The 56,581-nt window shown below is 63.5% G+C and carries 50 protein-coding genes and 1 riboswitch (2 of these 51 running past the window's edge); of the genes, 21 read left to right on the forward strand and 29 right to left on the reverse strand.

All coding sequences use genetic code 11. From position 1 onward, the window contains the following. Positions 1-490: the 3' portion of a LysE family translocator gene (locus HU738_RS11130; protein ID WP_176506318.1), read on the forward strand. Its footprint begins 134 nt before the window's first position; only the last 490 of its 624 coding nucleotides appear in the window; its start codon lies off the left edge, out of view; it ends in the stop codon at positions 488-490. Here the strand turns inward: HU738_RS11130 and HU738_RS11135 are convergent. The 12 genes from HU738_RS11135 to HU738_RS11190 form a co-directional block, all read right to left on the reverse strand. Next, positions 487-2,811: an autotransporter family protein gene (locus HU738_RS11135; protein WP_186602298.1), complete on the reverse strand. Its 2,325-nt coding sequence runs from the start codon at positions 2,809-2,811 to the stop codon at positions 487-489. The two genes, HU738_RS11130 and HU738_RS11135, sit on opposite strands and share 4 nt — an antisense overlap. A 131-nt stretch (positions 2,812-2,942) precedes the next feature. Further along, entirely contained in the window at positions 2,943-3,218 is a 276-nt protein-coding gene (locus tag HU738_RS11140) for a peptidylprolyl isomerase (protein WP_008095636.1), read from the reverse strand. 36 nt (positions 3,219-3,254) lie between these two features. Next, positions 3,255-5,213 carry an acetoacetate--CoA ligase gene (locus HU738_RS11145; protein WP_186602300.1) on the reverse strand — a complete coding sequence of 653 codons (1,959 nt, stop codon included), beginning with the start codon at positions 5,211-5,213 and terminating at the stop codon, positions 3,255-3,257. A gap of 58 nt (positions 5,214-5,271) precedes the next feature. Then, entirely contained in the window at positions 5,272-5,751 is a 480-nt protein-coding gene (gene eco, locus HU738_RS11150; protein WP_186602302.1) for a serine protease inhibitor ecotin, read from the reverse strand. Between the two features lie 55 nt (positions 5,752-5,806). Further along, entirely contained in the window at positions 5,807-6,577 is a 771-nt protein-coding gene (hbdH, locus tag HU738_RS11155; RefSeq protein ID WP_176506314.1) for a 3-hydroxybutyrate dehydrogenase, read from the reverse strand. 11 nt (positions 6,578-6,588) lie between these two features. Beyond that, positions 6,589-7,980 carry a GntP family permease gene (locus HU738_RS11160; RefSeq protein ID WP_186602303.1) on the reverse strand — a complete coding sequence of 464 codons (1,392 nt, stop codon included), beginning with the start codon at positions 7,978-7,980 and terminating at the stop codon, positions 6,589-6,591. 262 nt (positions 7,981-8,242) lie between these two features. After that, positions 8,243-9,625, reverse strand: coding sequence for a sigma-54 interaction domain-containing protein (locus HU738_RS11165; RefSeq protein ID WP_186602304.1), 1,383 nt, complete (start codon positions 9,623-9,625; stop codon positions 8,243-8,245). A gap of 15 nt (positions 9,626-9,640) precedes the next feature. Then, positions 9,641-10,657, reverse strand: coding sequence for an ABC transporter permease (locus HU738_RS11170; RefSeq protein WP_176506311.1), 1,017 nt, complete (start codon positions 10,655-10,657; stop codon positions 9,641-9,643). Further along, positions 10,657-11,715 (reverse strand): microcin C ABC transporter permease YejB, encoded by a 1,059-nt coding sequence (locus HU738_RS11175; protein ID WP_186602305.1) that lies wholly within the window; start codon positions 11,713-11,715, stop codon positions 10,657-10,659. The genes HU738_RS11170 and HU738_RS11175 overlap by 1 nt, the downstream gene beginning before the upstream one ends. After that, the gene (locus HU738_RS11180; protein ID WP_186602502.1) at positions 11,712-13,640 is read right to left on the reverse strand and encodes an extracellular solute-binding protein; all 1,929 of its coding nucleotides are present in this window, start codon (positions 13,638-13,640) and stop codon (positions 11,712-11,714) included. The genes HU738_RS11175 and HU738_RS11180 overlap by 4 nt, the downstream gene beginning before the upstream one ends. Positions 13,641-13,647: 7 nt before the next feature. After that, positions 13,648-13,929: a peptidylprolyl isomerase gene (locus tag HU738_RS11185; protein WP_054884552.1), complete on the reverse strand. Its 282-nt coding sequence runs from the start codon at positions 13,927-13,929 to the stop codon at positions 13,648-13,650. 83 nt (positions 13,930-14,012) lie between these two features. Further along, a complete protein-coding gene (locus HU738_RS11190; RefSeq protein ID WP_186602306.1) occupies positions 14,013-15,074 on the reverse strand; it encodes a 3-deoxy-7-phosphoheptulonate synthase in 1,062 nt (353 codons plus the stop codon). Between the two features lie 631 nt (positions 15,075-15,705). Here HU738_RS11190 and benA point away from each other — a divergent pair. The 11 genes from benA to HU738_RS11245 all read left to right on the forward strand — a co-directional run bounded on the left by benA (position 15,706) and on the right by HU738_RS11245 (position 24,812). After that, the gene (benA, locus tag HU738_RS11195; RefSeq protein WP_186602307.1) at positions 15,706-17,064 is read left to right on the forward strand and encodes a benzoate 1,2-dioxygenase large subunit; all 1,359 of its coding nucleotides are present in this window, start codon (positions 15,706-15,708) and stop codon (positions 17,062-17,064) included. Next, positions 17,061-17,546, forward strand: coding sequence for a benzoate 1,2-dioxygenase small subunit (benB, locus tag HU738_RS11200; protein WP_099814917.1), 486 nt, complete (start codon positions 17,061-17,063; stop codon positions 17,544-17,546). Before benA ends, benB begins: the two co-directional genes overlap by 4 nt. 70 nt (positions 17,547-17,616) lie before the next feature. Further along, the gene (gene benC / locus HU738_RS11205; RefSeq protein WP_186602308.1) at positions 17,617-18,630 is read left to right on the forward strand and encodes a benzoate 1,2-dioxygenase electron transfer component BenC; all 1,014 of its coding nucleotides are present in this window, start codon (positions 17,617-17,619) and stop codon (positions 18,628-18,630) included. A 197-nt stretch (positions 18,631-18,827) separates the two neighbouring features. After that, positions 18,828-19,589 (forward strand): 1,6-dihydroxycyclohexa-2,4-diene-1-carboxylate dehydrogenase, encoded by a 762-nt coding sequence (locus HU738_RS11210; protein WP_186602309.1) that lies wholly within the window; start codon positions 18,828-18,830, stop codon positions 19,587-19,589. Between the two features lie 57 nt (positions 19,590-19,646). After that, on the forward strand, positions 19,647-20,768 hold the full coding sequence (locus HU738_RS11215; protein ID WP_186602310.1) for a muconate cycloisomerase family protein: 1,122 nt from the start codon (positions 19,647-19,649) through the stop codon (positions 20,766-20,768). Positions 20,769-20,918: 150 nt separating this feature from the next. Next, a complete protein-coding gene (catC, locus tag HU738_RS11220) occupies positions 20,919-21,209 on the forward strand; it encodes a muconolactone Delta-isomerase (protein WP_110638214.1) in 291 nt (96 codons plus the stop codon). A gap of 38 nt (positions 21,210-21,247) precedes the next feature. After that, positions 21,248-22,162, forward strand: coding sequence for a catechol 1,2-dioxygenase (gene catA, locus HU738_RS11225; protein ID WP_186602312.1), 915 nt, complete (start codon positions 21,248-21,250; stop codon positions 22,160-22,162). 222 nt (positions 22,163-22,384) lie between these two features. Beyond that, positions 22,385-23,470 (forward strand): metal-dependent hydrolase, encoded by a 1,086-nt coding sequence (locus HU738_RS11230; protein ID WP_186602314.1) that lies wholly within the window; start codon positions 22,385-22,387, stop codon positions 23,468-23,470. 2 nt (positions 23,471-23,472) lie between these two features. Further along, a complete protein-coding gene (locus HU738_RS11235) occupies positions 23,473-24,147 on the forward strand; it encodes a TraX family protein (RefSeq protein ID WP_186602315.1) in 675 nt (224 codons plus the stop codon). A 172-nt stretch (positions 24,148-24,319) separates the two neighbouring features. Further along, complete coding sequence (locus tag HU738_RS11240; RefSeq protein WP_186602316.1) at positions 24,320-24,532, forward strand: cold-shock protein; 213 nt, start codon at positions 24,320-24,322, stop codon at positions 24,530-24,532. Between the two features lie 73 nt (positions 24,533-24,605). Further along, positions 24,606-24,812 carry a hypothetical protein gene (locus tag HU738_RS11245; RefSeq protein ID WP_186602318.1) on the forward strand — a complete coding sequence of 69 codons (207 nt, stop codon included), beginning with the start codon at positions 24,606-24,608 and terminating at the stop codon, positions 24,810-24,812. Between the two features lie 154 nt (positions 24,813-24,966). On the opposite strand, the gene HU738_RS11250 is transcribed toward HU738_RS11245, so the two are convergent. Continuing rightward, the gene (locus HU738_RS11250) at positions 24,967-26,487 is read right to left on the reverse strand and encodes an FAD-dependent oxidoreductase (RefSeq protein ID WP_186602320.1); all 1,521 of its coding nucleotides are present in this window, start codon (positions 26,485-26,487) and stop codon (positions 24,967-24,969) included. Positions 26,488-26,672: 185 nt separating this feature from the next. Beyond that, entirely contained in the window at positions 26,673-28,001 is a 1,329-nt protein-coding gene (locus tag HU738_RS11255) for an MFS transporter (RefSeq protein WP_176506297.1), read from the reverse strand. 163 nt (positions 28,002-28,164) lie between these two features. On the opposite strand from HU738_RS11255, the gene HU738_RS11260 reads away from it, so the two are divergent. Continuing rightward, a complete protein-coding gene (locus HU738_RS11260; protein WP_186602321.1) occupies positions 28,165-29,262 on the forward strand; it encodes a sugar diacid recognition domain-containing protein in 1,098 nt (365 codons plus the stop codon). A gap of 111 nt (positions 29,263-29,373) precedes the next feature. After that, complete coding sequence (locus HU738_RS11265; RefSeq protein WP_186602322.1) at positions 29,374-30,516, forward strand: glycerate kinase; 1,143 nt, start codon at positions 29,374-29,376, stop codon at positions 30,514-30,516. 37 nt (positions 30,517-30,553) lie between these two features. Here the strand turns inward: HU738_RS11265 and HU738_RS11270 are convergent, their stop codons facing one another. From HU738_RS11270 to HU738_RS11280, 3 genes are all read right to left on the reverse strand, one after another. After that, the gene (locus HU738_RS11270) at positions 30,554-32,881 is read right to left on the reverse strand and encodes a putative bifunctional diguanylate cyclase/phosphodiesterase (RefSeq protein ID WP_186602323.1); all 2,328 of its coding nucleotides are present in this window, start codon (positions 32,879-32,881) and stop codon (positions 30,554-30,556) included. Positions 32,882-32,961: 80 nt separating this feature from the next. Next, positions 32,962-33,957 carry an SCO family protein gene (locus HU738_RS11275; RefSeq protein WP_186602324.1) on the reverse strand — a complete coding sequence of 332 codons (996 nt, stop codon included), beginning with the start codon at positions 33,955-33,957 and terminating at the stop codon, positions 32,962-32,964. 63 nt (positions 33,958-34,020) lie between these two features. After that, complete coding sequence (locus HU738_RS11280; protein ID WP_186602325.1) at positions 34,021-37,413, reverse strand: Ig-like domain-containing protein; 3,393 nt, start codon at positions 37,411-37,413, stop codon at positions 34,021-34,023. A gap of 252 nt (positions 37,414-37,665) precedes the next feature. Then, positions 37,666-37,780, forward strand: a riboswitch (TPP riboswitch). 30 nt (positions 37,781-37,810) lie between these two features. Between HU738_RS11280 and HU738_RS11285 the strand changes: the two genes are divergently transcribed. Together HU738_RS11285 and tenA are read left to right on the forward strand one after the other, a co-directional pair. Beyond that, positions 37,811-38,458 (forward strand): TenA family protein, encoded by a 648-nt coding sequence (locus tag HU738_RS11285; RefSeq protein WP_186602328.1) that lies wholly within the window; start codon positions 37,811-37,813, stop codon positions 38,456-38,458. Then, positions 38,455-39,120: a thiaminase II gene (gene tenA / locus HU738_RS11290; RefSeq protein ID WP_186602330.1), complete on the forward strand. Its 666-nt coding sequence runs from the start codon at positions 38,455-38,457 to the stop codon at positions 39,118-39,120. The genes HU738_RS11285 and tenA overlap by 4 nt, the downstream gene beginning before the upstream one ends. Before the next feature lie 15 nt (positions 39,121-39,135). Here tenA and HU738_RS11295 read toward each other — a convergent pair whose 3' ends face one another. From HU738_RS11295 to tssB, 11 genes are all read right to left on the reverse strand, one after another. Beyond that, the gene (locus HU738_RS11295; RefSeq protein WP_186602332.1) at positions 39,136-39,330 is read right to left on the reverse strand and encodes a hypothetical protein; all 195 of its coding nucleotides are present in this window, start codon (positions 39,328-39,330) and stop codon (positions 39,136-39,138) included. A gap of 277 nt (positions 39,331-39,607) precedes the next feature. Continuing rightward, entirely contained in the window at positions 39,608-40,132 is a 525-nt protein-coding gene (locus HU738_RS11300; protein ID WP_176506289.1) for an Hcp family type VI secretion system effector, read from the reverse strand. A gap of 113 nt (positions 40,133-40,245) precedes the next feature. Then, complete coding sequence (icmH, locus tag HU738_RS11305; protein ID WP_225923439.1) at positions 40,246-41,037, reverse strand: type IVB secretion system protein IcmH/DotU; 792 nt, start codon at positions 41,035-41,037, stop codon at positions 40,246-40,248. Between the two features lie 31 nt (positions 41,038-41,068). Then, a complete protein-coding gene (gene tssK, locus HU738_RS11310; protein ID WP_186602333.1) occupies positions 41,069-42,406 on the reverse strand; it encodes a type VI secretion system baseplate subunit TssK in 1,338 nt (445 codons plus the stop codon). Between the two features lie 46 nt (positions 42,407-42,452). Further along, entirely contained in the window at positions 42,453-43,205 is a 753-nt protein-coding gene (gene tssJ / locus HU738_RS11315) for a type VI secretion system lipoprotein TssJ (RefSeq protein WP_186602334.1), read from the reverse strand. Further along, positions 43,190-43,774 (reverse strand): FHA domain-containing protein, encoded by a 585-nt coding sequence (locus HU738_RS11320; RefSeq protein ID WP_186602335.1) that lies wholly within the window; start codon positions 43,772-43,774, stop codon positions 43,190-43,192. Before HU738_RS11320 ends, tssJ begins: the two co-directional genes overlap by 16 nt. After that, complete coding sequence (tssG, locus tag HU738_RS11325; RefSeq protein ID WP_186602336.1) at positions 43,771-44,787, reverse strand: type VI secretion system baseplate subunit TssG; 1,017 nt, start codon at positions 44,785-44,787, stop codon at positions 43,771-43,773. Before tssG ends, HU738_RS11320 begins: the two co-directional genes overlap by 4 nt. Further along, positions 44,751-46,517: a type VI secretion system baseplate subunit TssF gene (tssF, locus tag HU738_RS11330; protein WP_186602337.1), complete on the reverse strand. Its 1,767-nt coding sequence runs from the start codon at positions 46,515-46,517 to the stop codon at positions 44,751-44,753. Before tssF ends, tssG begins: the two co-directional genes overlap by 37 nt. Positions 46,518-46,519: 2 nt before the next feature. Further along, positions 46,520-46,930, reverse strand: a complete 411-nt coding sequence (gene tssE / locus HU738_RS11335; protein WP_186602339.1) for a type VI secretion system baseplate subunit TssE — start codon at positions 46,928-46,930, stop codon at positions 46,520-46,522. Beyond that, positions 46,927-48,417: a type VI secretion system contractile sheath large subunit gene (gene tssC, locus HU738_RS11340; RefSeq protein WP_186602341.1), complete on the reverse strand. Its 1,491-nt coding sequence runs from the start codon at positions 48,415-48,417 to the stop codon at positions 46,927-46,929. Before tssC ends, tssE begins: the two co-directional genes overlap by 4 nt. An 18-nt stretch (positions 48,418-48,435) precedes the next feature. Then, on the reverse strand, positions 48,436-48,939 hold the full coding sequence (gene tssB / locus HU738_RS11345; protein ID WP_186602507.1) for a type VI secretion system contractile sheath small subunit: 504 nt from the start codon (positions 48,937-48,939) through the stop codon (positions 48,436-48,438). Between the two features lie 342 nt (positions 48,940-49,281). Here tssB and vasI point away from each other — a divergent pair, with 342 nt between their 5' ends. The 5 genes from vasI (at position 49,282) to HU738_RS11370 (ending at position 56,357) form a co-directional block, all read left to right on the forward strand. Then, on the forward strand, positions 49,282-49,935 hold the full coding sequence (gene vasI, locus HU738_RS11350) for a type VI secretion system-associated protein VasI (RefSeq protein WP_186602343.1): 654 nt from the start codon (positions 49,282-49,284) through the stop codon (positions 49,933-49,935). Further along, a complete protein-coding gene (tssA, locus tag HU738_RS11355; protein WP_186602345.1) occupies positions 49,923-51,392 on the forward strand; it encodes a type VI secretion system protein TssA in 1,470 nt (489 codons plus the stop codon). Before vasI ends, tssA begins: the two co-directional genes overlap by 13 nt. Continuing rightward, positions 51,389-54,952, forward strand: coding sequence for a type VI secretion system membrane subunit TssM (gene tssM / locus HU738_RS11360; protein ID WP_186602346.1), 3,564 nt, complete (start codon positions 51,389-51,391; stop codon positions 54,950-54,952). The genes tssA and tssM overlap by 4 nt, the downstream gene beginning before the upstream one ends. A 196-nt stretch (positions 54,953-55,148) precedes the next feature. Next, complete coding sequence (locus HU738_RS11365) at positions 55,149-56,129, forward strand: DNA-binding protein (RefSeq protein WP_186602347.1); 981 nt, start codon at positions 55,149-55,151, stop codon at positions 56,127-56,129. Positions 56,130-56,186: 57 nt separating this feature from the next. Next, positions 56,187-56,357 (forward strand): DUF6021 family protein, encoded by a 171-nt coding sequence (locus tag HU738_RS11370; protein WP_186602348.1) that lies wholly within the window; start codon positions 56,187-56,189, stop codon positions 56,355-56,357. 47 nt (positions 56,358-56,404) lie between these two features. Here the strand turns inward: HU738_RS11370 and HU738_RS11375 are convergent, their stop codons facing one another. After that, positions 56,405-56,581, reverse strand: the 3' portion of a protein-coding gene (locus HU738_RS11375) for a hypothetical protein (protein WP_176506275.1). The gene runs 75 nt beyond the window's last position; the window shows 177 of its 252 coding nt (coding positions 76-252); the start codon falls outside the window, past its right edge; it ends in the stop codon at positions 56,405-56,407.

Here is a 56,581-nt window from a genome sequence, read left to right on the forward strand (position 1 = left end):
GCGGATCCTGGCCTTCAGCGGCATGATCGCCCTGGCCGCCATGGGCCTGGCGGTGGTGCTGCATACCAGCGAGTACCTGTTCCTGGCCATCAAGGTGGTGGGCGCGGCGTACCTGTTCTATATCGCCTGGCAGCTGTGGCGCGCCCCGGTCGGCGAAGCCGTGGTCGCCAGCGATCACCCGCGTGGCACGTGGCGCCTGGCGCGCCAGGAGTTCTGGGTGGCGGCGGGCAATCCGAAGGCCATCCTGATTTTCACCGCCTTTCTGCCGCAGTTCGTTACGGTGGGCAGCGCCACCCCGGTCAGCGAGCAGTTCCTCTGGCTGGGCGTGCTGTTCCTGCTGCTGGAGTGGGCGGCGATTGCCATCTACGCGGGCCTCGGTGCCTACCTGCAGCGCTGGTTCAGCCAGCCCGGGCCGCGCCGGCTGTTCAACCGGGTCAGCGCTTCGCTGCTCGGTTGCGCAGGTATCGGCCTGCTGGCGGCGCGCCGCTAGAACTGCCAGCGCACACCCAGGTTCACGCCGCTGGCTTCCTGCTGGCGGCTGTCGAGGTTGCTTGAGTACTGCACGCCGCCGTGCAGGCTCAGCGCTTCGCTGAGCTGGGCGACCAGGCCAGTTTCCAGCTGCAGCGAGGTGTAGCGGTAGTCGGTCTTGATCTTGTCCACCCCATCAAACGTTAGCGTGTCGCGGCCGCCGTCGCCGCGCCACACGTTCACTTGCGCATAGGGTTGCAGCAGGCGCACGCTGCTTGCTTTGTAGGCGCCTTCGAGGCGTACGCCGAGCCGTCCGGTCAGCTCGAGCTGCGCATCATGACTGACGTGCGAGACGCTGTCGTTGGCGCTGTCCAGCGAGACTTTCTGGGCAATCAGCTGGGCTTGCGGTTCGACGGTCCAGCGTTCGGACAGGCTGAATGGGTAACCGGACTCCAGTGATGCGGTCCAGGCGTGGCCGTCGATGTTCAGCGTGTCGCCACGGTCGGAGCGGGCGCGGCCATCGAGTCTGGTGTACTGCAGCACGCTGTCGAAGTACCCGCCTTGCGGGTCGACCAGCGTCCAGTAACCGCCGACACTGTCACCGTCCAGCTTGAGATCACCGACGCTGCGATCCTCCACAGCCAAGGCGAAGCCTTTGACGTCGGCGTCCAGGCGGCTGTGGCTGACATACAGGCCCACATGCTGGCGATAGCCGCCATCGCTGAGCTTGGCATACAGGTCCTGGCCCACCTTGAAGCCATACAGGTTACCGTCCAGGCTCGGGTTCACCGTACCGCTCCATTGCTGGCGCAACGCGCCGCCGTAGGCCTGGCCCCAGCTGGCCGGGAGGCTGCCTTGGCCGGCCAGCAACTGCTGGTCACCCTGGCGCTGGTGGAAGGTGCCCAGGCCCTGGCGAGCGATGATCGCAGCACCCCGTGGTGCAGCGGCGTAAACCGGCACTTCGGGCCGGTACAGGGGCACACTGACGCCGGCAATCGGCGCTGGTAGCTCGGCCTGGCCGGGAGCCGGTGCAGCCACGGGTGGGGTTGCCGCGGGCTCGACTGGAGGCTCTCCTGGCGCCGGGGCGGCAGGGGAAGGTGTGGCCACCAGCGTCGAGCGCAGGTACCAGCTGTTCTCGCTGCCAGCGGTTACCCCGCCTTTGAACAGCCGGTAATCGTAGGCACCGACCGACAGCGTCTGTGTCTGGACAAAGGCGTTGGCGGTGCTGGTGGCGCCATCGCGAGCCTCGACCACCTGGATGCCGTTCTGCAGGGTGGTAGCACCGTTGCCGCCCAGGTTGTTGACCCACAAGCGCGTACTGCCGGTGATCGTGCCTCGGCTGACGACAAGCCGGTCGGAGGCGGCGTCGTCACCCGCCAACACGCTGTTTACGCGCAACAGGCCGTTTTCCCCCACGTAATTGCCTTTCACAGTCAGTCTGCCCTGGGCGTCATCGCCACTGCTGAGGTCGAGGGTGCCAGCATTGTTCAGCGTCGCCTTCTGCCCTTGGCTGACCGGCGTGAGGGTGCCTTGGCGGGAAACCAGTGTACTGCTGTCGTCGATGAGCAAGGCGCCAGTGCCGCTGCCAGGCTGCTCAGGGGTGCCGTCGCCAAGGGTCAAGGTGTCGTCAAGGGTGAGGCGGCTGTTTTCGAACAGGCCGATGGCTTCCCAGTTTACATACCGGGCGCCGCCATTGATCTGACTGTTCTCGAACACCAGGCTGTCGTTGCCGCGGCCGCCGTCCAGTTCAGTGACCAAGGTGCTGGCGTCGAGGCCAACGATGCGCGCATGGTCATCACCTATGCCCATGTCGACCTTGCCGCCGATACGGCCCCCGGTCCAGGTGAAGACGTCGTCTCCCGCGCTGGCCAGTACACTGCCTTTTAACCAGCCACCGCTGATGGTGATGTCGTCGGTACCGCCGCTGGTGCTGATGTTGCCGCCGATGGTCCCACCGCGCAGGACGATGGTGTCGTTGCCGAAGCCGCTGACCAGGTTGCCATCGATCTGGGTTTCGACACCAAGGTCCTGGGACATTTCGAAGTAGTTGTCTGCCAGCTTGAGGTCGACCCGGCCAATACGCCCGCCAGAAAATAGCGCGTAGTCGCCATCCTCGAACGCACCGACGATGCGCCCGGCGGACATGTAGAACGTGTCGTAGCCTTGCCCCTGATTGAGCGATTGCACGGTCCCGCCGCTCATCCTGAAGTCGTCGATATCCTGGGTCTGCACGACGGCACCGAGGGTGTCGCCAGGCGACACCACCAAGGCTTGTGCCTGAACGATCAGCGGCAGGGTCAGGAGGGGAAAGGCAGCGGGCAGCAGCAGGCGAGGGCAACGCATAGGCAGGTCTCCGTGTCCATAAAGGGACCACTACCTGAAACGGCATTTAGCTGCCGCTTCGGCCCTGCCAGCGTTGTATGTAAAGCGCGAACACGGGGCAACTGGCAAAAATGCCAGGTGGCCCGTGGCTATCAGTCGCGGTAGAAGGTCTGCACCAGGTGGTAGCCGAACTTGCTCTTGATCGGCCCGTGCACCACGCGCAGGGGCTTCTTGAAGATCACCTGGTCGATCGCGCCGACCAGCTGGCCCGGGCGCACTTCGCCCAGGTCGCCACCGCGCTTGCCCGACGGGCAGGTGGAGAACTTCTTCGCCAGCACGTCGAAGGCCTCGCCGTTGGCGATGCGCTGCTTGAGCTTTTCAGCTTCGTCAGCGGTCTTGACCAGGATGTGGCGGGCTTGAGCTTTCATGGGTACACCTGTGCTTCGGGGCAAAAAAGGGCGCCATTATGCCTGATCGCGCAGCTCCGTGCGGTCGCGAAACTGCTCCAGGGCCTGCGGGTTGGCCAAGGCGTCGGTGTTTTTCACCGGCATGCCGTGCACCACGTTGCGGATGGCCAGTTCCACCAGCTTGCCGCTGATGGTACGCGGGATGTCGCTGACCTGGGCGATCACGGCCGGCACATGGCGTGGCGTGGTGTACTGGCGGATCACCTGGCGAATGCGCTGGCGCAGGGCGTCGTCCAGTTGCAGGCCATCGCGCAGGCGCACGAACAGCACCACGCGCACATCGCCGTGCCAGTCCTGGCCGATGGCTACGCTTTCCAGCACCTCTTCGACCTTTTCCACCTGACGGTAGATCTCTGCCGTGCCGATGCGCACCCCGCCGGGGTTGAGCACGGCGTCGGAGCGGCCATGGATGAGCAGGCCGCCGCTGCTGCGCTGCTCGGCGTAGTCGCCCTGCGCCCAAACCCCGGGGAACTGGCTGAAATAGGCGTCATGGTAGCGGCTGCCGTCGCTGTCGTTCCAGAAACCAAGGGGCATCGACGGGAAATTGCGGGTGCACACCAACTCGCCTTTTTCATCGAGTACCGGTCGGCCCTGTTCGTTCCATACCTCTACGGCCATGCCCAGGCCCTTGCAGGCCATTTCGCCACGGCGCACCGGCAGGGTCGGATTGCCGAGCACGAAGCACGAGACGATATCGGTGCCACCGGACATCGATGCCAGGCACAGGTCGGCTTTGATCTTGCCGTACACATAGTCGTAGCTGTGAGGCGACAAGGGCGAACCGGTGGACAGGATCAGGCGCAGGCTGTCCAGGCGATGGCTGCGGCCTGGTTCCAGACCCTCCTGTTCAAGCGCAGCCAGGTACTTGGCACTGGTGCCAAAGGCCTGGATGCGTTCAGCGTCGATCAGGTCGAGCAGACGCGCCGGGCCGGGGTGGAACGGTGAGCCGTCGTACAGCACCAGGGTGGCGCCGACGGCCAGGCCGCTGGCCAGCCAGTTCCACATCATCCAGCCACAGGTGGTGTAGTAGAACAGCACGTCATCGGCTTTCAGGTCATTGTGCAGGCCGTGTTCCTTGAGGTGCTGCAGCAGCACGCCGCCAGCGCGATGGACGATGCATTTGGGCACGCCCGTGGTGCCGCTGGAATAGAGGATGTACAGCGGGTGGTCGAACGGTAGCGAAGTAAATTCAGGTTCGCCGCCAGGTCGGTAGAAATCGTCCCACAGGCTGACCTTGGCGGCGGTGAATTCGCCAGCTTGGGTGTGGGGGCGGGTATACGGGACCACGATCAACTGCTGCAGCCCCGGCAACTGGGCGCAGACCTGGTTGATCTTGTCGACCTGGTCGACCGATTTGCCGGCGTAGTGGTAACCGGCGCAGACCAGCAGCAGCTTCGGTTCGATCTGGCCGAACCGGTCGATGATGCCATGCAGGCCGAACTCCGGCGAAGACGTTGACCAGACCGCACCCAGGCTGGTACAGGCGAGCATCGCCACCAGGGTTTGCCAGGTATTGGGCATGACCGCAGCGATGCGGTCACCGGGCTCGATGCCGGCTGCCTTGAAGGCTTGCTGCAGGCCTGCAACTTCAGCGGCCAGTTGCGCATGGGTGAAGACCACACGCTGGCCATCTTCGCGCACGGAAACCACCGCAGGCCGGTCGTCACGCCGGCGCAGCAGGTGTTCGGCGAAATTCAGGGTGGCGCCGCTGAACCAGCGGGCGTCAGGCATGTGTGCGCCTTCGCTGAGGACCTGGCTGGGCGGGGTGTGCCAGGCCACCTGGAAATAGTCAGCCAGGGTTTGCCAGAAGGCCGGACGCTGCTCGATGCTCCAGCGGTGCAGGGCCGCATAGTCATTGAGCTGCAAGTTGAAGCGCAGGTTGACCCGGCGGCGGAAGGCATCCATCCGGCTGGCTTCGATCTGCGCCGTGGAGGGGCGCCAGAGCACATCGTTCATGCCGAACCTCCAGAAACTGCTTGGGGATGAGGGCCCAGGAAGGGGCCCTCGGTGTCACTTATTCCACTTTAGCGGTTTGCACATCGGCCGATGCCGACCACACGCGATAACGCACTTCGACCCCTTGCGGCACGTACACCACCACAGGCAGCTTGCTGTTGTAGCGCAGCATGAAGCCTTCACCCACCACCGGTACGAAGGCCTGGGTCTTCTTGCCATCGGGGCAGGCCATCAGGGTGCTGGCTGGGCCACCGACCTTGGCCAGGCGGTAGTAGCTGTAGCCCCAGCCTTCGAGGGTGTGCTCTTCCAGGCTGCCGGCCAGGCGCTGGCGGTTGCAGTCCACTTCCAGGGTCTTGCCGGCCAGGATTTCCAGTTTGTGGGCCGATTCATCGGTTTGCGCCGGCAGGTGGATGACCTGCCGGGTGAAGCCTTTTTCCGCCTCGGGATAGGGTGCGACGTCCTTGAGGCCGGCTGCCATCGCCGGTACGGTGGCGGCCAGGGTCAAGGCAAAGATCGCGGTCATTGGGGTTGGGCGCATAGGGCCTCCTTGCAGATAAACGGGTGCAAGACCGTTGCCAGGCCCAGGCTGCCCTTCACTGGGCCAACCAGCCACCATCGACGTTCCAGGCGGCACCGCGAACCTGGCTACCGGCCTCGCTGCACAGGAAGAGTACCAGTTCACCGAGGTGCTGGGGGGTGACGAAAGCCAGTGAAGGTTGCTTCTCGGCCAGCAGATCGTGCTGTGCTTGCTGCGGATCAACGCCGTTGGCAGCACGATCGTCGATCTGTTTCTGCACCAGCGGGGTCAGCACCCAGCCGGGGCAGATGGCGTTGCAGGTAATGTTGCTGGTGGCGGTTTCCAGCCCCACCACCTTGGTCAGCCCGACCACGCCATGCTTGGCCGCCACATAGGCCGCCTTGCCGGTGGAGCCGACCAGCCCGTGCACCGAGGCAATGTTGATGATCCGGCCCCAGTTGCGCGCGCGCATGCCAGGCAGGGCCAGGCGGGTGCCATGGAACACCGCCGAGAGGTTGAGGGCGATGATCTTGTCCCAGCTTTCCAGCGGGAATTGTTCCACCGGCGCCACGTGCTGGATGCCGGCGTTGCTGACCAGAATGTCGACGCCGCCGAACTCACGTTCGGTCATCGCGAACAGCGCCTCGATTTGCGCCACATCGGAGAGGTCCGCCGGGTGGTGGGCAACCTTGACGCCATGGCGGGCGATCTCTGCCAAGGCCGGCGATGGGTCGCCGAAACCGTTGAGCACAATGTTCGCTCCGGCGCGCGCCAGCACCTGGGCTATACCCAGGCCGATGCCGCTGGTCGAGCCGGTGACGAGTGCCGTCTTGCCTTTCAAAGTCATGCAAAAGCTCCTTAGACGATGCCGGTGGCGTAGAAGGTGGCAATGACCACGAATACCGCCAGGGTCTTGATCAGGGTAATACCGAAAATGTCCTTGTAGGCTTCGCGGTGGGTCAGCCCGGTTACCGCCAGCAAGGTGATCACCGCGCCGTTGTGCGGCAAGGTGTCCATGCCGCCACTGGCCATCGCGGCCACCCGGTGCAGCACCTCGAGGGGGATGTTGGCGGCATGGGCCGCCGCGATGAAGCTGTCGCTCATGGCCGCCAGGGCGATGCTCATGCCGCCCGAGGCGGAGCCGGTGATGCCTGCCAGCAGGGTCACGGTGATCGCTTCGTTGACCAGCGGGTTGGGAATCCCGCGCAAGGCATCAGCCAGCACCAGAAAGCCCGGCAGCGAAGCGATGACTGCGCCAAAGCCATACTCGGACGCGGTGTTCATGGCGGCCAGCAGGGCGCCACCGACGGCACTCTTGGTGCCTTCGGCCAGGCGTTCGCGGATCACCCTGAAGGCACACGCCAGCACCATCAGGATGCCCACCAGCAGCGCCGCCTGCACCGCCCAGATCGCCGTGAGCTTGGCCACGTCGCTGTTGACCGGCGCGCTCATGCCCGGCAACTGCAGGGTGTGACTGGGGCCGTACCACTGCGGGATCCAGTGGGTGAAGAGCAGGTTCATCACGCCTACCAGCACCAGCGGTGACAGCGCCAGCCAGGGGTTGGGCAGGGCCAGGTCGGCTGCCGTCTCCGGTTCGTTGCGCAGGTTGTTGCCATAGCCTTCCCCCGCACGCTGGGCCTTGTTGCGCTGGCGCTGCAGGTACAGCATGCCGCTGCAGAACACGAACAGCGTACCGATCAGCCCCAGCCATGGCGCGGCCCAGGCTGTGGTGTTGAAGAAGGTGCTGGGGATGATGTTCTGGATCTGCGGGGTGCCGGGCAAGGCGTCCATGGTGAACGAGAACGCGCCCAGGGCAATGGTTGCCGGAATCAGGCGCTTGGGAATATCGCTCTGGCGGAACATTTCTGCGGCGAATGGATACACCGCGAACACCACCACGAACAGCGACACGCCGCCGTAGGTGAGCAGGGCACAGACCAGCACGATCACCAGCATCGCCTGGCGAGTGCCGAGCAGGCGAATGGCGGCGGCGACGATCGAACGCGAGAAGCCGGACAGTTCGATGAGCTTGCCGAACACGGCGCCGAGCAGGAACACCGGGAAGTACAGCTTGATGAAGCCGACCATCTTTTCCATGAATACCCCAGTGAATGCAGGGGCAACGGCGGCAGGGTCGGTGAGCAGGACGGCGCCGAGGGCGGCGATGGGGGCGAAGAGGATCACGCTGTAGCCGCGGTAGGCGGCCAGCATCAGCAGGGCCAGAGCGGCGAGGGCGATGAGCACGGTCATCGGGATGGATCTCCTGGGTGAGTCTTGTTGTTATGAGTGACCGGGAGATAGCGGGAATCGTGCCGGATTTGTAAGCAGTTGATTTTTAAAGGGTATTTGTTTTTGTTGGTTGCCTTTGTCTACATTTTGAGAGGGCTGGGGCCGCGTTGCGGCCCATCGCGGATAAATCCGCTCCTACAGGAGAACGCCGTAGGAGCGGATTTATCCGCGATGGAGGGCAAAACCCTCGCAGCAATCTCAAAATAGAAATGCAAATCTCGAATCAGAGACCAAGCGCAACCATTTTCTTGTACAAGGTCGAGCGCCCCAACCCGAGCGCCTTGGCCGCTTCGGGCACATTCCCCGCATGCTCGGCCAAGGCCCCGGCAATCAACCTGCGCTCGAATTGTGCACATGCCTCACGATAGCCCATCCGCTGTTCCTGACCCGCGACCGGGCTCAACGGCCCCAGCGCCGCCGCGAGGTCGGCCAGGCCAAGCCGCGGCTGATCAGCCAGCAACGTCGCCCGCTCCAGCACGTTGCGCAACTCACGTATATTCCCGGGCCACCCATGGCGCGCCAGCAATGCCTGAGCGTCCTGCTCCAGCTCGTACTGGCTGCCCAGCTCGGCCAGGATCGCCTCGCACAACGCCGGCAAGTCTTCGACCCGCTCGCGCAGCGGCGGCACTTCGATTGGCAGCACGTTCAGCCGGTAGTAGAGATCGGCACGAAACGCACCACGGGCCATGGCCGCCTGCAGGTCGATGGAGGTAGCGGCGATGATGCGCACGTCGCTGCGCAGCATCTGGTTGGAGCCGACCGGTTCGTATTCCTTTTCCTGCAGGACGCGCAGCAACTTGCTCTGTAGTGCCAAGGGCATGTCGCCAATTTCGTCCAGGAACAGCGTGCCGCCTTCGGCCAGTTGCAGCTTGCCGCTGCGGCCCTTGCGATCGGCACCGGTAAAGGCGCCGGGTGCGGTGCCGAAGAACTCGGCCTCCAGCAAGGTTTCGGGGATTGCCGCACTGTTGATGCTGACAAAGGCCTTGTGCGCCCGTGCCGAAGCCGCATGGATGGCATGGGCCAGCAGCTCTTTGCCGGTGCCGGTCTCGCCCAGCAACAGCACCGGCGAATCGCTGCCGGCACCGCGCCGTGCCCGGCGCTTGGCTTCGAGGCTGGCCGGGCTGCTGCCGACGAACTGGGCGAAGCTGTACTTGGCCTGGCGTGCGCGCAATTGCGAGCGGGTGCTGGCCAGCTCCTGCTGCATGCTCGCATAGCGCTTGAGCAGGGGCGACAGGCTGCGCAGCTCTTCGAACAGGGCAAAGCCGATGGCGCCGATCAGGGCGCCCTGGGCATCGTGGATCGGCAGGCGCATCACCACCAGCGGCTCGTTGGGCGTATCGAGCATGTCCAGCAGGATCGGCCGACCATCGCTCACCACCTGGCGCATCAGGCTGCCCGGTATGACCGCCTCGCACGGCTGGCCGATCGCGCTGGCTGCGTCGGCCAGACCGAAGCGCCGGGCGTAGCGCTCGTTCATCCAGACGATGCGGGCGTCGCGGTCGACGATCACCGTGCCTTCGCTGGACTGCTCGATGATCTCGAACAGCGAGCGAATCGCCAGTTGCCGTACCTGGGGGTAGTCCTTGAGGCTGTCGCTGTCGTGCATGGGTAATCCTGAAACCTATCCTCTGGGGTCGAACGCCTCGCGCAAGGCATCCCCGATAAATACCAGCAGCGACAAGATGACTGCCAGCGCAAAGAACGCGGTAAAACCCAGCCATGGCGCTTCCAGGTGCTGCTTGCCCTGGGTCACCAGTTCGCCCAGCGAAGCGCTGCCGGCGGGCATGCCGAAGCCGAGGAAGTCCAGCGCTGTCAGGGTCGTGATCGCCCCGGTGAGCATGAAGGGTACATAGGTGAACGTCGCGTTCATCGCATTGGGCAGTACATGGCGCAGCATCACCAGGGTATCTGGCAGGCCCAGGGCACGCGCCGCTTTCACGTATTCAAGGTTGCGTCCGCGCAGAAACTCGGCGCGCACCACATCGACCAGGGCCAGCCACGAAAACAGCGCCATGATCCCCAGTAACCACCAGAAATCCGGCTCGACGAAGCCACTGAGAATGATCAGCAGGTAGAGCACCGGCAGCCCCGACCACACCTCCAGCAAGCGCTGCCCGAACAGGTCCACCCAGCCACCGTAATAGCCTTGCAGCGCGCCGGCAGCGACCCCGATGAGCACGCTGATGACGGTCAGGGCAAAGGCGAACAGCAGCGAGGTACGCGTGCCATACAGCACCCGCGCCAATACGTCGCGGCCCTGATCGTCGGTCCCCAGCCAGTTGCTCGCGCTCGGCGGGCTGGGGGTGGGTACCAGCAGGTCATAGTTGGGGGTGTCGGCACTGAACGGGATGGGCGCGAACAACATCCAGCCGCCCTGGCTCTCGATCAGCTGGCGCACGTAGGCACTGCGGTAGTCCGGCTGGAACGGCAGCTGGCCACCAAACTGCTGCTCGCTGTAGCGTGTGAGTGCCGGGGTGTACCAATCGCCCTTGTAGCTCAGCAGCAGTGGCTTGTCGTTGGCCACAAGCTCCGCGCACAGGCTCAGCACCAGCAGGCCGGCAAACAACCACAGCGACACCCAGCCCAGGCGGTTGCGGCGAAAACGCTGCAGGCGACGACGCGAAACCGGCGACAGCATCAATGCGCCCTCGTGTCGAAGTCGATGCGCGGGTCGAGTACGGTGAAGGCCAGGTCACCGATCAGGCGGAACAGCAGGCCGGCCAGGGTGAAGATGAACAGCGTGCCGAACACCACCGGGTAGTCGCGTGACACGGCCGCTTCGTAGCTCATGCGGCCAAGGCCGTCGAGGGAGAAGATCACCTCGATCAGCAACGAGCCGGCGAAGAACACCGTGATCAGCGCCTGCGGCAGCCCAGCCAGCACCAGCAGCATGGCATTGCGCAGCACATGCCCATACAGCACACGGCGCTCGCTCAAGCCCTTGGCGCGGGCGGTGACCACGTACTGTCGGGAGATTTCATCGAGAAACGCGTTCTTGGTCAGCAGAGTGAGGGTGGCAAAGCCACCGATGACCAGAGCGCCGACCGGCAGCACCAGGTGCCAGAAGTAATCGGCGACCTTGCCCAGCAAGCTGAGCTGGTCGAAATCATCCGAGACCAGGCCACGCACCGGGAACCAGTTCAGCGAAGTACCGCCCGCGAACAGCACGATCAGCAGCAGCGCGAACAGGAACGAGGGCAGGGCATAGCCAACCACGATCAGCGCGCTGCTCCAGGCATCGAAGCGGCTGCCGTGGCGTACCGCCTTGCGGATGCCCAGCGGGATCGATACCAGGTAGGTGATCAGCGTGGCCCAGAAGCCCAGCGACAGGGTCACCGGCAGCTTATCGAGGATCAGGTCGGTGACCTTGGCACCGCGGAAGAAGCTCTGGCCGAAGTCCAGCCGGGCATACTGGCCGAGCATCAGCCACAGGCGCTCCGGGGCGCTCTTGTCGAAGCCGTACTGGCGCTTGATCTCTTCGATCAGCTTCGGGTCCAGGCCGCGGGTGGCGCGGGACTCGCCATGCACCACCTCGACCCGGGAACCGGGCGCGCCGCCGCCCAGCCCCTGCAACCGTGCCACTGCCTGCTCGACCGGGCCGCCGGGCGCGGCCTGGACGATGGCAAAGTTGACCAGCAGGATCGCCAGCAAGGTCGGGATGATCAGCAGCAGGCGCCGCAGGATGTAGCTGGTCATGGCCGGGCCTTCTGCCGTTCGGCCATCTGTGCGTTGGTCAGCGCCGTCGGGCTGATTTCCCACCAGCTGTCCAGGCCTTCGTCATAGGCAGGCTGAACGTTCGGCAGGCCGAAGCGGTTCCACCACACCGTCGAGCTGCCAGGCGGGTAATAGTTGGGGATCCAGTAGTAGTTCCACTGCAGCACCCGGTCCAGGGCACGGGCGTGGTGCAGCATGTCGGCCTGGCTGTCGGCGCGCACCAGGCCGTCGATCAGCTGGTCGACTGCCGGGTCCTTGAGCACCATCAGGTTGTTCGAGCCTGGGTCGTTGGCGGCGGCCGAGCCAAAATAGTTGTACAGCTCGGCGCCAGGCGACAGGGTCACCGCATAGCCGGTGACGATCATGTCGTAGTCGCGGGCCATCAACCGGTTCACGTACTGCGCCGAATCGACGTTGCGGATGTTCAGGGTGATGCCGATCTGTGCCAGGTTGCGCTTCCACGGCAGCAGCAGGCGCTCGATGCCGGACTGGCCGTTGAGGAAGGTAAATGCCAGCGGCTCACCCTGGGCGTTGACCAGGCGATCACCGTCGGGGCGCCAGCCGGCCTGTTGCAACAAGGCCAGTGCCTGCAACTGCTGTGGGCGAATGATTCCGGAGCCGTCGGTCACTGGCGCCGTGAAAACCTGCGTGAAGACTTCGTCCGGCACCCGGCCGCGCAGCGGTTCGAGCAGTTTGAGCTCGCCCGCATCCGGCAATGCGCGAGCGGCCAGCGGGGTATTGGAAAACACGCTCTGCTGGCGGATGTACAGGTTGCGCATCATCTGCCGGTTGCTCCATTCGAAGTCCCAGAGCATGGCCAGTGCCTGGCGCACACGGCGGTCCTTGAAGAGTGGCTTGTCCAGGTTGAACACGAAGCCCTGGGCCACTTGCGGCTTGGCCGGGCCGAGGTGCGCGCGCTGCAGGCGGCCGTCGTCCAGTTGCGCGCCGTTGTAGCCCAAGGTGTAGGCGGTGGCGGAAAACTCGCGGTTGTAGTCGTAGCCGCCGCCCTTCAGCACTTGGCGCGCCACTTCGGTATCGCCGAAATACTCGATGCGGATGCGTTCGAAATTGTAGCGCCCCCGGTTGACCGGCAGGTCCTTGGCCCACCAGTTCGGGTCGCGCTCGAAGGTGATGCTGCGGCCATTGTCGATGTGCCCGATACGGTATGGGCCGCTACCGACCGGCTTGTCGAAGCCGGCACCGTTGGTGAAGTCGCGGTTGGCCCAGTCGTGTTCGGGCAATACCGGCAGGCTGGCCAGGTCCAGTGCCAGCGTGCGGCCGTGGGGCTGCTTGAGGTCAAAGCGCAACTGCCGCGGGCCTTCGATCGTGAGCCCGGCGACGTCGGCGAACTGGGTGCGGTACTTGAGGCTGCCTTCGGCCATGAGCTTGTCGAAGCTGAAGCGCACATCTTCGGCGCGTACTGGCTTGCCGTCGGCGAAGGTCGCCTTGGGGTCGATCTCGAAGCGCAGCCAGGCGTCATCCGGGCCACGTTCCATGCGCCGAGCGATCAGGCCGTAGACGGTGTAGGGCTCGTCGAACGAGCGTTGCGCCAGGGGCGCATACAGCCAGCCATCGACCTCGCTGACACCGATGCCTTTGTCGATGTAGGGCAGGATATGGTCGAACTGGCCGATCTCGATGGCCGAGCGGCGCATCAGGCCACCCTTGGGGGCGTCGGGGTTGACGTAGTCGAATTGGCGGAAGTTTTCGCCGTAGCGGGGGGCTTCGCCGTAGACGGTCAGGGCATGGGTGGGCGCGGCTTGGGCCATCCAGCCCATACACAAAAGCACGACCCCATAAATGACCTGTGGGAGCGGGTTTACCCGCGAATAGGCCCGAGCAGGCAATGGGTTTACCTGGTCTGGCCTCTTCGCGGGTGAACCCGCTCCCACAAGGGACACGATGATCAGCAGATCAGTCCTGGCGGCTGGTCACTTCCAGCAGGTGGTAGCCGAACTGGGTCTTGACCGGGCCCTGTACGGTGTTGACCGGGGCGCTGAACACCACGGTGTCGAATTCCTTGACCATCTGGCCTGGGCCGAACGAACCCAGGTCACCGCCCTGGCGGCTGGACGGGCAGGTGGAGTTGGCCTTGGCGATTTCAGCGAAGTCGGCACCGGCTTCAATCTGGGCTTTCAGTTCGTTGCACTTGTCTTCGGTGGCAACGAGGATGTGACGGGCGGTGGCGCGTGCCATGGTTACTGCTCCTTGGAGGGGTGAAAACGGCAAGCCTAGCGCACTTGCTCGGGTCATGTCTCGCCAGGCTTGCAGTAGCCGCTTCACATACGGGCTGCGGCCTCGCGCAGCAGGGTTTCGGTCGCGCTCCAGCCCAGGCAGCCATCGGTGATCGACACGCCGTATTTGAGCGCGCCCTTGCCCAGCGCCTGGCAGCCGTCGAACAGGTGGCCTTCGAGCATCATGCCGACAATCGAGCGGTCACCGGCTAGGCGCTGGGCCAGCACGTCCTCGAACACGGCTGGCTGGCGGGCAGGGTCCTTGCCGCTGTTGGCATGGCTGCAGTCGACCATGATGCGCGCCTGCAAGCCGGCCTTGGCCAGCCCCTGGCGAGCCTGGGCGATGCTGGCGGCATCGTGGTTCGGGCCCTGGTGGCCGCCGCGCAGCACCAGGTGCGTGTCCGGGTTGCCCAAGGTCTCGATGATTGCCGGGTAGCCCTGCGCATCCATGCCGAAGTGGCGGTGCGGGGCCGCAGCGCTGCGCATGGCGTCGCAGGCGATGCCGACGCCGCCGTCGGTGCCGTTCTTGAACCCGACCGGCAGCTCCAGGCCGCTGACCATTTCCCGGTGAATCTGCGATTCGGTGGTGCGCGCGCCAATCGCCGCCCAGCCCAGCAGGTCATCGAAGTAGCCAGCCGCCATCGGTTGCAGCAACTCGGTGGCGATCGGCAGGCCACGTTCGATCATGCTCAGCATCAAGCCACGGGACAGGGCGATGCCGGCATGCATGTCGTCGCTGCCATCGAGGTGCGGGTCGTAGGCCAGGCCTTTCCAGCCGACCGTGGTGCGCGGCTTTTCCACATAGGCGCGCATCACCAGCAACAGCTTGTCATCGACTGCGCGGCTCAGCGCCGCCAGACGATCGGCGTATTCCAGGGCCGAGCGCGGGTCGTGGATCGAGCAAGGGCCGACGATCACCAGCAGGCGCTCGTCGCGGCCTTCGAGGATGGCGCGGATGGCCTGGCGGTGGCGGTGGACTTGCTGGGCGAGTTCGCTGGACAGCGGCATTTGCTGCTTGAGCAGGTGCGGGCTGGGCAGGCGCTGGCTGACGGTGGTGTTGGCCGCGAGCGGTTGGGTCAGGGGCAGAGCGAGGTTCGAGGCTTGCATGGCGTATGTTCCCTGGGCGGACGGCGGGTCTGGCCCGCGCGGTCGGCCCTATCGAGGTGTTCGACTAGTCGTTGATTGGTTGTCTGCAGCATTGCCACCGGTGATGGACCGATCGGAGGCGGCAGGCTGGCCCGAACGGGATTGGCTAAATCGCCAGGCATAGGTGCTTGCGTAGTCATAAGTGGCGTAGTTCATGAATCTGTCCTCGGTTCGAATCGGTAAAAGTGCAATGGCCTGAAAAGCAAAACCCCCGGTCGGGAAGCCGACCGGGGGTTTGAGTATTCTCATGTTCGGCGGCCCCTCGAAGGTGGGCGCCGGCTGGGTATCGGCGCCTAGTGGCTAAACCAATACCCAAAGTAATAGCTGGCAGCAGCCTGGCAGCCGGCAACGGCCAGCACAGGGCGCAGGCTGCGACCGGTGTGGTTGGCGTGGTTGCGGGTGTGTTTTGGCATGTTGCGCTCCAGTGATTGAGCCCGAGCTTACTTCAGGCGCTGTGCACTGTTCAATGGATAAATGCTATCGCCGCGATAATTGCACAAAACGGATAGCACACTGCAGGCGATGGATATTGCCAACCCAGGCCCCGCCCTAACCTGACCCGGTCTGAACAATAACAATGGAGACCCTGGCCATGTCCCTGGGATTCGACTACCTCAATGCCATGCTCGAGGACGATCGCGAAACGGGCGTCTATCGCTGCAAACGCGAAATGTTCACCGACCCGCGCCTGTTCGACCTGGAGATGAAGCACATCTTCGAGGGCAACTGGATCTACCTGGCCCATGAAAGCCAGATCCCCGAAAAGAACGACTTCCTCACCCTGACCATGGGGCGCCAGCCGATCTTCATCGCGCGCAACAAGGACGGCGAGCTCAATGGCTTCCTCAACGCCTGCAGCCACCGCGGCGCGATGCTGTGCCGGCACAAGCGCGGCAACCGCGCCAGCTACACCTGCCCGTTCCACGGCTGGACCTTCAACAACAGCGGCAAGCTGCTCAAGGTCAAGGACCCGAGCAACGCCGGCTACCCTGCCAGCTTCAACTGCGACGGCTCCCACGACCTGACCAAGGTGGCCCGCTTCGAGTCGTACCGTGGCTTCCTGTTCGGCAGCCTGAAGGCCGACGTCAAGCCGCTGGTCGAGCACCTGGGCGAATCCGCCAAGATCATCGACATGATCGTCGACCAGTCCCCCGAAGGCCTCGAAGTACTGCGCGGTGCCAGCTCGTACATCTACGAGGGCAACTGGAAGCTCACTGCCGAAAACGGTGCCGACGGCTACCACGTCAGCTCCGTGCACTGGAACTACGCCGCCACCCAGCACCAGCGCAAGCAGCGCGAAGCGGGTGACGCGATCAAGACCATGAGCGCCGGCGCATGGGCCAAGCAGGGCGGTGGCTTCTATTCCTTCGACCACGGCCACCTGCTGCTGTGGACCCGTTGGGCCAACCCTGAAGACCGCCCGGCCTTCGAGCGCCGCGAGCAACTGGCCGCCGACTTCGGCCAGGCCCGCGCCGACTGGATGATCGAAAACTCGCGCAACCTGTGCCTGTACCCGAACGTGTACCTGATGGACCAGTTCAGCTCACAGATCCGCATCGCCCGGCCGATTTCGGTGAACAAGACCGAAATCACCATCTACTGCATCGCGCCGAAAGGCGAGAGCGCCGATGCCCGGGCCAAGCGCATCCGCCAGTACGAAGATTTCTTCAACGTCAGTGGCATGGCCACTCCGGACGACCTGGAAGAGTTCCGCTCCTGCCAGACCGGCTATGGTGGCGGCACGGGCTGGAACGACCTGTCCCGTGGCGCGCAGCACTGGGTGGAAGGCGCCGATGAGGCCGCCAGGGAAATTGAACTCAAGCCGCTGCTGTCGGGTGTGCGCACCGAGGACGAAGGTTTGTTCGTGCTGCAGCACAAGTACTGGCAGGACACCATGATCAAAGCCCTGGAAGAGGAAACCCAGCTGATCCCCGTGGAGACCGTGCAATGAGCCTGCATGACACCGTGCGCGACTTCCTCTACCGCGAGGCGCGCTACCTGGACGATGCCCAGTGGGACCAGTGGCTGGAGTTGTATGCCAGCGACGCGACCTTCTGGATGCCGTCCTGGGACGACGACGACAGCCTCACCGAAGACCCACAGAGCGAAATCTCGCTGATCTGGTACGGCAACCGTGGCGGCCTGGAAGACCGGGTGTTCCGCATCAAGACTGAGCGCTCCAGCGCGACCGTGCCGGACACCCGTACTTCGCACAACATCAGCAACATCGAGATCGTTTCGCTGTGCGAAGGCAGCTGCCAGGTGCGCTTCAACTGGCACACCCTGAGCTTCCGCTACAAGACCACCGACAGCTATTTCGGCACCAGCTTCTACACCCTCGACCTGCGCGGCGAGCAGCCGCAGATCAAGGCCAAGAAAGTGGTGCTGAAAAACGACTACGTGCGTCAGGTCATCGACATCTACCACATCTGATCCGAGGTAACGCGAGCCGCTCGGTGCGCCATTTGGCGCGCCGCGGCCAGGCTCGCCCGCGAGGTGCAACATGAGCTTCCAGATCGCACTTAATTTCGAAGACGGGGTGACCCGCTTCATCGAGGCCAGCGGCCATGAGACCGTGGCCGATGCCGCCTACCGCCAGGGCATCAACATCCCGCTGGACTGCCGCGACGGCGCCTGCGGTACCTGCAAGTGCAAGGCCGAGTCCGGGCGTTACGACCTGGGCGACAACTTCATCGAAGACGCCTTGAACGAGGACGAAATCGCCGAAGGCTACGTGCTGACCTGCCAGATGCGCGCCGAAAGCGACTGCGTGGTACGCATTCCGGCGTCGTCGCAACTGTGCAAGACCGAGCAGGCCAGCTTCGAGGCGGCCATCAGCGACGTGCGCCAACTGTCGGCCAGTACCATCGCCTTGTCGATCAAGGGCGAGGCGCTGAGCCGCCTGGCGTTCCTGCCGGGGCAGTACGTCAACCTCAAAGTGCCGGGCAGCGACCAGAGCCGCGCCTATTCCTTCAGCTCGCTGCAGAAGGACGGCGAGGTCAGCTTCCTGATCCGCAATGTGCCGGGCGGCCTGATGAGCCGTTTCCTCACCGGCCTGGCCAAGGCCGGTGACAGCATGAGCCTGGCTGGCCCACTGGGCAGCTTTTACCTGCGTCCGATCCAGCGCCCGCTGTTGCTGCTGGCCGGCGGTACGGGCCTGGCGCCGTTCACGGCGATGCTGGAGAAAATCGCCGAGCAGGGCAGCGAGCACCCCGTGCACCTGATCTATGGCGTCACCAACGACGTCGACCTGGTCGAGCTGGACCGTTTGCAGGGCCTGGCCGCGTGCATACCCAACTTCACTTTCAGCGCCTGCGTCGCCAACCCCGACAGCCAATACCCGCAGAAGGGCTACGTGACCCAGTACATCGCGCCGCAGCACCTCAACGACGGCGATGTCGATGTGTACCTGTGCGGCCCGCCACCGATGGTCGAGGCGGTGAGCCAGTACCTGCGCGAGCAGGGCATCACCCCGGCGAACTTCTACTACGAGAAGTTTGCCGCGGCTGCGGCCTGAGGTTCCTTTGGGGCCGCCGGCATCGTGCGGGTGAAGGCGGCCTCTTTTTATTGACTGCGGGATTGCTGGGGCCGCGTTGCGGCCCTTTCGCGACACAAGGCCGCTCCCACATGTTCCGCGTTCCCTTGTGGGAGTGGCCTTGTGTCGCGATGGAGGGCGAAGCCCTCCCGGCAGTTTCGGATCGAGAGGAAGTCGAAATGAACAAGAGATTCCAGAGCAAGGTCGCGTTGGTCACCGGCGCCGCCCAGGGCATTGGCCGTGGCGTGTGCTGGCGGCTCAAGGCCGAAGGCGCGCAGGTGGTGGCGGTGGACCGTTCCGAGCTGGTCCACGAGCTGGCCGGGGAGGGCATGCTGACCCTCACCGCCGACCTCGAGCTGCATGCCGATTGCGCCCGGGTCATGGCCACTGCGGTGGAAACCTTCGGCCGCCTCGACATCCTGGTCAACAACGTCGGCGGCACGATCTGGGCCAAGCCCTTCGAGCACTACGAAGTGGAGCAGATCGAGGCCGAAGTGCGTCGCTCGCTGTTCCCGACCCTGTGGTGCTGCCATGCCGCTCTGCCGTACATGCTCGAACGCGGCAGCGGCGCCATCGTCAACGTCTCGTCGATCGCCACCCGCGGGATCAACCGCGTGCCGTACGGCGCGGCCAAGGGTGGCGTCAACGCGCTCACGGCCTGCCTGGCCTTCGAAACCGCTGGCCGCGGCATCCGGGTCAATGCCACTGCGCCTGGCGGCACCGAGGCACCCCCGCGCCGTGTACCGCGCAACAGCAGCGAGCAGAGCGAGCAGGAAAAGGCCTGGTACCAGCAGATCGTCGCCCAGACCCTCGACAGCAGCCTGATGCACCGCTACGGCAGCATCGACGAACAGGTCGGCGCGATCCTCTTCCTGGCCTCCGACGAGGCCTCCTACATCACCGGCGTGACCCTGCCAGTGGGGGGCGGTGATCTCGGCTGATGCCTGGGCCCGGATGACGACTGCCCGATTCTTCACTGACTGAACTGGAGCTTTTGCATGACAAGCCCGACCATCGAACGGCTGGACGCAATCATCGTCGACCTGCCGACCATCCGCCCGCACAAGCTGGCGATGCACACCCTGCAGCAGCAGACCCTGGTGGTATTGCGCCTGCGCTGCAGCGACGGCGTCGAAGGCATCGGCGAGGCCACCACCATCGGCGGCCTGGCCTACGGCTACGAGAGCCCCGAGGGCATCAAGGCCAACATCGATGCACACCTGGCGCCCGCGCTGATCGGCCTGCCGGCGGACAATATCAACGCCGCCATGCTCAAGCTGGACAAACTGGCCAAGGGCAACACCTTCGCCAAGTCCGGCATCGAAAGCGCCTTGCTCGACGCGCAGGGCAAACGCCTTGGCCTGCCGGTCAGCGAGCTGCTCGGCGGCCGGGTGCGTGACAGCCTGGAGGTGGCCTGGACCCTGGCCAGTGGTGACACCGCCCGTGACATCGCCGAGGCCGAGCACATGCTGGAGATTCGCCGGCACCGCGTGTTCAAGCTGAAGATCGGCGCCAACCCGCTGGAGCAGGACTTGCAGCACGTGGTGGCGATCAAGCGCAAACTGGGCGAACGTGCCAGCGTGCGGGTCGACGTCAACCAGTATTGGGACGAATCGCAAGCCATCCGCGCCTGCCAGGTGCTCGGCGACAACGGCATCGACCTGATCGAGCAGCCGATCTCGCGCATCAACCGCGGCGGCCAGGTGCGCCTCAACCAGCGCAGCCCGGCGCCGATCATGGCCGACGAATCCATCGAAAGCGTCGAGGACGCCTTCAGCCTGGCCGCCAGTGGTGCGGCCAGCATCTTCGCCCTGAAGATCGCCAAGAACGGTGGCCCACGTGCGGTGCTGCGCACCGCGCAGATCGCCGAAGCGGCCGGTATCGCCCTGTACGGCGGGACCATGCTCGAAGGTTCGATCGGCACCCTGGCCTCGGCCCATGCCTTCCTGACTCTGCGCCAGCTGACCTGGGGTACCGAATTGTTCGGGCCGCTGCTGCTGACCGAAGAGATCGTCAACGAGCCGCCGCAGTACCACGACTTCCAGCTGCACGTGCCGCGCACCCCGGGCCTGGGCCTGACCCTCGACGAACAACGCCTGGCGCGCTTTGCCCGCCGCTGATCCACGGGCTGAAGGAACACACATCCCCTGTAGGAGCGGCTTTAGCCGCGAAGCAGGCGACGCGGAGGATGGCACCGGCTGTGCCGGTGTTCGCGGCTGAAGCCGCTCCTACAGGGACCGCGCAAGCGTTTGGAAATAGGAGAACACAACATGCTGTTCCACGTGAAGATGACCGTGAAACTGCCGGTCGACATGGACCCGGCCAAGGCCGCGCAACTGAAGGCCGACGAGAAGGAACTGGCTCAGCGCCTGCAGCGCGAGGGCAGTTGGCGCCACCTGTGGCGCATCGCCGGGCACTACGCCAACTACAGCGTCTTCGACGTGCCCAGCGTCGAGGCGCTGCACGACACGCTGATGCAGCTGCCGCTGTTCCCGTACATGGACATAGAGGTCGACGGCCTGTGCCGCCACCCGTCGTCGATCCACAGCGACGACCGCTGATTCAACCCTTTGCACAAGAACAAGATGAGGTCACCATCATGACTGTGAAGATTTCTCACACTGCCGACATCCAGCAGTTCTTCGAAAAAGCCGCCGGCTTTGACAATGACCAAGGCAGCCCGCGCCTGAAGCGCATCATCCAGCGCCTGCTGCAGGACACCGCGCGCCTGATCGAAGACCTGGAAATCACCGAGGACGAGTTCTGGCACGCCGTCGACTACCTGAACCGCCTTGGCGGGCGCGGCGAGGCCGGGCTGCTGGTGGCTGGCCTGGGCATCGAGCATTTCATCGACCTGCTGCAGGACGCCAAGGACGCCGAAGCCGGCTTGACCGGCGGCACCCCGCGCACCATCGAAGGCCCGCTGTACGTGGCCGGCGCGCCGCTCGCCCAGGGTGAAGTGCGCATGGACGATGGCAGCGAGGAGGGCGTGGCTACGGTCATGCTGCTTGAGGGCCAGGTGCTCGACCCGCAAGGCCAGCCACTGGCCGGCGCCATCGTTGACCTGTGGCATGCCAATACCCGTGGCACCTATTCGTTCTTCGACCAGAGCCAGTCCGCGTACAACCTGCGCCGACGCATCGTCACCGATGCCGAAGGCCGTTATCGCGCGCGCTCCATCGTGCCTTCGGGCTACGGCTGCGACCCGCAGGGTCCGACCCAGGAATGCCTGGACCTGCTCGGCCGTCACGGCCAGCGTCCGGCGCATGTGCACTTCTTCATCTCGGCACCGGGCCATCGGCACCTGACCACGCAGATCAACCTGGCCGGCGACAAGTACCTCTGGGACGACTTCGCCTACGCCACCCGTGACGGGCTGGTGGGCGAGGTGGTGTTCCATGAAGGGGCTGAAGGCCGTTATGCCGAGCTGAAGTTCGACTTCCAGTTGCAGAAGGCCCAGGCCAGTGCGGATGAACAGCGCAGCGGGCGACCGCGGGCGCTGCAGGAGGCCTGATACGCCGCGCCGATTTGTTCGCGGGCACGCCCGCTCCCAGAGGAGCACCACAGGTGCTGGACGGTGTCCATGGGTTGCGCCGTGCTCAGAACCGGCTGACCCTGGTGTACACCTGGCAGCTGCCCTAAGGCATCACCGGCCATTTATTGTCACACAGCAGCGATTGCGCCACCCGGCCACTGGGGGTTAGGTTTCCTCAATTGCCATTCAGGAAGGCTGACTGTGGACTCCATCACCCAAGCCGTGCTCGGGGCTGCGCTGCAAGGCACGGTACTCGGCCGCCTTCAGGGCCGGCGCTCGCTCATTTATGGCGCTGCACTGGGCACCGTACCAGACCTCGACGTGGTCATCCGCTACGCCGACCCGGTGTCGCAGATGACCTACCACCGCGGCTTTTCCCACTCGATCTTCGTCCTTACCGGCCTGGCCTTGCTGCTGGCCTGGCTGGTCAACCGGCTTGGCCGAACGCGCTGGCCCGACAAGGGCTACACCTTGCCCCGTCTGTTCCTGGCGTTCTGGCTGGTGCTGGTGACCCACCCGATACTCGACGCGTTCACGGTCTACGGCACCCAGCTGTTCTGGCCGTTGCCGTTCACCCCGCTGAGCTGGGCGGCAGTGTTCATCATCGATCCGGTGTACACCGTGCCGCTGCTGGTGGCGGTGATTTATGCCGCTTTCAAGGGCCTGCAGGGAAGGGCGATACGGTTTTTGAGCCTGGCACTGCTGTTCAGCACGGCCTATCTGGGTTTCGGCCTGGCCGGTCGCATGGCCGCCGAACAGCGCCTGCAGGCAGTGCTCGATGCGCAGGGCATCGTGGTCACCGAGGTGCGCGCAGTGCCGATGGCGTTCAACAGTCTGGTCTGGCGGGTGCTGGCGAAGACCCCGGATGGCGACTACTACGAAGGCATCAGTAGCGTATTCGACCGCGAAGCGCCTGAGATGCAGCGCCTGCCATTGAACCTGGACGCGGCGAAGGCGTTGCGCGGTTCCGCGCTGCTCCAGCGCTTGCGCTGGTTCACCGACGACTGGCTGCGCTATGACCAGATCGGTAACGCACTGGTGGTCACTGACCTGCGTATGGGCATTCCGGGCAATTACACCTTTCGCTTCAACATGGCCCAACGCGACAGCCAGGGCAATTGGATTGTCGACCGGCCGAGCATATGGAGAGGCGCCGGCGCGGGCTCGATGTTCAGCAGTGCCGACCTGGCACTGATCTGGCGGCGTATCCTGGACCAGCGAACACCGTTGCCACTGGCAACCTGGACCAGCAAGTACCTGGGACAGGCCAGCGAGGCTGGGCGCTAGGGGTGCGCTCGGCGGGGCTGGACCTGGTCAAGTGGGTGGCGATCGTGACCATGGTCGCCGACCATGTGCGGTTCATCTGGCCAGCAGCGCAGGGCCTGTTCATCGTCGGTCGGTTCGCGTTTCCCTTGTTCTGCCTGGCCATGGCGGTCAACGTGGCCCGTGGTGGCAACAGCAACCTGCGCTATCTCGGCTGGATGCTCGCATTCGCCGTATTGTCCGAAGCGCCCTATCGCTGGCTGGATCCCGACTCGCAGACCTTCAGCATCATTCCCACGCTGACCCTCGGCTTGTTGGTCGCATGGGGTGTACAGCATCCGCAGCCATGGGTTCGGCTGGCCGGGCTTGCTGCGGTTCTGCTCGCTGCGCTCTGCAGTGAACGCTTCATGTACGGCCTACCGGGTGTGTTGCTACCGGCCGGTTGGCTGTTGGCACGTCGCCAGGGCGGGCTGACCTGGCTGTTGCCGAGCCTGCTCGCCGTGGCGGGCAACCTGACCAACAGCTGGCTGCGCGGGCACCTCGGGGCCCCGGTGACCTTGCTCACCATGGTCGCAGCGACATTGGCCATTCCCATCGGCTGCCTGCTGCTCCGGGTCGAGCACTGGCCGGTGCCAGCGGTGCGACGTTGGGGCTATGGGTTCTACCCTGTGCACTTGTTGCTCATCAAAGTGCTTGTTTAAGCCTTGCAAATTGCCGAATCCATCTACGTTTTCACAAAACGAAACATGAACAGAACTGATAAAAATGCCAGTAGCCATTCCCGCTTGCGCGTTCGAAGATGAAGCGGCGCTGGACATCTGTGTCCCAACGGTTGCCCAGTAAACCCAACTTCAGTGGTCAAAGGTGCAGATCATGTCTGAAACAAAAACGGGCACAGTGAAATGGTTCAATGATGAGAAAGGATACGGATTCATCACGCCAGATGACGGTGGCGCTGACCTTTTCGTCCATTTCAAATCCATTGCGTTGGAAGGTTTCAAAACCCTGAAAGAAGGCCAGAAGGTCACTTTTGTAGAAGAAAAGGGGCAGAAGGGCATGCAGGCAGCCAACGTTCAACCCTCATAGAAAACCGGCACCTTGCACGAATCCAGCGAGCGCCCGAACGAGCGCAAGGTCCACCCGCACGGAGGTGTTGTTCATGTCCAGTAAAGTGCGTGACATAAGCCCGGTATCCGTATCTGCCGATCCTGGGACGGGGACAGCAGAACAAGGCATGTATTTTCTGCATGAGCCCGGCAAACAGTTTCGTGAGGGCCAAGCTGTTTCCTACGAAGTAGGCATTGATGAACAAGGCCGACTTTACGCTTTCAATGTGCAGATTGAAGTCGAACCCCCCGTGCATTGATCAGGCTGCTGGGCAAGGGGGGAGCCTTCAAGCTCCCTTCTTCAGTAACAGGCCTGCATCGGCGGGGCCCATACCAACCTTGGACGCGACCAGCCAGTCCTGCGGGTGACGCGCCAGCGCTTGAGGGGCTTTGAGAGGTTGCTGGCACGTTGAGTCAGCCAATCAGCTGAAGTGCCTCCTCCAGGCTCAAGGATCGCTTCATCCGTTGTGACAGCGTCGCCATGGCATCCGAATAGCCCTTGGCAATCACTGCCTCGACCTGTTCCCGGACACACTGCAAGGCAATGAAGTCGCCTTTCTCCGGCTCCCCGACGAACTCGATACGGTCCCAGTCCCGGGCATGCCCCAGCACCTCGTAGGTGCGCCCGTGCTGGTAGGTCCAGAAAAACGGCACATCGTTGTAGCGGCGCTGTTCACCCAAGATGTTGGCAGCGGCGATGACCCCAAGCTGCTGGGCCAGGCGCCAGTGCTCGATGCGCACCGGCCGACCGTCATGAGGGAAAGTAGCGATGTCGCCGGCTGCCCATAGCCCCTCGGCGACATGCAGTTCGGCATCGACCTTCAGCGACTGGTCCTTGCCCAGAGGCACGCCTTGCACGAAAGCAGTGGCGGGCTTCACGCCGGTGCCAAGCAGTACCAGGGCGGTGGCCAGTTTTTCGCCATTGGCCAGTTGCACGGCTTGGACTTTGTCCTGGCCGAGGAAGCGTTCGACCTCGGTCGGGCCATGAAAGACCACGCCCTTGCGTTCATGCAGCTCACGCATACAGCGGCCGATACGCTCACCGAGCTGCTTGGCCAACGGGACTTCGTGACGGGTGACCACATGCACCTGCGCGCCGTACTTTCGCAGTGCCGAGGCGGCTTCCAGGCCAATGAAGCTGTCTCCGACGATCACCACCGGCTGCCCCGGTTCGGCGGCATCGAGCAGGCGTGCGGCATCCTCGCGTGAGCGCAAGGTCATGATGCCGGGCAGGTCGACACCTGGCAGCTGCGGACGCACCGGTTTGCCGCCAGTGGCCAACAGGGCCGCGTCGTAATCGATGTGCTGGCCGTCGGCGAGGGTGATCTGGCGCTTTTTCGCGTCCAGAACCCGGACTTTGCCGAAGCGCCGATCCAGATGGCCTCTGCGCAGCTGGTCGGGTTCGATCAGGCTTGACACCTCGTCCGGCGCCATCTCGCCGGCAATGACGAATTTGCTCAAGGCGGTGCGGTCGTAGGCGGGTTGGCGCTCCTGGTCAAGCCAGATCAGGTGCCCGCCAAAGCCGTGGTCGAGGAGTGTGGCAACGGCCGCCGAGCCGGCAGCACCGGCACCGATCACCACGAAGGTGCGGGCATCGCTGTGACGCGGTGGCTCGTTCTTTGGCAACGGCTGGTCATCGACCCAGACTTCACCGTCTTTGACCCACGCCCGGTAGCGGCGCAGGCCGGTCAAGGCCGGAGGTTCACAGACCGCACCTTCGTCGACGGCAAACGCTGCCTTGTGCCAAGGGCAGACCAGCAGGCCGCCACAGACCACGCCTTCTTCCAGTGGCGCGCCTGCGTGCGGGCAGTTGCCCTGGTAGGCATGGACCTGGTCGCCCTGGCGGACGAGGATCATTTCTTCGTTGCCTGCCTGGACGCGCAATGGGCGCTTGGCATCGAGCTGTTCGAGGCGGGCCACGGCGTGCTGGGTCATCGGGCTTCTCCAAAGGGGCCTTTTGGAGACATTTGACGCCTGAGGGGCGAAGGGGATGCGTTGAGCTGACGATCGGCGTCCATGTGCTCGCCTCGGGATTTGCAGTGCCGATGAGATCGAGCGCTGCCCGCGCGGCGCTCGATCTCACAGACGCTGCAAACCTCCCGGCGAACGTACCAGAAAGCTCAATTGGCCGGTGCAGTCTTCAATGCACCGGCCCGGGTAACCCGCAGGGCCACCAGGCTACCCAGCACGATCAACGCGGCCAGCGAATACAGTGCGGCATCGGTCGAGCCGGTCTGGTCCTTGATGAAGCCGACCAGGTACGGGCTGAGGAACCCGGCCATCTGGCCCACCGAGTTGATGATCGCCAGGCCTGCCACTGCGGCACTGGCGCTGAGCAGTGCTGTCGGCATCGGCCAGAACATCGGCAAGCCGGTGAGAGCACCCATGGTGGCGATCGACAGGCCGAGGATGGCAAGGGTCGGGTTGCCGGCGAAGTTGACCGCGATCAGCAGGCCGACGGCGCCCATCAGCATCGGTACCACAAGATGCCAGCGGCGCTCGTTGCGCAGGTCGGCCGAGCGCCCGCAGAGAATCATGAACACGCCGGCCAGCAGGTACGGAATGGCGCTCAGCCAGCCGATCAGCAGCGGGTTGTCGAAGCCCATGTTCTTGATGATCGACGGCAGCCAGAAATTGATCGCGTAGACACCGCTCTGGATACAGAAGTAGACGAAGCCGAAGGTCCAGATCAGCGGGTTGGTCAGCACGGCCATCACGCTGTCGCCACGGGTCGCTGGCTTGCTGGCAGCGTCGGCCTCAAGGTCGGCGGCGATCAACTGGCGCTCGGCAGTGCTCAGCCAGGCGGCTTTCTGATAGCCGTCGCTGAGCAGCTTGATGGCCAGCACGCCGAGGAGCACGGTAGGCACCCCCTGGATCAGGAACATCCACTGCCAGCCGGCCAGGCCATGCTGGCCGGCGGCGAAGTGGTCGAGGATCCAGCCCGAGAACGGCCCACCGAGCAAGCCCGACACCGGGATCGCCGACATGAACAGGGCCATGATGCGGCCACGGCGGTCGGCCGGGAACCAGCGCGAGAGGTACAGCACCACGCCGGGGAAGAAGCCCGCTTCGGCGGCGCCGGTCAGCAGGCGCAGGGTGTAGAACTCGGTCGGGGTGGTGACGAATAGCAGGCAGGTCGACAGGCTGCCCCAGGCGATCATCATCGCGGCAATCCAGCGCCGCGGGCCGAAGCGGTTGAGCGCCAGGTTGCTCGGCAGGCCGCAGAGCACGTAGCCGATGAAGAAGATGCCGGCACCCAGGCCGTAAACGGTCTCGCTGAACTTCAGTGCGTCGAGCATCTGCAGCTTGGCGAAGCCGACGTTGACGCGGTCCAGGTAGTTGAACAGGTAGCAGATGAAAATGAACGGGATCAGCCGCAAGGTGATGCGCCGGTACAGCGCGTTGCGGGTGATGTCTGTGCCTTGGTCAGGGGCAGGGCTGTGTGCCATGATCGTGGTCTCTGTTGTTATGGTTGTCGCCGCGTCGCCTGTGCCGGCGCTCGCCCTGACGAGTCTCGGGGAGTGCGACGCGCCTGTCTTTGTGCATTTGCACAGCGTATCGTGCATGGCGCTGTGCTGCCGTACAAAAGCTGACACGTTTAAGGATCGCTGAATGTTCGAACTGGACCATGACCTGGCGCAGGATATCGTCGATCGGGCGATGGCCATTCTGCCGTGCAACGTCAACGTCATGGACAGCCAGGGGCTGATCCTCGGCAGTGGCGAGCCGGAACGCATCAACACCCGCCACGAGGGGGCGCAGCTGGTATTGGCCAATGGCCGGGTGGTCGAGCTGGACGTCGACGCGGCCAAGTGCCTGAAGGGCGTGCAGCCGGGGGTCAACCTGCCGTTGATGCTCGACGGGCGCCTGATCGGCGTGCTCGGCCTGACCGGTGAGCCGCAGCAACTGCGCACCTACGGCGAGCTGGTGCGCATGACCGCGGAAATGCTCCTGGCGCAACGCCACCTGCAGGTCGAGCAGCAGTGGCGGCGCCAGCGTTGCGACGACTTGCTGGCGTTGCTGCTCGGGGGTAGTGGCGATTCGCCGCGGCTGCTGGATGAGGCGCAGCAACTGGGCCTGAAACCTCAGTTGCCACGGGTGCCATGCCTGTTCGAGCTGCGCGCCGGCCCGCCCGCCGAAACGCTCTCGGCCTGGTTGATGAGCCGTTACCCGGAAAGCTGGTGCGTGAGCCCTTCGCGCGAGTCATTGCTGTGGTGCCGGCCGGCGGGCCTGGTGCTGGATGAAGCACGCCTGATCGAACGCCTGCAGCGCCACGGCTGGGAGGTTGAACGCCTGGCCCTGGGCGGCGCAGCGCAGAGCCTGGAGCAGCTGCGCCGCGGTTATCGACGCGTGCGTGACTTGCTGGCCTATGGCCGCGAGGTGCTGCCGCAAGAGCAAGTGCTGAGCCTCAACCGCTACCGCTTGCCGGCGTTGCTCTGGCGCCACCGCAACGAAGACGCGCTGGATGAGTTGCTGGAGCCGCTGCAGCGCCTTCGCGCCCGCGATGCCAGCGGCCAGCTGCTGAACACGCTGCGCGCCTGGTGCGCGCACGATGGCCAGAGCCAGGCTTGTGCCGATGCCCTGGGGATTCACCGCAACAGCCTGCGTTACCGTCTGGAGCGCATCGCCGAACTCGGCGAAGTGGACCCGTTGCGCCTGGAAGGCATGCTGAGCTTGTACCTGGGGCTGCAACTGCTGCCGGCCGACTGAACGACGGCAAAGGCATTTGCCCAAACAACGCCGCCGGGATTTTGTGCATCCGACCGAGGCCGGCGCGCCAGACAGCTGTCAGCATGCCCGTCATCAGGACAGGAGAATCCCATGAAAATCGTCATCGCCCCCGACTCGTTCAAGGACAGCCTCGACGCTGCCGGTGTCGCCCGTGCCATAGCCCTGGGCTTGAGCGAGGCATTGCCCGCCGCCGAACTGGTCGAATGCCCGATGGCCGATGGCGGCGAAGGCACCATGGAGGCGATCGTCGCTGCCAGCCATGGCGAACTGCGCCGCCTGACCGTGCGTGGGCCGCTGGGGCAGCAGGTCGAAGCCGGCTGGGGCTGGCTGGCAGACAGCCGCACCGCAGTGATCGAGATGGCCCAGGCCAGCGGTATCCAGCTGGTGCCCAATGGCCAGCGCGATGCCTGCCGCAGCAGCACCTGGGGCACTGGCGAGGTGATCGCCGCGGCGCTGGCGGCCGGGGCGCAACGTATCGTCCTGGCCATCGGCGGCAGTGCCACCAACGATGGCGGCAGCGGCATGCTGCGCGCCCTGGGCCTGCGCCTGCTGGATGCCGATGGGCAGGCGCTGGAGGAGGGAGGACTGTCCCTGGCGCGGCTGGCCCGAATCGATGCCAGTGGCCTGGACCCGCGCCTGGCCCAGGTGCAGGTTGAAGTGGCAGCCGATGTCGACAACCCGCTGTGTGGCGTCAATGGCGCCTCGGCGATCTTCGGCCCGCAGAAGGGCGCCAGCCCGGAGCAAGTGCAGGCCCTGGACCGGGCGCTTGGCCATTTCGCCGACCACTGTGCGCACTTGCTGGGTAAAGACGTGCGCGATTTCCCGGGTTGCGGCGCGGCAGGCGGAATGGGCTTTGCCGCCAAGGCCTTCATGGGCGCGCGCTTCCGCCCCGGGGTGGAAGTGGTTGCAGAGCTGGCAGGGCTGGATGCGCTGGTGCAGGACGCTGACCTGGTAATTACCGGGGAAGGGCGCTTCGACGCGCAGACCTTGCGCGGCAAGACCCCCATGGGGGTAGCGCGGGTAGCCAAGCGTCACGGGGTGCCGGTAGTGGTGCTGGCAGGGACCTTGGGCGAAGGCTATGAACAACTCTATGCCCACGGGATCGACGCCGCGTTCGCGCTGGCCAGCGGGCCCATGACCTTGGAGCAGGCTTGCGCTGACGCCGCACAATTGTTGCGAGCGCGCGCCGGAGACATTGCCCGTGTCTGGCGCTGCGCCGGTGGCTGGCGTTAGCGCGATCGCAATCACCGCCAGGCACAGGCCAGGGTTTTCACAGCACGCATGGCTTTTCCTCGATACCGTTGAAGGGCGGGTAGTCACGCAACTGCGCCGGCGACAACGGCCGGCTGAAGTGGTAACCCTGGGCGATATCGCAGCCGGCGAGCTTCAGGCACACCACCTGCTCGCGGGTTTCGACCCCTTCGGCCACCACTTCCAGCCCCAGGCGCTTGGCCAGGATGATGGTCGAGGACACGATCGGGCTGTCGTCGTAGCTGTTGGACAGCGGCGCGATCAGCGAGCGGTCGATCTTGAGTTTGCTCAGGGGTAGCGCCTGCAGGTGTGCGAAGCCGGCGTAGCCGCGGCCGAAGTCATCCAGGCTGATGCCCAGGCCAGCGGCACGCAGGCGATGCAGGTGATCGACCGCAGTGCCTTCCGGGTCGAGGATGGTGGTTTCAGTGATCTCCAGTTCCAGGCGCTGTGGGTTGATGCCCTGCCGCTGCAGCGTGGCCAGCAGGCGGGTGCTGAAGTCGGCCTGGCGCAACTGCATGGCCGAGACATTCACGGCCAGGCATGCTTCACGGCCCTGTGCGCCCCAGCAGGCCAGCGCGTCACAGGCCAGGCGCAGCACTTCCCATCCCAGTTCGATGATGAAACCACTGCGTTCGGCCAGGCTGATGAAGCGGTCTGGGTAAAGCAGCCCGAAATCGGGGTGATCCCACCGCACCAGGGCCTCATAGCCCAGGACAAGGTGGCTATCCAGGCGGATCTGCGGCTGGTAGTGCAACACGAACTGGCGCTCGGTCAAGGCCGTGCCAAAGGCTTGCTCAAGGGTGAACGCCTGGATGTCGGCAAGGTTGAGCGAGGGGTCGAAGAAGCGGTACTGGGCGCGCCCGGCCTGCTTTGCCGAGTACATGGCGGCATCGGCGCTGCGGATCAGGCTGTCGATGTCCTGGCCATCACGCGGGCAGATGCTGACCCCGACGCTGGGGCTGGTGTTGACCTCCTGACCGTCCAGGGCATAGGTGGCCGAAAGCTTCTGCACCAGCGTACGTACCCAGCTGTTGATCTGCTCCTCGCTACGTTCGCCCGCCAGCAGCACGACGAACTCGTCACCGCCAAAGCGCGAGGCCTCGTCGCCGGGTTCGAGCAGGCGCTGGATGCGACCGGCCACTGCCTGCAGCAGCAGGTCGCCGATCTTGTGCCCGAGCGAGTCGTTGATCGACTTGAAACGGTCCATATCGATGAACAGGATGGCCATCAAGCGGCGCTTGCCACGCTGCCGGGTAAGCGCCTGCCCGGCGATTTCGACGAACTGGCGGCGGTTATGCAGCCCGCTGAGGTGGTCGGTGGCGGCGGCATGGCTGCTACGCCGGTGTTCGTCTTCCAGGCGGCCGATCAACTGCTGGTTGACTTGCTGCGCGTGCTCCAGGGCGGTGAACGCCTCCTGGCGCTTGCGCAACAGGCGCAAGGTCCAGGCCAGGCTGGCGAGGATCATCAGGGTCATGCTCAGGTTCAGCCAGAACTGCCGCGAATAGGCCAGCGCGGACGGGGCCAGAATTTCGTCATGACGCTGGCTGACCATCACACTGAAACCACGCTCGGGCACCCGCCGGTACAGGCTCTGGTAAGGGACCCCGGAGGCGTATTGGGTCAACTGCCCGGTGACCGCGCCGGCATCGGCCATGTCCGGCTCGAAGCGGTCGCCCGCCACCACCACGCCGCTGTTGTCGATGCGCAGGCGTTCATCGCCGTTGTCCTGGATAAGGCGCATCGAGCCACCCTTGCCAAGGTCGATGTGCTGGAACAGGACCGCCAGGTAGCCGATGTCGAGTTGCACCACGAGAATGTTGTCGATCTCCCGGCCCGGCAGGTCGGTCAAGGGCAACAGGAAGGGCAGGCGCCAGTTGGTCAGGGACACTGGCGAGGCAGCTGGGGCAACACGGGGCAGGAAAGGCTTGAAGCCATAGTGGGCGACATGCACCTTCAATTGCTGCAGCCAGTCCGTTGGCAACTGCACGGGTTCGTCGCTGTGGCTGGCGGACAGCAGCCGTCCCTGACGGTCGTACAGACTCATTCGCTTGAACACCGGGTCTTCTGCCAGCAGCCTGGCCAGGCTGAGGCTGCCTTCGCGCAGCGTCTTCATGTCGTCCTGGGTCACCCGGCCCACGGCCTGGGCGCGGTCGACCAGCTGGCGCAGGCTCTCGGCAACGATACTGGCCAGGTTCAGATGCTCGGCCGCCTTGGCTGCCAGTGCGTCCTGGCGCGAGGCGGCCTTCTGGGTGACGTGCAGCCCCCAGAGGAAGGTCAGGGTGGCGGCACAGAGCATCAGGATCAGCAAGCGCAGGAGGCTTGCGGATGAGAGAGAGCGACGAATCACTGCTGGTTTTCCCGACCCTGGGTGATAGTCGAAAAATACGACAGGCAGATGACAGGCTCATGACGGATGGCTAATTGCCTTCAAGGTTTTCCCCGATCCGCCAGGGGCGCCTGTATGCGCGCTGTTTCCTCCTGCAGGTAAGTGATCAGCGCGGTGATCTCGGTATCGCCCAGCCGCATGTTGGGCATGGCCAGGCGGTTGTACTGTTCATAGAGCAGGGTGGCCAGCGGTTCCTTCTCGGCCAGCATCTGGTCCGGTTCCTTCAGCCAGCGTATCAGCCAGCTTGGGTCGCGTTGCTGGGTGACACCGAGCAGGTCAGGGCCGATGCCGGGTTGGCCGGGTTCGGTATTGCCCACGGTGTGGCACGAAGAGCAGCGGGTGCGGAAGATCTGTTCGCCACTGCTGGGCGGGCGGATCTGCGGTGCGCTGGCGTAGTCGTTGGTCGTGGCACTGGCCTGTTTCCAGTTGTGCAAGCTGTTGCCGAGGCGGTCGGCGAGGATGTACGGGCTTTCGAACGGTGAGGCCTTCATCCAGCGGCCAGTGGCCTGGTTGCCGATGATCAGGCTCAGGTTGTGGTCCCTGGAACGCCCGTTCTCAAGGCCTTCGATGTACAGGCCCAGGCGCCGGCGCAGCTGTTCGATGGCTTCGGGTTCGCCGGTCAGCAGCGTCCAGCCGGGGCCGATGCCGAATTTCTCGGCATAGCGTTTGAGGGTGGCGGGGGTGTCGTTGTAGGGGTCGATGCTGATGGAGTAGAGAAAGATGTCCTTGCCCACCCGGTCACCGAGGATCTTCTGCACCTGGCGCAGGCGCGCGGTTTCCACGGGGCAGGAATCGGAACAGCCAGTGAAGATGAAGTTGATCGCCACCACCTTGTCCTTGATCAGGTCGTCGAAGAAGCGCACCGTCTTGCCGTCCTGGGTGACCAGCGGGGTATTGGGAAAGTAGCTGGAGCCCCACGGTGTGGCAGCCCCGTCCGATGCTGGCGACTGCGCCGATTCAGCTGGCTTGATCGGCCAGTAGTGAGTACCGGCAGCGAACAGGGTGAGGGCAAGCAGAACACGCCATGACAGGGCCATGATGTCATTCCTCCAGTGATGAGGCAGCCGGGGCCGCAAGGCGGCCCCCTTTCAGTTGAACAGTCACTTGATGCTGATTGGCGCCGTCACGCTTTGCCCCAGTGCCGACTTCACGGTGACCGTCGCCGGTGTCGCCGGGCCGCTGCCGGTAGTGGTCACCGACAACCGCCAGCGGGCCCCGCTGCCTGCCGCCGTCAGCGTCGCCGTGCCCAGGTTCAGCGGGCCACTGGTGGTGGCTGCGGTCACGCTGATGCTGTTGCCGCTGGCCACCGAGGTGGTGCCGGAGATGTCCCAGGTGTAACGGTTGTTGCTGCGTACCTGCACAACGGCGCTGCTGACCTGGACCTGGTCCGCTGCTACGGCAGGGCTCACCGCGACACTGACCGTGGCCTGGGTCAGCGAATCGGCACCTTTGGCATCACGCGCCGTGTAGGCAAAGCTGGCGGTGAACGGCGTGTCGACCGTGGCCGGCGGGGTATAGGTCACGGTGGTGCCATCGGTGCTGACCGTACCCTTGCCGGAGTCCGGCTGGTTGAGGTCCCTGATGGTCAGCGGCAGGTTGCCTTCGGGGTCGGTGTCATTGGCCAGCACATTGATCACGATCGGCTTGCCGGCTGTGGTCGCGGCGCTGTCGTTGTTGGCCACCGGTGGCTTGTTGGCGGTGTCGGTGCTGGTATTGCTGGCGGTGCGGAAGGTTGGCAGGCCTACCGATGCCATGTACTGCACGCCATCCCAACCCGGCAGCGGGGTCGGCATCACCTGGAACTGGCCTGGGTGCTCGATGTCCCAGCGCAACAGCATCGAGTTGTCTTCGTGCTGGGTGTTGTGGCAGTGCTCCATGTAGGTGCCGGCGAACTCACGGAAGTGAATGGCCATTTCCACTTCTGCCGAGGAGTCAGCGTCCGGGCCGATGCGGTAGACGTCCTTGCGTGCCCATTTTTCCCATTCCGGCGGCGCCTTGCCGTCACGGCTGAGGATCACGCCTTCCTCGAAGTGCACATGCACCGGGTGGCTCCAGCCGCTGCCGCCGTTCTTGATCTTCCACACTTCCAGGGTCCCGTCGCCGCTGAAACCGGCCTGGGTCGCTTCGCTGGCCAGCTGCGCTGCCGCAGCGATGCGCCGCGGGTCCATGCTGTAGCCGAAGCCACCGTCGGTCTTGATGGTCCAGGGTGTCGTGTCGGTGCCATCGGAGCGACCGAAGGTGAACTCGCGATGGCGGGCGGCCTTGATCCTGGCCTGGTCGGCCACGGCATTGCGATCGATCACCAGCGGGATCATCTTCAGGCCTTCGGCCTTGCCCGGCTTGGCCGGTTCATAGGCCGTCGGATCCATGCTCAGGTCCTGGCCGCTGTAGGGCTGCACGACCAGTTGCATGACCTTGCCCACCACCGGGTCACCGTTGTCCCACTGCGGGCCGTTGCTGGTCTGCTTGATCACGGCCTTGTACTTCTCGGACAGCACGTCGGCCAGCGGGATGGCCTGTTTCGGACCCTTGCCGGTTTCATGCTCCATGATGTTGACGATGTACAGCTTGTCGCCGACCTTGATCCCGTTCTTGGCGAAGTTGATGATGATGTCGTAGCGCTCGGCGATGCCTTGCAGCGGCAGGATGCCGTTGTTGTCGTCGGTCTTGCCGTCGCCGTTGAGGTCCATGGTGCCGTCGAACGGCACGGCGTGTTCCATGATGTTGCCGTCATTGGCGATCATGTGGAATGGCACGCGCACGTAGGACACGTTGGAGCCGGAAGGGCCCTTGAACTCGCCACTGTTGCCGGCAACTTCACGCACCACGGCAAACTTGAAGTAGCGCGACACCGAGCCGTTGAGGATGCGGAAGCGATAGCTGCGGGCGCGGACCTTGAGCTTGGGCTGGTACTGCCAGTTGACCAGCACCTGGTCACCGAGGAAGCCATCGGTGTTGAACGGGTTGAACCACAGCTGACCGTTCTGATCCCAGGCCTTGTCGGCGATCACCAGGTTGACGTCGTAGTCGCGATTGCCCCAGGGCATCCCCGAACCGCTGGGGAAGCGCAGGTTGACGCCGTCCTGCAGGGCTTCGTTGCCACGGTCGATGGCGCTGTAGTAGTTCATCATCACGGCGTTGCCCTTGTAGACGTTCTGCGCCGTGAAATCCAGCATGTGGTCGTGGAACCAGTGGGTACTCATGGTTTCGTGCCAGTCGCCCCGAATCTTGATGCTGCCGTTCTCGCAGGTCTTGAGCCCCGGGTTGGCGTCGTTGACGAACAGGGTTTCGCCCGGCGAGCAGGGGAAGGCGGCGCGCGGGTCTTCGGCACGGGTGTTGATGGTGTCGTAACCGGCCAGCTGGATCGGCCAGCGATAATCGTAGTACTGGCCGGGGAAGAAATAGGCGTTGGCGTAGCCATCGCTCTCGGCCGGCGAGTGACCGTTGTGCTCGTGGGTGGAGATGGTGTGCAAGCCGAAACCTGCGTTGGCTGCCGGGTCGATCGGCAGCGCGTTGTAGTGGCGCATCAGCACCGGCTGGCCATAGCGGACCATCAGCAGTTTCGGCGGGAAGGTACCGTCGAAGGTCCACAGCGACTTGTGGTTCTGCAGCGGGAAGTTCGGGTGAAAGCGTGGGTCGATGCCCTTGGTGGTGCCGAGTGTATTGGGGATGTCCGAGGTCTGGTAATACAGCCCACCCGGCGCGAACTCGCCGACGGCATAGTTGTGCAGTTGCTTGCGGTCACGCAGCCCCTGGTTGATGCGTGCGCCTGCCTGTGCGGTCTTGAACGCAGCCTGGGGGTAGAACTCGTTCCAGCGCTGGTGCGACCAGCCTTTTCCTGGTGGCCGGCCTTCTGCCGGCGAGCCGACCGAATTACGGTTGAGGAACATTTCGATCTGCGCTTTCCACGGGTTGCGGTCCAGCGTGTTGGCGTACTGGGTTGGGTACGGGTACAGGCCCGGTTGCTTGAGGAAGGCTTCCAGGGCATTGCCGTTGGGGCTGCTGCGAGCGACCACGTTCGGGTCTTGCGCAGGTTCCGGGCCGAGTGTGGGTACCGGGAAGGTCAGCGTTGGTGGCGGCAGGTTGGGGTCGAGTTTTTCCGGGCCGAATTCTTCGAACAGCAGCAATTGCTGGGTGAAAGGCTGCGCACCGAACAACGGGCTCGGCTTGCCGTTGGTTGGGTAATTGCGCGACGTCTGCAGGGCAGGCGGCAGCACGTTGTCGACGCGGTTGCTGGTACGGTCACCGTAAACCCCGTTTTGCAGTTCCAGCGAACCTTGGTTGGCTTCCGGCAGGTTGAACAGGTTCAGCAGCGCGGGCGTGGGGTCAGCCGGCTGGTCATCATAGTGCGACGGGTCTGTCGGCGGCGGCTGGCTGACATCATCCAGCGAGGCGGCCATGGCTGAGATCAGCCCGAGGCTGAGCATCAGTGCGGTCACGGCTGACAATCTGAAGGCGTGGCTGGTGGGGTGGATCACGGCAGGTGTTTTCATTGCCTGGTGCCTCGCTCGCGGCTAAATGGCTAAGAGCCATCAATGGCGTATTGCCGGGTTTTTATGGCCTGAGCAACGGCTGTGCCAACGGAGCCTTGGGTAATACTTTGTTAAACAAACCTTTGTGATGCCTGAGCTGCGTTAAATGACAGGGTGTCAATGATCGGGTGTAGACCCCCGAAATTGGGGTGTAGCGGCACCCAACTGCGGTGATCGCACTGGTGACAATTCTTGTTCAGCGCTGTATACATGACGGCCACCAAGGGGAGCCCGGCAACGGGCTGAGAAACCGCTGGCAGCTGCAGCGCGGTGACCCTTCGAACCTGATCCGGATAATGCCGGCGAAGGGATGGGACCGCCGACCTGCCTTTTGCCGGCCTCACTGCGAGGCCTCACCATGACCGAACGCTTCAGCGAAACCCTGCAACGCCAGAACCAGCCGACCTGGTCGGCGGCCGTCAGCCATCGCTTCGTCACCGAACTCTGCGCCGGCAGCGTGGCTGACCCGATCATGGTCAACTACCTGGTCCAGGACCACCGCTTTCTCGACAGCTTCCTGACCTTGCTCGGCGCCGCCATTGCAACCGCCGACACCTATGAGGCCCGCCTGCGCTTCGGCCGCTTCGCCGGGATGATCTGCAGCGACGAGAACACCTATTTCCTGCGTGCGTTCGAAGCCCTCGGTGTCAGCCCGGCGCAGCGTGCCGAGCCCGCCGACACTGCACCGACCGCCGGTTTCAAGGCCATCATGCGCGAGGCGGCGGCCACCCGGTCCTACGCCGCCGCACTGGCCGTGCTGAACGTTGCCGAAGGCCTGTACCTGGACTGGGCCCTCAAGGCACCCAAGCCGTTGCCAGCCAACTTCGTATACGCCGAATGGATCACCCTGCACGACAACCCGGCGTTCTGCGATTTCGTCGCGTTCCTCAAGGCCGAACTGGACCGGGTCGGCCCCCAGGAGGCCGCATTGGCCAGTGATTTCTACACACGTACCGTTGAGCTGGAGCTTGCCTTCTTCGACGCCGTCTACCGCGAGGAGGCATGAGCATGGATATTTTCGAGCGTTTGAAGGCTGCTACGGCCGGGCAGTGGAACAGCTATGTCGACCACGACTTCGTGCGCCAGATGGGCGAGGGCACCTTGTCGGAAGACGCCTTCCGCACCTACTTGATCCAGGACTACCTGTTCCTCATCCAGTTCGCCCGCGCCTGGGCTCTGGCTGCCTACAAGAGCCGCCTGCCGGCGGATATCCGCGCTGCCCAGGCGGGCTTGGCGGCCATTCTCGACGAGACCGAACTGCACCTGCGCCTGTGCGCGCGTTGGGGGCTTTCGCAGGCCGATATCCAGGCTGCACCTGAGCACCAGGCGACCGTGGCTTACACCCGTTACGTGCTCGACTGCGGCGCGGCGGGTGATCTGCTTGAGCTGCATGTGGCGTTGGCGCCATGTGTGATTGGCTATGCCGAGATTGGTCGCACGCTGGCGGAGCGTATTGGCGACCTGAGCGATCACCCGTATCGGGAGTGGATTGGCGAGTATGCCGGGGAGGCTTACCAAGGCGTGGCAGCGGCGGCGCGCAAGCACCTGGATGAACTGGCGGCGCGGAGCATGACCGAACAGCGGTTTGTAGAGCTGGCACAGATCTTTGGCCAGGCTTCGCGGCTGGAAGCTGACTTCTGGCAGATGGGATTGGATGGCGTGGCCTGAGGCTGGGCTGGGCCTTCAACCAGAGGTTTTGGGGGAGGTTTTGTGAATCGCCGTGCACATGTACCGCACGGCGATCCGGTCGCGTTCGGGCAGTGTGCGGAAGTAATTGATGAGGTTCACCTCTTCCTTTGTGAGGCGGCGCAGGAACAGGCGTTGGTTGAAGGGGGTGAAAGCCCGGAGCACGCGGAGCAGAACGGAATCGATTGCCATGGAATCGCCTTGCTGGATTGTGGGCCTCGTCCGTGAGATTTTCCTTACTTTGTCAGGGGATAAAGATGAAGTCTAGCGACATGGATCAATGATTGGATGGTTGGCTGCTGCACATCGTGAACGGGGTGCAACAACGTCGCTCCGGATGCCTCTGGCAAACGGCGCAGCGCGGTCAGTGTGCTGCAATGGCAGCGGGCGGCGCTTCGCTTAGCAGCCAACCCCAGTCCGTCAGCTTTTGAAGCCGGACAGTGGCTCTGCCCGGTTTCGGCCATTTAGGTCAAACTGCGGTTTCCAGGGGCTTGCGCCAGTCGTCAGAAGCAGAGGTCGCAGAAACCTTATGCTCCCAACTGATCTTGCGGTAACTCATCGAAACTTCGACGAGTTGCGTGTAGTTGGCGTTCTCCTGATTCTGTGCATGCGGTAATACTGTGTTGATATCGACGATGATGGCGTCAACCAACTCGGTGGTGAAGAAGTGCTCCTGCATACCAGCAGCGGATGTGCGGTACCACCGGACAGTCGTCATCGTCAGCACTTCTCCGGTGACCAGCGCTTGATACAACAACGGGACAGCTTTGTTCAGCGAGCAGGTGAAAGTGAACGGTTTGTGAACGCGCTGCCCCGCAGGCTGCCCGCTCTGAGGGTCGGTTGGTACGGTTACCCTATGCTTTATTTCTTGTATGAGAATTTCGTTTTCGTGGCCCTCCACGTATACGTTTCCAACTGAATCTTCTGTAAATGCATTGGCAGTAATCAGCCCTTGAGTGGAGCCTTCAATGACGATGTAAGCTGGGGTCGGCATAGCAGTCTCTCCTGCATCCAAGTGGATAAAACACGCGCACCACAGGTGGCGTGGCCATCGAAATCGATGGGCTTGTCAACGAGCCCGGAGTCTCGCCAATTCGTGGAAAGGGATCACTGCTGGAGAATGCCGTTGAGCGACTCCAGCACTTCGGTGGTCAGCAGGTGCAGGCGATAGCTGTAAATTCCGTACACCACCGCCATGACCACGGCGCTGATCAGCAACGGGCCCCACCATGGCCACTGGCGGTGCATGCGAAAGTCGCTCGGAGCGACATTGGCCAGGGGATCGCAGACCTGTTCCGGGACCGGACCACGTACTTCCCGGATAAGCCTGTTGATTTGTTGGAGCAGGGCGTTCACCGCCTCATCGCCATTGGGCGCGAGGCCGTATTTGCCCTTGAGACCAAGGCACAGACACAAGTACAGGAACTCCAGCACATCGATGTAGCGCTGGGGTTCCTGCATCAGGCGCGATAGCACCGTGTAGATCTTCTCCCCGCCCCAGGTCTCGTGATGGAAAATGCTCAGGAGCGACTCCTGGCTCCAACAGGAATTGCTGCCCCAGGGGCGGCTCATCACGGCCTCGTCCAGGTACAGGCACAAGGCATAGGAATAAGCCAGCCGTTGTGCGGGCTCATACCCGCGCTGGCGCATTTCCTCGACGATGTTGTCGACCTGAGTGCGCACCTGATGGTGCACTTCCTGGATATTGGGCAGGCTGTCCAGGGTGCGCAGACGCATCACCAGGCCGAACAGCGGCATCGCGGCATCGATCATGGGGTTCTGGAAAGTGCCGCGAAGCTGGAAGTCCGGGTCTGCCGGGTAGCCTGCAGAAACATGCTCGGCCTCAGCCTCATAGGCATCGGCAGCCCGGGATTTCGCATGGTGAAGCGCAGTTTCCAGCGGTTCACGTTTCGTTGGCGGTGTGTCCACTTCATTCACTCCTGATCGCCCAGAACTGCAATTCAAGGCCCGGGATCTTCCCGCCGATGTGAATACCGAACCCGTGGCTGTCCTTCATGGAAGCCCAGGCCGGGCTGCGTCGGTCCAGCTCGAAGTAGCTGAAGCCGGCATGAAAGGGCAGGTCGCGGGGTGCCACGGGCAAGGCCACCAGCGTAATGCCCGGCAAGTGATGCAGGACCATCTCGTTCATCGCTTCCAGCGCGCTGACCTTGACTGTGTGCACGAAGATCTGGCGCAGCGATTCCACCGGCTGGTCGGCGCGCACCGCGATGACAAAGTCGGCCTCGTCGATCAGGCGGCGGTCTTCCAGGGTCGTGGTCATCACGCCCCAGTCGAGCGTCTCCAGCGGCAACGACACCGCGCGCGGCTGCAGCACCGTGCTCAGGGCGCGGCGCAGCGTGTCTTCCAGCGGTTTGAAGGAAGTGCGCAGGGCATTGTGGTGATACGCCGGGTACTCCTGCGGCAGGCGATTCTCGTCGGTGAAGGTCGCCAGTTCACCGCAGGCCTGGCTCATGCAGAGATAGAGCTGCTCGGGGTGGGTCTGCGGTTGCCGGGCCAGGTGGGCGAAGCAGGGCCACCAGCGATTAAGGGCCTGCAACAGGTTGAAGTCGCGGATATCGGCGATGCCGGACTGGCCCGACGAGCCGATACGCGCTGCAAGGTTGCGCGCCCGTTCACGCAAGGTGTTGCTGATCTCTTCAAGGAAGCGCTTGAGCGCCGGTATTGCCCCCACGGACACGCTGGTGGGGTAGAACGATTCGTCCAGCTGCAGGCTGCCATCGGGGCGACGCTCGAGGATCTTTGCCAGAGCGAGGCGGGTATAGGCACTGCTATCTTCGCCGTGCCGCCGCAACTGCAGGTTCGGCACGGCGAGGTGCACCTGGGTCAGGTCGCCATCGGCCGTGTGGGTGTCCTTGATTTCCTGGGCGTGTGCGACATAACGCAGGTTTGCCACGCTGTCCGGCCAGCTCACTTCACGGCCACCGTCGGTGCGCAGCGGCAGGCACAGATAGATCTCGCCGTTCTGCGCACCATCGTCGCTGATCTCCAGCGGCGGCGGTGGCGGCAGATCACCGGGGATATCGAAGGCGGTACCGTCGGGCATGATGCCCCTGGCCCGAGTAATGGCTACCTTGCCAAGGTACAGGTATTCATCGTTCAACTGCAGTTCGCTGAAACCATAGAACGCGGCATTCAGGCTGCTCAGGCGTTGGTGCAGGGTTGCCTCGCTGGACCGGGCCGCTTGCTGGAAGTGCTGCGGTTTGACGAACAGGCCTTCGGGCCATAGCACAGGGTTACGTGAACTCATGGGCACTCCATGTCAGGGATGAGGGGATTGCAGGCCAGCTGATCGATCATCGGTCCTCTTCCTTGAGCTCAATCTGCGCATCATGGACGTGCAGTGCGAGCACGACCCGGCGGCCGCGAGGAACAATGCGCAGCACCTGTTGCCAGGTCGCACTTTCCAGGCTGCGGTAGTCGGCGATCACGGCAATGAAGCGGGTGTCGGCATGGATGGGTTCGAACGGCACGAACTTGAACTGGCCGGGAGACAGCAGGTAATCGTCATGGCGGATGTAGGTGCTGCGCAGCGCCTGGGCCGGGTCAAGTTCCAGCTGCTGGTAAACGCTGTTGAGCAGCAGCGAGTCGTCCCGCAGTTGCAGGACCTTCACGGCGATGGGGCTGGCGAGCTGGGGGCCGTGGCCGGGCGCTGCATCGGGCCGATCGAACGCTGTTGTGGGTGGCTCGTAGTCCCCGAGCGCACTCTCGACAGCCGGCGCTGCTTCGGGGTACTGAGCCTGCAGGTAGCCGTACAGGCTGGCGACTTTCTCGGTGAGCTCATGCGGGTCGTCTGCGCTGAGGTTCACCGTGTAAGGGCTCTGTTCGACTGCGCCCGGTGCTCCCTCAGCGGGTTCGCTGTCATCGGTGACGCCATTCAACGTAGGGCTGACATGGATGCTCATGGCCAGTTCGGTCGGCACATCTTCTGGCGCACCCACGGGGATGGACGGGTCTTTCAGCACCTGGACCATCTTGCCCAGGGCTGTGCAGCCAGCGGTGGCCGCAAGCACAAGCAGCAAAGCGCAGGTCATCAGGCGTGGGAGCATGGTCGCGGTCCTGTAATGAGATCTTGCAGAGGGTTCTGGTCCGAAGGGCAAGCTGACAATTTCGCATCGAGAGCAACCAAGGGGTCGTGCCCGGGGAGCGGGTCGAATGCCGAGCACACCTCGATGGTGAGGGGTGGGAACGTGTCGATGGCGTTGACACTTGGGCTGATCGAGGCGCTGGCTTCCAGGGCCTCGTGCACGGTCTGCGAAGGACGGAAGACTTCCCCCAGCGAAAGCCGGTTTAGCTGCTCCGGTTGCAGGTCGACCCGTAGCCGGTAGGTGCCGACCTGCAGGATGTCTCCATCCTTGAGGCGCATGGGCTGGCCGTTCCCGAGCGCGTGTGTGCTGCCATTCAGATACGTCCGGCCGCTATGGTCGATGGCGCAGAAGCCGCCTTCCATCCAGCGGATTTCACAGTGGATGGGCTGTACGCTCAGGTCCCGGTCGATCAAGAGCCAGTCTGCTCCCCGGCTGCCGAGGGTGCCGCCGCCGCGGCCGAACCGATGCTGACGGTTCACACTGAGCGGTAGTTGTGCGAGGTTGCTGACGTGCAGGGTCAAAGCGCTCATGCTCGCCCCCTGAAACGCACCACCGGGCTGATCACCCCGTGGCGGTCATCGATGAAACTGGTCCAGCCCAGCCAGGCACCCTGGCCAGGATGCAGGCAGAACGACGTCAGCACATTGCGCTTGAGGCGCAGTTCAAGGTCGTACGCCAGCCCGTCTCTCAACAGCACGTCGATCAAGGCACGCAAACGGCCGAAGTTGACGCCACTGGGCAGTAGGTCGCGCAGCTGTGCCTGGTCAAGTTCGCCGATCACGATCGTGAACTTGCTGCTGCGGGTGCGTGTTCGGCTGCCGATCATGAAGCTGTTCCCCAGCTCGCCGTTGGCCCGGCCGAGGCACACCAACTGGCCGGTGGCAGTCGGTACCGAGCGCGCCTCGAACTCGCGAATGTGAACTTGTGTGAGGTCGAAGCAGTGGCCGATGATGCCGGCCACGGTGCCTGGTGAACGGCTGCGGCTGGCGATCACACCGGCAAAACTGAGCAGGCGGCTCCAGGGCAGCGCGGTGTCGCCTCGCAACTGGCGATCATTGAGGCCGATCAGTGCGAACACGTATTGGGAAAACGGGTCGTTGGCGCCAGGTTGAAAGCGGATGTAGTAACGGTACTTGCGCCAGGCACGGTGCAGCAGGCCAAGCAGGCAATGGTTGAAGAAGTCGAGGAATGCCGGGCGTACACCAATACTTTGGGCATGTTCATGGGCGATCTGCTCCAGGTAGTAGGTGGGCAGCGGCGAGTCGCTGCCGTGCAGGCCCATGAAGGTGGTGCAGATTCGGTAACGGCTATCATGGCCGGGCATCCGCTCGGCCTTCAGCACGTCGCTGGCGGGAAAGCGCAGCCGTGGATCGCTACCCAAGCGAACCCGCAGGCGCGTGGCAGCGTCGGGCCAACGGGCGTCCAGGTCGTCACCATGCAGGCCATGCAGATGCTCCAGCAACTGGAAGAAATCGTAGCGATGCGCTTGCGCGAGCAGCGAGTCGGCTAGATCAGGGGCTGTTTGCCGGTCAGCGGTGGCCATGTGTAGTGCTCATTGTTGGTGGTGTTGGTCACTTCCAGCTGATGGAAGGAATTGATGCTGGCGTACAGGGCAAAGAAATGCGCGAGCACACAACTGAAGAGGTACAGGTCGCCCTCGCAGAGAAAACCCTGCTGGTCGAGTTGCAGTCGGGTGTGCAGGCCGCGAACGGGCTGCCCGCTGATCAGCCAGTCCAGGGGCGCGGTCTGCACCTCACGGATAGCCTCCAGGCGCTTGCGCGTAGTGCGCGCCTGCTGGATGTCATGCAGGGCGGCGAAGTCATAGGCGCGGATGACCGCCTTTAACGGGTCAGCCGACAGCAGCGACAGGTAGTTGAGCGACAGGTTGGAAATCAGCGCCCATTGCAACTGGCCGTCGAGGACAGGGCGGCACGGCCGGGTCGGGCGCTGGAGGTTGCGGTAGGTGGTCAGCGGCGGAGTGAATTCATTGATGACACAGATATCGCCGGCATTCAGTGCCAAAGGCAGGTCGCGGTTGGTGCAGGTCAGGTCGATGGAGGCTGTTTCCAGGGTGCCGCGGTAGACGCTGGTATCAGCGCGTACGAAAGCGATTCGGTGGATCACGCCATCGTCAAGCAATGACGCCTCGAGCTGGCAGCGGTAATACAGCGTGGTTCGGCCCTGTGCGTGCTCGATTTCATGAGCGAACGACTCGAAAGGCAGGAAGGCCCGCAGCGGCTCGCCCGGCTCGCCATCGGCCATGGTACGCGTACTGATCACCTGGTCGACACTGAAGATTTCGTAACCGTGCGCTGCGCTGCGGTCTGGCTTCAACAATGCGTGCGGATGCTCACCTGACAGGTCGATCGGTTCGGCACCGCAGTGCAACAAGTTGACCGCCGGCGTGCAGAACAGGCAGAAGTCGTCGAGGCCAACGGCCATCGCGCCAGGCAGTGGGCGACTGAAATGTAAGTCGATACTTACCTGGCCGTTGCCATCGGTCGGCCAGCACTCGCCCAGGCCGGTCAGGGTGAAGAAGTGAAAGCGCTGAGGAAATACGAAATACTCCTGCAGGATCCGGTAGCCGTCGAAGACATTCTGCGGGTAGGGCAGCAACGCTTCTTCGGGTCGAAAGCCTGGAAAGGCCAGGCTGCTGGCCGGTAGCCGGCGGACTTCGCCGTTGATGGTCACGCTGATGTGCTTCAGGTACTGCGCGAGCCACAGGTACAGGGTCTGCGCGCAGCGGTCATCGCCACTGAGGTGAACGTCCAGGCTTTCGCAGCCCAAGGTAATCAGCGGGCGCTGGACCAGTGTCTCGAGTTCGATGCGCACCACGGATTGTTCCGGCGTGTGGGTCGCCTGGACGTTGTGGATGGCAAAAGGATGCAGCTTCACCTCGGTACAGGTTCGGTATTCGCAGGCGATACCATCCACGGGTATGGAGAACAACCGTGTACCCCTGGGAATGCTGCGTGACTGGCTGAGCGCCTGTTTTTCCGGTGTGAACTGGATGATCGTTGCGCTCGGCAGGGGGCGCAGGTAATTGGGCCAGAGCAGTTGCAGCATGGGGTGGGTCAGTTCCGGCAGGTCATCCTCAAGCTTCAATCGCAGCTTGGCGGTCAGGAACGCGAAGCCCTCGAGCAGCCGCTCCACGTCCGGGTCGCCGCTGTCCTTGCCCAGAAATCGCGCCAGTCGCGGGTTGTCCATGGCGAAATCCGCGCCCAACTCGCGCAGGTAGCGAAGCTCTTCATTGAATCGATCCTTTAATGACATGGTTAACTTACTCGGGTGTATCGGCTAAGGCCGTTGACCAGCAGCTCGACCTGCAACAGCTCTGGGTGATCGTTCACCTGTACCAGGCAATCGAGCCGCAAGTGCAGTTCGAGTGGGGCGTGGGCATCGGGCATGGCTTTCAATTCACAGATCCGGATGCGCGGCTCGAAGCGCTGGAGGGTCTGGCGGATGTCATCGCTGACTTGCCGCACCCGATCTCCAGTGCTCAAGTCGTATCCGTTGAAATCGCGCAGACCCAATTCAGGGCTGCTCCGGGAGCAACCTTGGCGGGCATTGAGCAATGTCTCGAGGTGGCGTTTGATCACCTCGAACTTGTGCCCGGCCTGTTCTCGCCGAGAAAGCGCGCGACGGGTCGGCTGCCTGGCAGTCAGGCGGTCGAACAGGCCGCTCATTGCGTATCGAGCCGCCCGACCAGCGAGATCTCGAAGTTGGCGCCCATGTATTTGAAGTGCGGACGCACGGCGATGGTGACCTGGTACCAGCCCGGATCTCCGGCGACATCCGAGACTGCGATCGAGGCGGCGCGCAACGGGCGACGACTGCGTACATCGGCCGAAGGGTTTTCCTGGTCGGCGACGTATTGCTTGATCCACTTGTTGAGCTCCGACTCCAGGTCGCGACGCTCCTTCCAACTGCCGATCTGTTCTCGTTGCAAAACCTTGATGTAATGCGCCAGGCGGTTGACGACGAACAGGTAGGGCAGCTGGGTGCCGAGCTTGTAGTTGGTCTGGGCCTGCAGGCCTTCGGGGGTCCTGGGAAAGGTCTTGGGTTTCTGCACCGAGTTGGCCGAAAAGAACGCCGCGTTATCGCTGTCCTTGCGCATGGTCAGGGCGATGAAACCTTCCTCGGCCAGTTCATACTCTTTGCGGTCGGAGATCAGCACCTCGGTCGGGATCTTGGCCTGCAACTGACCCAGCGACTCGTACAGGTGCACCGGCAGATCTTCCACTGCGCCACCCGACTGCGGGCCTATGATGTTCGGGCACCAACGGTAGCGGGCAAAGCTGTCGTTGATACAGCTGGCCAGCAGGAACGCGGCATTGCCCCACAGGTAGTTGCCGTGGCGAGCGTCCATGTTCTCGTGGTAGCTGAAGCTTTCGGTTGGCAGTTCCTCGGGATGGTAGGGCGGGCGCAGCATGAAGCGCGGCGCGACCAATGCGGTGTGGCGAGCATCCTCACTGTCGCGGAACGCCCGCCACTTGGCATGTCGGGGACCGGCAAAGATGTCCTTGATCTCCTTGAGGTCAGGCAGGTCTTCGAAACTATTGAGGTTGAAGAATTCCGGTGCTGGCGCTGCCAGGAACGGCGCGTGAGCCATGGCGCCGACCGATGCCATGTAACTTAGCAGTTTGATATCCGGTGATGACGGGCCGAAACTGTAGTTCCCCAACATGGCGGCAATCGGCTCCCCGCCGAACTGGCCATAACCGGCGGTGTAAACATGTTTGTAGATACCGCTGCACGTGATGTCGGCAGCGTTTTCGAAGTCGTCGAGCAATTCTTCTTTGCTGGTGTGCAGGAACTCAAGCTTTATGTTCTCGCGAAAGTCCGTGCGGTCGACCAGCAGTTTGAGGCTACGCCAGGCAGACTCCAGTTGCTGGAACTCTGGTTGGTGGAGAATGGCGTCCATCTGCTTGCCAAGCACACGATCGACTTCGGCAATCATCTGGTCGACGCGATGCTTGTTGATCGATTGCTCCGGCTCATCGCTGCGCAGAATCTGCGTGATGAATGCGGCTACGCCTTGCCGGGCGACCTGATAGCCTTCCTGGGTCGGCATCAGCAGTGTTTGCGCCATGATCTGGTCGAGCAAGGTAGCCTCGCCCAACGCTTCGGATGAAACTTCTGCTGTGACGGCCGTGCTGTTCTGTGTCGGCATGCTGACGCTCCGTTGTCTTCAGTCTTGTTGTGGTGCGTCGAGCACCAGGTCCAGTTCCCGCGCCAGTCGCTGGCGAGCATGATCGTCACTCAGCAACTGCTGGAGCTGCCTGCGAAACGCCGGGACGTTACCCAAAGGGCCTTTGAGTGCCACCAGCGCTTCGCGCAACTCGATCAGCCGGTTCAGTTCCGGTACCTGGCGCGCGATCCGGTCAGGCCCGAAGTCCTTGATCGAGGCAAATTGCAGGTTGACGGCCAGCTCGGCGTCGGCGTCCTGGCCGAGCAGGGAGGGGACCGACAGGTTCAGGCTCACTTGAGCGTCTTCCAGCACACTGTCGAACGAATGCTTGTCGACCCGCAGGACCGGCCGGTCCTCGAGTGCACGGCTGTCCTCCAGCCCGAAATCACCGATGACCAGCATCTTGTGGGGCAGTTCGACTTCAGCCTGCTCGCCGCCTGTAGCGGGAACATAGCGGATGTTGATGCGTTCTTTCGGTGCCACGGAGTTCATGTTCTTTGGCATGTTCATTTAAACTTCCTGCTTTGTTTGTAAGGCGTTTCGCAAAAGTTATTGGTGTGGATGCTTGTTATTTGTAGGGCGTTTCCGTGATGCCTGGGGTGTTTTTGTAGGAGTCTTCCTATAAAAAGCGAATGTGGTGTATTGAATGGCTGATGCCAAATGCTCTCTTCTTAAAACATGCGCAGGAAGTTACTTGTTGGTCGAGGGCTTAAGTGTAAGGAAATATTTATTTGTATATTTCATTCGGCATGAATAGTCTTCGGTGAACTTGGCTGCGCCTGAAGTTGCGAACTTCTTGAAAGTGCAAGCTGAACATCACTCTTTCAGAGGGAGTACTCGCTGACGATGATTGCCCGCAGTGCATACGCCGCCGGTCTTTCGTTGCTGTTCGTTTTGCAATCGGCGTCTGCCGTTGCCGCACGGGACTGCCCAAGCCTGGTATCCAATCTGGAGCGCCTGGCCTGCTTCGACGAGGCCGCTGGCACGCCTGCACGGGTGGTCAGCCAGGCATGGTCGGCACCGGAGCAGGACGCTCCAAGCGTGTCACGGGTGATGGCGAACGAGGCCGACCGCTCCGTCGATGACCTGGCTTTTCGGCTCGGCAGCTCACGCGAGGATGCTGGCGCCGCGCAACCGTGGCTGGTGATATCTGCACCGGCGATTGCGTCAGCCGAGCCACGCAGCTATCTCGCGATCAGCTGTATCCAGAACATCTCCAGGCTGCAACTGATCACAGGGCAACCGCTCGATGGCAACCGCGTCAAGGTGCAACTGCGGGGTGAGCGTGGTGCTACCACGGCAACGGCTTGGCAAGTGATGGAAAACGGCCGTGTACTCGATGCCGGCCGCGGACTACCGGCGATCGAACAGATCAAGCAACTGATCGGTGCGCATCGGGTGCAGGTAACCAGCGATGAGCCGGGAGTCGATGGGTTGATCTTCGATGCCCAGGGGCTGGATCCACTGATCGACCAGGCGCGAAAGACATGTCGCTGGTAGCCGAGGTGTCGGCGCAGGACATCGAGCAGCTGCTTGCGCCCATTGACCCCGAAGTACCGGCGGGCCTGTTCGACGTGGAGGACGATAGCTACCAGGCGGTCGACCAGGAAATGGTCAAGCTGGGCGGCCTGCAGGAAGCGACAATCGATTGGCCTTACATCGAGGAGGCTTCCCGCGAGTATTTGAGCCAGCGCTGCAAGCACCTGCGCATCGTCGCGCACCTGAGTGCCGCATGGTTGCGCAGCGGTTGCTGGGCACGCTGGGGCTTCACGGCGGAGCTACTTGCCGGTGTGCTCGACCGTTATTGGGAGTGCGCACACCCAAAGCCCGGTCCGAAAGGCTTTCCTGGCAAGCGCAAATTGGTAGCGCTGGTGCTCAATCGTTTGCTGGAGGCGCTGCCGCGTCTGGACCGCTTGACCTTCGGTCCCACTCAGGCAGCGGCGGCACGCCAGGCAATGGAATGTCTGCAGCGCCAGATGGACAAGGTGCAACTGGAGCCAAGTCTGCTCGACGCGTTGCAGCAGCAGTTATGCAAGCAGCTGGCATGTGCCGGCGCAAACGCCGAAAGAGCCCCTGCCGCGGTTGCAACGCCTCGGCCAGCGCCCCCACCGCCGCTGACCGACACCTTCGTTACGCCCACGGCCAACCTGTCCCTGGGCAGCGAGCGTGAGACCCGACGGGCACTGTTGAACATGGCCGAGTTCATCAACCAGCAGGACCATTACGACCCCACGGGCTACCAGCTGCGCCGCGTTGGCTTGTGGGCGCCCATCAAGGCAGCACCGATGTCCAGGCAGGACCATCGCACCGAGCTGATGGCGGTGCCGACCGATATCGCTGGCAGCTACGAGGATGCCATCGCCAGCAACGCGACGGATCTTGCGCTGCTGTTGCGCATTGAAAAAAGCGTGGTGGCCTCGCCGTACTGGATCCGCGGCAGCTTCCTGGCGGCCTCGGTAGCAAGGCGCCTGGCGATGGGCGAGGTAGCCGAAGCCATTCGCGCCGCCACCGTCCGGTTTGTCCAGCGCCTTCCGGCCCTGCTGCGCTTGTGCTTCAGCGACGGCACGGCGTTCGTCGACGAGCCGTGCCTGGCATGGCTCAAAGGCGCGCAAGGGCAGGCGGACCCAGGCGCACCTGCCCTTGAGTTCCGGGCACTTCGTGAAGAGCTGGCCAGCCAGCTGGAAGCGGGAGGCATCGAGCCGGTGCTGCTGCGCCTGCAGGCATTGCAGGCGGATTTTTGCGCACCACGCGAGCGCTGCCACAGCACGCTGATCGCCGCCGATCTGCTGGCGGCGCGCGGAGTTTCTTGGTTGGCCCAGGACCTGTGCAGCAGTGTCGCCCGGACGATGCAGCAAACCACGGCGGACGCCTGGGAACCTCATGTGTTCCAGAGGCTTCAGCAGTACGGCGCTCACGCAGAGCTGACCGATCAGAACAAGGACTGGATATCTTCATGAGTCAATTCTGGAAACTATTCAAACGTTGGGGCGTCCCGCTGGTCATGCGAATCGGCCTTGCCATGCCGCTGCTGCTTGGATTGGGCGCATCGTTGATGCTGGTTGCCATCTGGTGGCTGGGACCGCAGTGGGTCTGGCGCGAGCAACACCCCTTGGCCAGTGTCGCGCACCGCAGCGTGGCCAGCCTGGTGCTGGTCCTGGTGCCGCTGTTGTGCTGGGTCGTTGTACTGCGCCACCGCTTTCGTGGCCTGCAAGCGGAACGCCGCCAGGACGCCGCAGCCCAGGCCGATCCATGCTTGCCATTTGTTCACGCCCAGCAACAGGCGCTGGACCGCCATTTGGCCATGTACTTGTGCAACGCCGGTGGACGGCGGGCGCTGTATCGCCGGCCCTGGTACCTGATACTGGGCGATAAATGCGCCGGCAAGAGCGATTTCATCAACGGTACCAACCAAAGGTTCTCTCTGACGCGCATCGGCAATGTCCAGGCGCGTGGCCAGCAGCTTGCGCGACCCGCCTTGCCGGTAGGGTGGTGGGTCAGCAATGAGGCAGTGATCATCGACCCGCCGGGCGATCTCATCGTCCACGACACCATTGATGCACAACAGCAGGACACCGGGCAGGGGCTGGCGGCGCAGGTACCACCAGGCACCCAGGCCAGGCTCTGGAGCGGCCTGTTAGCCTGGTTGCTGCGCAATCGCAGCCGCCGGGCGCTCAATGGCCTCTTGCTGGTCGTTGATCTACCGGCGTTGCTGCATGGGACGCCGCAGCAACGTACCGCGCTAGCCTATGCACTGCGCACCCGGTTGCATGAGGTGAGCAGCCAGTTGGGTGCGCGGTTGCCGCTCTATGTGGTTCTGAGCAAGTTCGACCTGCTGGACGGCTTCGACTCGTTCTACAACCGTCTTTCACCGACCCAGCGTGAGCAGTTGCTGGGCTTCACCTTCACGCTCGATGCGCTCAGCCATTTCGATGCCTGGCAGGATGAGTTCGTCGAGCAATACGATCGCCTGATCATGCAGCTGCAGGCGCAGGCCCTGCAGCAGCTACTGCTTGTGGACGGTCTGGCCCAGCGCACATCCCTCGTGTCACTGCTCGCGCAGCTGGGCGGGCTGCGGCCGATCCTGACCGGTTTCCTTCGCGAAGTGCTGGTCAGTGACCGCTTCACCACGCCGCCGCTGGTGCGTGGGGTGTTCTGGTGCTCCGTGCAGCAGCAGGGGGAGGTCAGTAACGCCTTTGTGCGCGAAGCTGCGCAACCCTACAATACCGTGCTGCCGCCACGCGCGAGCAAGCGTCAGGGAACGGCCCAGAGCTATTTCGCCCAGCAAGTCTTCCAGCAGGTCGTCTACAAGGAAGCGGGCCTGGCCGGCGACAACGTGCGGGTTGCGCGAAGCAAACGCCGGTTGTTATGGGTCGGTTCCGCTGTGAGCGTGCTGGCATTGGCCGTGGTAACCGGCACCTGGCACCGCTACTTCGAGCTGAACGGTAGCAAGTCGGCCGGGGTGCTGGCCAAGAGCCGGTCGTTCAGCCAGCAGGCCGTGGATCCGCGCATGGACCCGACTGGCCGTAATCTCCTTGAACCACTCGACGAGATCCGCGACGCGGTTGCAGTGTTCGGTGATTATCGTTCTGCATGGCCGCTGGTGGCGGATGTCGGTCTGTACCAGGGCCGGGTCATCGGCCCCCGGGTCGACGAAGCGTACCTGAGCCTGCTTTCGCGGCGCTTCCTGCCCGCCCTGGCCAGCGGCGTGGTCGATGCAATGGATCTCGCGCCAGCCGGCAGTGAGCAGCAGATGGCTGCGCTCAGGGTGTATCGCATGCTGGAAGACCGCCACAACCGTCGCCCGCAATGGGTCGAGGAGTGGATGGCGAGCCATTGGCAGCAGGCGTTTCCCGGGCAAGGCCAGGTACAGCGTGATCTCATGCGGCATCTGCAGTATGCCTTGGCCTATGCCGATGCCGACCTGCCGCAATTCCATGCCCGCGTCGAGAAAGTCCAACAGGCCTTGCGCAAGGTGCCGTTGCCGCAGCGGGTGTATGCCTCTCTCAAACAGAAGGCTCTGAATCAGCTGCCTTACGGCCTGGACCTGCGCCACCAGGTGGGCCCGGTATTCGACGTCGTCTATCAGCTTGACGACCGCACCAAAGAGGGCTTCTATCTGGCGCCCCTGTTGACGGCAAAAGGGTTCACCGAATATTTCGAGCCGCAGAGCCGGCACATCACCGATATGGCCTTGATCGACCAGTGGGCGCTGGGCGAGCGCAAGGCCCTGGACTACTCCGATGCCGACCGCGAAGCCCTGACCGAGCGTGTCCGAGCCCTGTACAGCGCGGACTATATCGCCAGCTGGCAACGCGCGTTGCAGGCCTTGGCCATCGCCGACTTCCGCGATCTGGACCATGCCGTGACAATCCTCGAGCAACTCACCGGGCCGGCGGCACCGCTGCAACGGCTGCTGGAAACTGTGCGTGACAACACCTTCACCCAGCCTTTGTCAGCATTACCCAACGTGGCCGATGTCGTGCCGGGCAGTCCGCAGCCATTGCATGTTACCGGCATCAGCCGGGCATTTTCGGGCCTGAACGCCATGCTCGAAGCGAAAGGTGAGAAGCCCAGTTATTACGACGAAACCCTAGGCGCGATCATGGCGGTCCACGACTATGCCAGGACGGTGCAAGGCAGCCCGGACCGAGGCGATGCGGCGCTGCGGGCGGTGCTTCAGCGTTTCTCGATGCAGGGCGCCGACCCGATCGGTGTGTTGCAGCGTGTCGCGACCGGCCTGCCCGAACCCGTCAGGCAGCAGGTAAGGGCGGTTGCCGAGCAGACCGCCCGAGTACTGAACATTGAGGCCGTGCGGGAGCTTGAGCGGCGCTGGGACAGCGAGGTTTACAGTTTCTTCCAGCAACGCCTGGCGGGCCGCTACCCCTTCGTGGTGAAAGCGCCCGATGCCTCGCTGGATGACTTCGAGGCCTTCTTCGGGCCGAGAGGGCGGTTGCAGCAGTTTCAGGATCAGTACCTCAAGGTCTTCCTGAAAGACAATCTCGAGGCGCTGCGCTCGGACCAGCAGGGTACTCCGCTGATTCGCGAGGATGTCATCGAGCAGCTGGGCGCCGCCGATCGCATACGTGAGACGTTCTTCGACCCACGCGGCAACCTCAGCGTGCAGTTCAGCATCGAGCCTCTGGGGCTCAGTGCCAACCAGCGCACCAGCCTGCTCGACCTCGATGGCCAGCTGATTTCCTACACCCACGGACCACGCCAGATCATCGGAGTGATCTGGCCCAATACCCTTGGGCCGCAGGTGCGCAACAACCTCACGCTGCTCAGGCAAGGCGGCAGTAGCAGCAGCCTCGAGTATCGCGGCCCCTGGTCCATGTTCCGCCTGCTCAGCCGAGGCGTACTCAATGGGCGCACCGAGAGCAGCGTCGACCTGAGCTTCCGAGCTGGCGATGGCGTGATGCGCTACCGGTTTAATGCTGAAAAAGCGTTCAATCCCATTACCCAGCAACCTTTCAAAGGTTTCAAACTACCGCGCGGTCTGCTGCGCAATCCTGGTTGAGCACCCGGGGTCAGTTGCTCACCATCAGCTCCGGCCGCGGATAACCATTAATCAAGAGCGTTTCGCTTGAGCCTGGCGATGCGAGAATCTCGATTATCGATCCATAGATTTCACTTGAAATCCTGCCTGGCAGAGAACAACATCCACTCCCTAATACGTGGTACGTACCATGTTACGAAAAATTCGAGGAGTACACATGGCTCGGGGCGGTATCAACAAGGCGGTAGTGCAGCAGGCGCGGCAAGTGCTGATCGCCCGGGGTGAGTACCCCAGCATCGACGCAGTACGTATCGAGCTGGGCAATACCGGGTCGAAGACCACCATTCACCGCTACCTTAAAGAGCTCGAAGGGCCAAAACCTGTGGCGTTGCAGGGGCAGGCAGCCCTCAGCGACTCGTTGACCAGGCTGGTTTCGCAACTGGCCGCGCAGGTGCAGGAGGAAGGCGACGCCCGTATCGAGCAGGCCGAAGCCGCGTTCAACGAGCAGCGTGAACAGCTCGTGGCGCAGTTGCAGCTGGCGCAGCAGGCACTGGCCGCAGCCCATCAGCAACAAAAGATCCAGGCCGCTGCGCTGGCTGCCGAGTCGGAGCGCCTGGTGACCGCGCAACATTCGCTTCAGGCTGAACAGTTGCGCAGCGCCAGCCTCAGTCAATCCGTGGGTGAATTGCAGTTGCGCCTGGCCGACAAGGAGGAGCAGGTGCGCTCGCTGGAGGACAAGCACCGCCATGCCCGTGAAGCGCTGGAGCATTACCGCAGCGCCAGTCGCGAACAACGCGAACAGGAACAACGCCGCCACGAAGCGCAGACCCAGCAATTGCAGCTGGAGTTGCGCCAGTTGCAACAAGGCATGAACGCCAAACAGGAGGAACTGACCCGCCTGCACCGCGACAACGAACGGATGCTCGGCGAACATCGCCAGTCGGCCAGTGCCTGCGAGGCCAAAGACGCCTTGCTCGAGCAGCGCGATGCGCAGATCCAGGGGTTGCGGACCATTCTTGCCCAGGCGCAGGGTGCCAGCGATGAAATGCGTCGGCAATTGCAGGAGCAAACGCAAAGCCTGGAAGACAACCGTGCGCGCTGCTCGGAGCAGGGCAGGCAGTTGCAGCAGATGCAGGACGAACTGCGCAAACGCGATGAGGCGCTTGATGCACTCAAGGCGCAGCTAGCCGGCAATTGAATCAAACTTCCTGCTGCGGCTGCGTTCTTCCGTAGACATTCCCCGGGAGCACGCAACATGAAAAAGCCAGAGCAGCATCAGCAGGGCCCGCATTCTTCAGGCCATGCGCAGAGAAAGCACGATCTGGGGTTTGACCCGGATTCTCCGGACCTGAGCGATCCGCAGGTGGACCCGCAAGGGCCGGCAAAGCCGCCACGGGACGTGGAAAAAAACCACCAGGACCGATGATTCGGCCCGCCCCATCGCCGCGCTGCGAGCGATGGGGCGGGTGAGCCTCAACCCTCCACTTGCTTGGCCGCTTCGACACCCGCCGCCGACAGCTTGATTGGATAGTTCACGCTGATCTGGTGGTCATCGTCGACCGCCACGGCGCCATCCTGGATCAGGCCGTGCTCCTGCAGGGTCTTGAGCATGCCGGCCACGGCCTTCTCACCGCGATAGTTGTCCAGCAA

Source organism: Pseudomonas vlassakiae (assembly GCF_014269035.2).
Classification (GTDB): domain Bacteria; phylum Pseudomonadota; class Gammaproteobacteria; order Pseudomonadales; family Pseudomonadaceae; genus Aquipseudomonas; species Aquipseudomonas vlassakiae.

What these genes read in the sequence shown, in the direction of transcription:
- HU738_RS11135 (WP_186602298.1), bottom strand. Translation starts at nt 2,811, where the DNA reads ATGCGTTGCCCTCGCCTGCTGCTGCCCGCTGCCTTTCCCCTCCTGACC.
- HU738_RS11140 (WP_008095636.1), bottom strand. Translation starts at nt 3,218, where the DNA reads ATGAAAGCTCAAGCCCGCCACATCCTGGTCAAGACCGCTGACGAAGCT.
- HU738_RS11145 (WP_186602300.1), bottom strand. Translation starts at nt 5,213, where the DNA reads ATGAACGATGTGCTCTGGCGCCCCTCCACGGCGCAGATCGAAGCCAGC.
- eco (WP_186602302.1), bottom strand. Translation starts at nt 5,751, where the DNA reads ATGCGCCCAACCCCAATGACCGCGATCTTTGCCTTGACCCTGGCCGCC.
- hbdH (WP_176506314.1), bottom strand. Translation starts at nt 6,577, where the DNA reads ATGACTTTGAAAGGCAAGACGGCACTCGTCACCGGCTCGACCAGCGGC.
- HU738_RS11160 (WP_186602303.1), bottom strand. Translation starts at nt 7,980, where the DNA reads ATGACCGTGCTCATCGCCCTCGCCGCTCTGGCCCTGCTGATGCTGGCC.
- HU738_RS11165 (WP_186602304.1), bottom strand. Translation starts at nt 9,625, where the DNA reads ATGCACGACAGCGACAGCCTCAAGGACTACCCCCAGGTACGGCAACTG.
- HU738_RS11170 (WP_176506311.1), bottom strand. Translation starts at nt 10,657, where the DNA reads ATGCTGTCGCCGGTTTCGCGTCGTCGCCTGCAGCGTTTTCGCCGCAAC.
- HU738_RS11175 (WP_186602305.1), bottom strand. Translation starts at nt 11,715, where the DNA reads ATGACCAGCTACATCCTGCGGCGCCTGCTGCTGATCATCCCGACCTTG.
- HU738_RS11185 (WP_054884552.1), bottom strand. Translation starts at nt 13,929, where the DNA reads ATGGCACGCGCCACCGCCCGTCACATCCTCGTTGCCACCGAAGACAAG.
- HU738_RS11190 (WP_186602306.1), bottom strand. Translation starts at nt 15,074, where the DNA reads ATGCAAGCCTCGAACCTCGCTCTGCCCCTGACCCAACCGCTCGCGGCC.
- benA (WP_186602307.1), top strand. Translation starts at nt 15,706, where the DNA reads ATGTCCCTGGGATTCGACTACCTCAATGCCATGCTCGAGGACGATCGC.
- benB (WP_099814917.1), top strand. Translation starts at nt 17,061, where the DNA reads ATGAGCCTGCATGACACCGTGCGCGACTTCCTCTACCGCGAGGCGCGC.
- benC (WP_186602308.1), top strand. Translation starts at nt 17,617, where the DNA reads ATGAGCTTCCAGATCGCACTTAATTTCGAAGACGGGGTGACCCGCTTC.
- HU738_RS11210 (WP_186602309.1), top strand. Translation starts at nt 18,828, where the DNA reads ATGAACAAGAGATTCCAGAGCAAGGTCGCGTTGGTCACCGGCGCCGCC.
- HU738_RS11215 (WP_186602310.1), top strand. Translation starts at nt 19,647, where the DNA reads ATGACAAGCCCGACCATCGAACGGCTGGACGCAATCATCGTCGACCTG.
- catC (WP_110638214.1), top strand. Translation starts at nt 20,919, where the DNA reads ATGCTGTTCCACGTGAAGATGACCGTGAAACTGCCGGTCGACATGGAC.
- catA (WP_186602312.1), top strand. Translation starts at nt 21,248, where the DNA reads ATGACTGTGAAGATTTCTCACACTGCCGACATCCAGCAGTTCTTCGAA.
- HU738_RS11240 (WP_186602316.1), top strand. Translation starts at nt 24,320, where the DNA reads ATGTCTGAAACAAAAACGGGCACAGTGAAATGGTTCAATGATGAGAAA.
- HU738_RS11245 (WP_186602318.1), top strand. Translation starts at nt 24,606, where the DNA reads ATGTCCAGTAAAGTGCGTGACATAAGCCCGGTATCCGTATCTGCCGAT.
- HU738_RS11250 (WP_186602320.1), bottom strand. Translation starts at nt 26,487, where the DNA reads ATGACCCAGCACGCCGTGGCCCGCCTCGAACAGCTCGATGCCAAGCGC.
- HU738_RS11255 (WP_176506297.1), bottom strand. Translation starts at nt 28,001, where the DNA reads ATGGCACACAGCCCTGCCCCTGACCAAGGCACAGACATCACCCGCAAC.
- HU738_RS11260 (WP_186602321.1), top strand. Translation starts at nt 28,165, where the DNA reads ATGTTCGAACTGGACCATGACCTGGCGCAGGATATCGTCGATCGGGCG.
- HU738_RS11265 (WP_186602322.1), top strand. Translation starts at nt 29,374, where the DNA reads ATGAAAATCGTCATCGCCCCCGACTCGTTCAAGGACAGCCTCGACGCT.
- HU738_RS11275 (WP_186602324.1), bottom strand. Translation starts at nt 33,957, where the DNA reads ATGGCCCTGTCATGGCGTGTTCTGCTTGCCCTCACCCTGTTCGCTGCC.
- HU738_RS11280 (WP_186602325.1), bottom strand. Translation starts at nt 37,413, where the DNA reads ATGAAAACACCTGCCGTGATCCACCCCACCAGCCACGCCTTCAGATTG.
- HU738_RS11285 (WP_186602328.1), top strand. Translation starts at nt 37,811, where the DNA reads ATGACCGAACGCTTCAGCGAAACCCTGCAACGCCAGAACCAGCCGACC.
- tenA (WP_186602330.1), top strand. Translation starts at nt 38,455, where the DNA reads ATGAGCATGGATATTTTCGAGCGTTTGAAGGCTGCTACGGCCGGGCAG.
- HU738_RS11295 (WP_186602332.1), bottom strand. Translation starts at nt 39,330, where the DNA reads ATGGCAATCGATTCCGTTCTGCTCCGCGTGCTCCGGGCTTTCACCCCC.
- HU738_RS11300 (WP_176506289.1), bottom strand. Translation starts at nt 40,132, where the DNA reads ATGCCGACCCCAGCTTACATCGTCATTGAAGGCTCCACTCAAGGGCTG.
- tssK (WP_186602333.1), bottom strand. Translation starts at nt 42,406, where the DNA reads ATGAGTTCACGTAACCCTGTGCTATGGCCCGAAGGCCTGTTCGTCAAA.
- tssJ (WP_186602334.1), bottom strand. Translation starts at nt 43,205, where the DNA reads ATGCTCCCACGCCTGATGACCTGCGCTTTGCTGCTTGTGCTTGCGGCC.
- HU738_RS11320 (WP_186602335.1), bottom strand. Translation starts at nt 43,774, where the DNA reads ATGAGCGCTTTGACCCTGCACGTCAGCAACCTCGCACAACTACCGCTC.
- tssG (WP_186602336.1), bottom strand. Translation starts at nt 44,787, where the DNA reads ATGGCCACCGCTGACCGGCAAACAGCCCCTGATCTAGCCGACTCGCTG.
- tssF (WP_186602337.1), bottom strand. Translation starts at nt 46,517, where the DNA reads ATGTCATTAAAGGATCGATTCAATGAAGAGCTTCGCTACCTGCGCGAG.
- tssE (WP_186602339.1), bottom strand. Translation starts at nt 46,930, where the DNA reads ATGAGCGGCCTGTTCGACCGCCTGACTGCCAGGCAGCCGACCCGTCGC.
- tssC (WP_186602341.1), bottom strand. Translation starts at nt 48,417, where the DNA reads ATGCCGACACAGAACAGCACGGCCGTCACAGCAGAAGTTTCATCCGAA.
- tssB (WP_186602507.1), bottom strand. Translation starts at nt 48,939, where the DNA reads ATGCCAAAGAACATGAACTCCGTGGCACCGAAAGAACGCATCAACATC.
- vasI (WP_186602343.1), top strand. Translation starts at nt 49,282, where the DNA reads ATGATTGCCCGCAGTGCATACGCCGCCGGTCTTTCGTTGCTGTTCGTT.
- tssA (WP_186602345.1), top strand. Translation starts at nt 49,923, where the DNA reads ATGTCGCTGGTAGCCGAGGTGTCGGCGCAGGACATCGAGCAGCTGCTT.
- tssM (WP_186602346.1), top strand. Translation starts at nt 51,389, where the DNA reads ATGAGTCAATTCTGGAAACTATTCAAACGTTGGGGCGTCCCGCTGGTC.
- HU738_RS11365 (WP_186602347.1), top strand. Translation starts at nt 55,149, where the DNA reads ATGGCTCGGGGCGGTATCAACAAGGCGGTAGTGCAGCAGGCGCGGCAA.
- HU738_RS11370 (WP_186602348.1), top strand. Translation starts at nt 56,187, where the DNA reads ATGAAAAAGCCAGAGCAGCATCAGCAGGGCCCGCATTCTTCAGGCCAT.